At 74.5% G+C, this 57,671-nt stretch carries 47 protein-coding genes (1 of these 47 running past the window's edge); 26 read left to right on the top strand and 21 right to left on the bottom strand.

Annotated elements, in window-relative coordinates; genetic code table 11:
- The 3 genes in view from meaB to ABTW95_RS15085 are tightly spaced (each overlapping or abutting the next) and all read right to left on the bottom strand, a layout consistent with a single transcriptional unit that may run on beyond the window.
- A protein-coding gene (gene meaB / locus ABTW95_RS15095; protein ID WP_396449073.1) for a methylmalonyl Co-A mutase-associated GTPase MeaB crosses the window boundary here: on the bottom strand, positions 1-906 show its 5' portion. It extends 78 nt beyond the left edge of the window; 906 of the gene's 984 nt are visible here — the first part of the coding sequence; its start codon is at positions 904-906; its stop codon lies off the left edge, out of view.
- Entirely contained in the window at positions 903-3,116 is a 2,214-nt protein-coding gene (scpA, locus tag ABTW95_RS15090; protein WP_500226557.1) for a methylmalonyl-CoA mutase, read from the bottom strand. The genes meaB and scpA overlap by 4 nt, the downstream gene beginning before the upstream one ends.
- Positions 3,113-4,936, bottom strand: a complete 1,824-nt coding sequence (locus ABTW95_RS15085) for a methylmalonyl-CoA mutase family protein (RefSeq protein ID WP_396449109.1) — start codon at positions 4,934-4,936, stop codon at positions 3,113-3,115. The genes scpA and ABTW95_RS15085 overlap by 4 nt, the downstream gene beginning before the upstream one ends.
- Positions 4,937-5,069: 133 nt before the next feature.
- Here ABTW95_RS15085 and ABTW95_RS15080 point away from each other — a divergent pair, with 133 nt between their 5' ends.
- The 3 genes from ABTW95_RS15080 to ABTW95_RS15070 all read left to right on the top strand — a co-directional run bounded on the left by ABTW95_RS15080 (position 5,070) and on the right by ABTW95_RS15070 (position 6,786).
- Entirely contained in the window at positions 5,070-6,248 is a 1,179-nt protein-coding gene (locus ABTW95_RS15080; RefSeq protein ID WP_500226556.1) for an acyl-CoA dehydrogenase family protein, read from the top strand.
- A gap of 127 nt (positions 6,249-6,375) precedes the next feature.
- Entirely contained in the window at positions 6,376-6,585 is a 210-nt protein-coding gene (locus ABTW95_RS15075) for an HGxxPAAW family protein (protein ID WP_500226555.1), read from the top strand.
- A 12-nt stretch (positions 6,586-6,597) separates the two neighbouring features.
- The gene (locus ABTW95_RS15070; RefSeq protein ID WP_500226554.1) at positions 6,598-6,786 is read left to right on the top strand and encodes a hypothetical protein; all 189 of its coding nucleotides are present in this window, start codon (positions 6,598-6,600) and stop codon (positions 6,784-6,786) included.
- A 51-nt stretch (positions 6,787-6,837) separates the two neighbouring features.
- Here ABTW95_RS15070 and ABTW95_RS15065 read toward each other — a convergent pair whose 3' ends face one another.
- Complete coding sequence (locus ABTW95_RS15065) at positions 6,838-6,966, bottom strand: hypothetical protein (RefSeq protein ID WP_255205683.1); 129 nt, start codon at positions 6,964-6,966, stop codon at positions 6,838-6,840.
- Positions 6,967-7,083: 117 nt separating this feature from the next.
- Between ABTW95_RS15065 and ABTW95_RS15060 the strand changes: the two genes are divergently transcribed.
- From ABTW95_RS15060 to ABTW95_RS15030, 7 genes are all read left to right on the top strand, one after another.
- Positions 7,084-8,253, top strand: a complete 1,170-nt coding sequence (locus ABTW95_RS15060; protein WP_500226613.1) for a carboxylate-amine ligase — start codon at positions 7,084-7,086, stop codon at positions 8,251-8,253.
- Positions 8,254-8,490: 237 nt separating this feature from the next.
- Positions 8,491-9,411 (top strand): anti-sigma factor RsbA family regulatory protein, encoded by a 921-nt coding sequence (locus ABTW95_RS15055; protein WP_500226553.1) that lies wholly within the window; start codon positions 8,491-8,493, stop codon positions 9,409-9,411.
- Positions 9,412-9,511: 100 nt separating this feature from the next.
- A complete protein-coding gene (locus tag ABTW95_RS15050) occupies positions 9,512-9,955 on the top strand; it encodes a hypothetical protein (protein WP_500226552.1) in 444 nt (147 codons plus the stop codon).
- Between the two features lie 80 nt (positions 9,956-10,035).
- Complete coding sequence (locus ABTW95_RS15045) at positions 10,036-10,671, top strand: GNAT family N-acetyltransferase (RefSeq protein WP_500226551.1); 636 nt, start codon at positions 10,036-10,038, stop codon at positions 10,669-10,671.
- Between the two features lie 317 nt (positions 10,672-10,988).
- Positions 10,989-11,765, top strand: a complete 777-nt coding sequence (locus ABTW95_RS15040; protein WP_500226612.1) for an SAM-dependent methyltransferase — start codon at positions 10,989-10,991, stop codon at positions 11,763-11,765.
- Positions 11,766-11,964: 199 nt separating this feature from the next.
- Complete coding sequence (locus ABTW95_RS15035; RefSeq protein WP_396449102.1) at positions 11,965-13,260, top strand: acyltransferase family protein; 1,296 nt, start codon at positions 11,965-11,967, stop codon at positions 13,258-13,260.
- Positions 13,261-13,358: 98 nt separating this feature from the next.
- A complete protein-coding gene (locus ABTW95_RS15030) occupies positions 13,359-14,540 on the top strand; it encodes a PucR family transcriptional regulator (protein ID WP_500226550.1) in 1,182 nt (393 codons plus the stop codon).
- Positions 14,541-14,689: 149 nt separating this feature from the next.
- Here the strand turns inward: ABTW95_RS15030 and ABTW95_RS15025 are convergent, their stop codons facing one another.
- Together ABTW95_RS15025 and ABTW95_RS15020 are read right to left on the bottom strand one after the other, a co-directional pair.
- Positions 14,690-15,580 carry a DMT family transporter gene (locus ABTW95_RS15025; RefSeq protein ID WP_500226549.1) on the bottom strand — a complete coding sequence of 297 codons (891 nt, stop codon included), beginning with the start codon at positions 15,578-15,580 and terminating at the stop codon, positions 14,690-14,692.
- Positions 15,580-17,652 (bottom strand): bifunctional phosphatase PAP2/O-acyltransferase family protein, encoded by a 2,073-nt coding sequence (locus tag ABTW95_RS15020; protein WP_500226548.1) that lies wholly within the window; start codon positions 17,650-17,652, stop codon positions 15,580-15,582. The genes ABTW95_RS15025 and ABTW95_RS15020 overlap by 1 nt, the downstream gene beginning before the upstream one ends.
- 404 nt (positions 17,653-18,056) lie before the next feature.
- Between ABTW95_RS15020 and pfkB the strand changes: the two genes are divergently transcribed.
- The 8 genes from pfkB to ABTW95_RS14980 are packed head-to-tail and all read left to right on the top strand — an operon-like array spanning position 18,057 to position 24,856.
- A complete protein-coding gene (gene pfkB / locus ABTW95_RS15015; RefSeq protein ID WP_396449098.1) occupies positions 18,057-18,995 on the top strand; it encodes a 1-phosphofructokinase in 939 nt (312 codons plus the stop codon).
- 40 nt (positions 18,996-19,035) lie between these two features.
- A complete protein-coding gene (mtlA, locus tag ABTW95_RS15010) occupies positions 19,036-20,214 on the top strand; it encodes a mannitol-specific PTS transporter subunit IIC (RefSeq protein WP_500226547.1) in 1,179 nt (392 codons plus the stop codon).
- Between the two features lie 30 nt (positions 20,215-20,244).
- On the top strand, positions 20,245-20,562 hold the full coding sequence (locus ABTW95_RS15005) for a PTS sugar transporter subunit IIBC family protein (RefSeq protein ID WP_396449096.1): 318 nt from the start codon (positions 20,245-20,247) through the stop codon (positions 20,560-20,562).
- A complete protein-coding gene (locus tag ABTW95_RS15000; protein WP_396449095.1) occupies positions 20,546-21,049 on the top strand; it encodes a PTS mannitol transporter subunit IIA in 504 nt (167 codons plus the stop codon). The genes ABTW95_RS15005 and ABTW95_RS15000 overlap by 17 nt, the downstream gene beginning before the upstream one ends.
- Positions 21,046-22,086, top strand: a complete 1,041-nt coding sequence (locus ABTW95_RS14995) for a zinc-dependent dehydrogenase (RefSeq protein WP_396449094.1) — start codon at positions 21,046-21,048, stop codon at positions 22,084-22,086. The genes ABTW95_RS15000 and ABTW95_RS14995 overlap by 4 nt, the downstream gene beginning before the upstream one ends.
- Positions 22,087-22,110: 24 nt before the next feature.
- Positions 22,111-22,395 carry an HPr family phosphocarrier protein gene (locus ABTW95_RS14990; protein WP_396449093.1) on the top strand — a complete coding sequence of 95 codons (285 nt, stop codon included), beginning with the start codon at positions 22,111-22,113 and terminating at the stop codon, positions 22,393-22,395.
- Entirely contained in the window at positions 22,388-24,073 is a 1,686-nt protein-coding gene (gene ptsP / locus ABTW95_RS14985) for a phosphoenolpyruvate--protein phosphotransferase (RefSeq protein ID WP_500226546.1), read from the top strand. Before ABTW95_RS14990 ends, ptsP begins: the two co-directional genes overlap by 8 nt.
- 21 nt (positions 24,074-24,094) lie before the next feature.
- Positions 24,095-24,856, top strand: coding sequence for a DeoR/GlpR family DNA-binding transcription regulator (locus ABTW95_RS14980; RefSeq protein ID WP_396449091.1), 762 nt, complete (start codon positions 24,095-24,097; stop codon positions 24,854-24,856).
- Between the two features lie 66 nt (positions 24,857-24,922).
- Here ABTW95_RS14980 and ABTW95_RS14975 read toward each other — a convergent pair whose 3' ends face one another.
- Genes ABTW95_RS14975 through ABTW95_RS14955 form a run of 5 tightly spaced genes read right to left on the bottom strand, consistent with a single transcriptional unit; the run spans position 24,923 to position 29,703 of the window.
- Positions 24,923-26,236, bottom strand: coding sequence for an ABC transporter substrate-binding protein (locus ABTW95_RS14975; protein WP_500226545.1), 1,314 nt, complete (start codon positions 26,234-26,236; stop codon positions 24,923-24,925).
- Positions 26,157-27,341: a branched-chain amino acid ABC transporter permease gene (locus ABTW95_RS14970; RefSeq protein WP_500226544.1), complete on the bottom strand. Its 1,185-nt coding sequence runs from the start codon at positions 27,339-27,341 to the stop codon at positions 26,157-26,159. The genes ABTW95_RS14975 and ABTW95_RS14970 overlap by 80 nt, the downstream gene beginning before the upstream one ends.
- A 4-nt stretch (positions 27,342-27,345) precedes the next feature.
- Positions 27,346-28,224, bottom strand: a complete 879-nt coding sequence (locus ABTW95_RS14965) for a branched-chain amino acid ABC transporter permease (RefSeq protein ID WP_500226543.1) — start codon at positions 28,222-28,224, stop codon at positions 27,346-27,348.
- Positions 28,224-28,931, bottom strand: a complete 708-nt coding sequence (locus tag ABTW95_RS14960) for an ABC transporter ATP-binding protein (protein ID WP_500226542.1) — start codon at positions 28,929-28,931, stop codon at positions 28,224-28,226. Before ABTW95_RS14960 ends, ABTW95_RS14965 begins: the two co-directional genes overlap by 1 nt.
- The gene (locus ABTW95_RS14955; RefSeq protein ID WP_396449086.1) at positions 28,924-29,703 is read right to left on the bottom strand and encodes an ABC transporter ATP-binding protein; all 780 of its coding nucleotides are present in this window, start codon (positions 29,701-29,703) and stop codon (positions 28,924-28,926) included. The genes ABTW95_RS14960 and ABTW95_RS14955 overlap by 8 nt, the downstream gene beginning before the upstream one ends.
- Before the next feature lie 228 nt (positions 29,704-29,931).
- Between ABTW95_RS14955 and ABTW95_RS14950 the strand changes: the two genes are divergently transcribed.
- On the top strand, positions 29,932-30,534 hold the full coding sequence (locus ABTW95_RS14950; protein ID WP_396449085.1) for a TetR/AcrR family transcriptional regulator: 603 nt from the start codon (positions 29,932-29,934) through the stop codon (positions 30,532-30,534).
- Positions 30,535-30,634: 100 nt separating this feature from the next.
- On the opposite strand, the gene ABTW95_RS14945 is transcribed toward ABTW95_RS14950, so the two are convergent.
- From ABTW95_RS14945 to ABTW95_RS14930, 4 genes are all read right to left on the bottom strand, one after another.
- Positions 30,635-32,281, bottom strand: coding sequence for a long-chain fatty acid--CoA ligase (locus ABTW95_RS14945; protein WP_500226541.1), 1,647 nt, complete (start codon positions 32,279-32,281; stop codon positions 30,635-30,637).
- 105 nt (positions 32,282-32,386) lie between these two features.
- Entirely contained in the window at positions 32,387-32,839 is a 453-nt protein-coding gene (locus ABTW95_RS14940) for a MaoC family dehydratase (protein WP_500226540.1), read from the bottom strand.
- A gap of 324 nt (positions 32,840-33,163) precedes the next feature.
- Complete coding sequence (locus ABTW95_RS14935; RefSeq protein WP_500226539.1) at positions 33,164-34,186, bottom strand: phosphotransferase family protein; 1,023 nt, start codon at positions 34,184-34,186, stop codon at positions 33,164-33,166.
- Between the two features lie 511 nt (positions 34,187-34,697).
- A complete protein-coding gene (locus ABTW95_RS14930) occupies positions 34,698-34,892 on the bottom strand; it encodes a hypothetical protein (RefSeq protein ID WP_396449082.1) in 195 nt (64 codons plus the stop codon).
- 74 nt (positions 34,893-34,966) lie between these two features.
- Between ABTW95_RS14930 and ABTW95_RS14925 the strand changes: the two genes are divergently transcribed.
- The 4 genes from ABTW95_RS14925 (at position 34,967) to ABTW95_RS14910 (ending at position 38,352) form a co-directional block, all read left to right on the top strand.
- Positions 34,967-35,527, top strand: a complete 561-nt coding sequence (locus ABTW95_RS14925; RefSeq protein ID WP_396449081.1) for a hypothetical protein — start codon at positions 34,967-34,969, stop codon at positions 35,525-35,527.
- Positions 35,528-35,651: 124 nt separating this feature from the next.
- Positions 35,652-36,119: a MarR family winged helix-turn-helix transcriptional regulator gene (locus tag ABTW95_RS14920; protein WP_500226538.1), complete on the top strand. Its 468-nt coding sequence runs from the start codon at positions 35,652-35,654 to the stop codon at positions 36,117-36,119.
- Positions 36,116-37,390 (top strand): MFS transporter, encoded by a 1,275-nt coding sequence (locus ABTW95_RS14915; protein WP_500226537.1) that lies wholly within the window; start codon positions 36,116-36,118, stop codon positions 37,388-37,390. The genes ABTW95_RS14920 and ABTW95_RS14915 overlap by 4 nt, the downstream gene beginning before the upstream one ends.
- Before the next feature lie 98 nt (positions 37,391-37,488).
- Positions 37,489-38,352 carry a CE1 family esterase gene (locus ABTW95_RS14910; RefSeq protein WP_089328069.1) on the top strand — a complete coding sequence of 288 codons (864 nt, stop codon included), beginning with the start codon at positions 37,489-37,491 and terminating at the stop codon, positions 38,350-38,352.
- Between the two features lie 86 nt (positions 38,353-38,438).
- Here the strand turns inward: ABTW95_RS14910 and ABTW95_RS14905 are convergent, their stop codons facing one another.
- From ABTW95_RS14905 to ABTW95_RS14890, 4 genes are all read right to left on the bottom strand, one after another.
- Positions 38,439-38,636: an MbtH family protein gene (locus ABTW95_RS14905; RefSeq protein ID WP_089328070.1), complete on the bottom strand. Its 198-nt coding sequence runs from the start codon at positions 38,634-38,636 to the stop codon at positions 38,439-38,441.
- Between the two features lie 52 nt (positions 38,637-38,688).
- A complete protein-coding gene (locus ABTW95_RS14900) occupies positions 38,689-39,990 on the bottom strand; it encodes a lysine N(6)-hydroxylase/L-ornithine N(5)-oxygenase family protein (protein ID WP_089328071.1) in 1,302 nt (433 codons plus the stop codon).
- Positions 39,990-41,006, bottom strand: a complete 1,017-nt coding sequence (locus tag ABTW95_RS14895; RefSeq protein ID WP_218826780.1) for an iron-siderophore ABC transporter substrate-binding protein — start codon at positions 41,004-41,006, stop codon at positions 39,990-39,992. Before ABTW95_RS14895 ends, ABTW95_RS14900 begins: the two co-directional genes overlap by 1 nt.
- A gap of 133 nt (positions 41,007-41,139) precedes the next feature.
- A complete protein-coding gene (locus ABTW95_RS14890; RefSeq protein WP_500226536.1) occupies positions 41,140-53,166 on the bottom strand; it encodes an amino acid adenylation domain-containing protein in 12,027 nt (4,008 codons plus the stop codon).
- 118 nt (positions 53,167-53,284) lie between these two features.
- Here ABTW95_RS14890 and ABTW95_RS14885 point away from each other — a divergent pair, with 118 nt between their 5' ends.
- Together ABTW95_RS14885 and ABTW95_RS14880 are read left to right on the top strand one after the other, a co-directional pair.
- Complete coding sequence (locus tag ABTW95_RS14885; RefSeq protein WP_500226535.1) at positions 53,285-54,592, top strand: salicylate synthase; 1,308 nt, start codon at positions 53,285-53,287, stop codon at positions 54,590-54,592.
- Between the two features lie 28 nt (positions 54,593-54,620).
- Positions 54,621-55,385 carry an Fpg/Nei family DNA glycosylase gene (locus ABTW95_RS14880; protein WP_089328073.1) on the top strand — a complete coding sequence of 255 codons (765 nt, stop codon included), beginning with the start codon at positions 54,621-54,623 and terminating at the stop codon, positions 55,383-55,385.
- A 57-nt stretch (positions 55,386-55,442) separates the two neighbouring features.
- Here the strand turns inward: ABTW95_RS14880 and ABTW95_RS14875 are convergent, their stop codons facing one another.
- Positions 55,443-55,862, bottom strand: coding sequence for an SRPBCC family protein (locus tag ABTW95_RS14875; protein ID WP_089328074.1), 420 nt, complete (start codon positions 55,860-55,862; stop codon positions 55,443-55,445).
- 239 nt (positions 55,863-56,101) lie between these two features.
- On the opposite strand from ABTW95_RS14875, the gene ABTW95_RS14870 reads away from it, so the two are divergent.
- Entirely contained in the window at positions 56,102-56,701 is a 600-nt protein-coding gene (locus ABTW95_RS14870; RefSeq protein WP_500226534.1) for an exonuclease, read from the top strand.
- A 715-nt stretch (positions 56,702-57,416) separates the two neighbouring features.
- Here the strand turns inward: ABTW95_RS14870 and ABTW95_RS14865 are convergent.
- A partial coding sequence (locus ABTW95_RS14865) for a transposase (protein WP_500226533.1) occupies positions 57,417-57,671 on the bottom strand: 255 nt, incomplete at its 5' end.

Here is a 57,671-nt window from a genome sequence, read left to right as displayed (position 1 = left end):
CTCCAGCGACGGCGCCAGCGCGCGGACGTCCGGGTGGGCGTGCAGCTCGCCGAGCAGCCGGTCGTGCACCATCGCCCACGTCCAGCCGACCTGCCGGCGGCGGCGCCGCTTCTCCAGCTCACCGGACTCGCGCATCCGCTCCTGATGCTCGACGATCTTGTCCCAGACCTCGTCCAGCCCGGTGCCCTCGCGGGCGCTGCAGGTGAGGACGGGGGTGTCGCGGACGCGCTCGTCGCCGCGCAGCAGCCGCAGCGCCCCCGACAGCTCGCGGGCCGCCCGCCTGGCCTCCATCTTGTGCTCGCCGTCGGCCTTGTTGACCGCGATGACGTCGGCGAGTTCGAGGACGCCCTTCTTGATGCCCTGGAGCTGGTCGCCGGTGCGGGCGAGGGTGAGGAACAGGAAGGAGTCGACCATCTCGGCGACCGCGGTCTCCGACTGGCCGACGCCGACGGTCTCGACGAGGACGATGTCGTAGCCGGCCGCCTCCATGACCACCATGGCCTCGCGGGTGGCCTTGGCGACGCCGCCGAGCGTGCCCGCGGTGGGCGAGGGGCGGATGAACGCGTTCGGGTCGGCCGCGAGGCGCCGCATCCGGGTCTTGTCGCCGAGGATGCTGCCGCCCGTCCGGGTGGAGGACGGGTCGACGGCGAGCACCGCGACCTTGTGCCCCTCGCCGGTCAGGCGGGTGCCCAGCGCGTCGATGAAGGTCGACTTGCCGACGCCCGGCACACCGGTGATCCCGACGCGGCGGGCGTTCCCGGTGTGCGGGGTCAGCTCGACCAGCAGCTTCTGCGCCAGCTCCCGGTGGTCGGGGCGGGTCGACTCGACGAGCGTGATCGCCCGGGCGATCCACGCGCGCGACCCCTCCCGCACCCCGGTGGCGTAGTCGTCGAGCCCCGGCCTCACTTGGCGGCGTGCCCCAGCCGCGCGGTCAGCTCGTCCAGGAGGCCGATCGCGGCGTCCGCGAGGACGGTGCCGGGCGGGAAGATCGCCGAGGCGCCGGCCGCGCGCAGCTCGTCGAAGTCCTGCGGCGGGACGACCCCGCCCACGACGATCATGATGTCGTCGCGGCCGAGCGCGGCGAGCTCCTCGCGCAGCGCGGGCACCAGCGTCAGGTGGCCGGCGGCGAGGGAGTTGACGCCGACGATGTGCACGTCGGCCTCGACGGCCTGCCGGGCGACCTCCGCCGGGGTCTGGAACAGCGGGCCCACGTCGACGTCGAAGCCGAGGTCGGCGAACCCGGTCGCGATCACCTTCTGGCCGCGGTCGTGGCCGTCCTGGCCCATCTTGGCGACGAGGATGCGGGGGCGGCGCCCCTCGGCCTCCTCGAACGCGGCGGTCGCGGCGCGCGCCCTCTCGATGGCGGCCACCTGTCCCGCCTCCTCCCGGTACACACCGGAGATCGTACGGATCTGCGCGGCGTGCCGCCCGAACGCCCGCTCCAGCGCGTCGGAGATCTCCCCGACGGTGGCCTTGGCGCGGGCGGCGCCGATGGCGAGCGCGAGCAGGTTCTGCTCCAGGCCGGGCTCGCGGGTGCCGTTCTGGGCGGCCTCGGCGGCGCGGGTCAGCGCCTCCAGCGCGGACCGGGTCGCGGCCTCGTCGCGCTCCTCGCGCAGGCGGCGCAGCTTCTCGATCTGCCAAGCCCGGACGGCGGCGTTGTCGACCTTCAGTACCTCGATCTCCTCCTCGGAGTCCGGGCGGTACTTGTTCACCCCGATGACCGGCTGCCGCCCCGAGTCGATGCGGGCCTGCGTGCGGGCCGCCGCCTCCTCGATGCGCAGCTTGGGCAGCCCCTCGTCGATCGCCTTCGCCATGCCGCCGGCCCGCTCGACCTCCGTGATGTGGCCCCAGGCGCGGCGGGCGAGATCGTAGGTGAGCCGCTCGACGTAGGCGCTGCCGCCCCACGGGTCGATGGTCCGGGTCGTCCCCGACTCCTGCTGCAGGACGAGCTGCGTGTTGCGCGCGATGCGGGCGGAGAAGTCGGTCGGCAGGGCCAGGGCCTCGTCCAGCGCGTTGGTGTGCAGCGACTGGGTGTGGCCCTGCGTGGCGGCCATGGCCTCGATGCAGGTGCGGGCGACGTTGTTGAACGGGTCCTGCGCGGTCAGGGACCAGCCGGACGTCTGCGAGTGCGTCCGCAGCGACAGCGACTTGGGGTTCCGCGGCCCGAACGACTTCACGAGCCGCGCCCACAGCAGCCGCGCGGCGCGGAGCTTGGCGACCTCCATGAAGAAGTTCATGCCGATCGCCCAGAAGAACGACAGGCGCGGCGCGAACGCGTCGATGTCGAGGCCGGCCTCGCGGCCGGCGCGGATGTACTCGACGCCGTCGGCCAGGGTGTAGGCCAGCTCCAGGTCGGCGGTGGCCCCGGCCTCCTGGATGTGGTAGCCGGAGATCGAGATGGAGTTGTACTTCGGCATCCGCTGCGAGGTGTACGCGAAGATGTCGGAGATGATCCGCATCGACGGCTGCGGCGGGTAGATGTAGGTGTTGCGGACCATGAACTCCTTGAGGATGTCGTTCTGGATGGTCCCCGCCAGCGCCTCGGGCTTCACCCCCTGCTCCTCGGCCGCGGCGATGTAGAGGGCCAGGACGGGCAGGACGGCGCCGTTCATGGTCATCGACACGCTCATCCGGTCGAGCGGGATGCCGTCGAACAGCTGGCGCATGTCGTAGATGGAGTCGATCGCGACCCCCGCCATGCCGACGTCGCCGGCGACGCGCGGGTGGTCGGAGTCGTAGCCGCGGTGGGTCGCGAGGTCGAACGCGACCGACAGGCCCTTCTGCCCGGCCGCGAGGTTGCGCCGGTAGAAGGCGTTGGACTCCTCGGCGGTGGAGAAGCCGGCGTACTGCCGGATCGTCCACGGCCGGGTGGCGTACATCGCCGGGTAGGGGCCGCGCAGGTAGGGCGGGATGCCCGGGAGGGTGTCGAGGAAGTCGACCCCGGCCAGGTCGTCGGCGGTGTAGAGGGGCTTGACGCCGATGCCCTCCGGCGTGTCCCAGGTCTGGGCCTCCGGGTCCTTGCCGGTGGCGTCGGCGACGGCGGCGCGCCACCGCTTGGCGGCCTCGTCGGCGGGGGGCGCGGCGCCGAGCTCGATCTCGGTGAAGTCGGGGATCATTCGTTCACTCCCAGATCACGGAGGGTGGTCTCCAGGACCCCGATCGCGTCGCATCCGGCGTACACGTTGGCGTCGACCCCCTCGTAGGTTCCCTTACCCGCGAGCCACACCTTCACCGCGCCCGCCTCGCGCAGAATCCGCGCGGCGTCCGCGGCCCGCTCCTCGTACAGCCGGTCGCTGGAGCAGATGCAGGCGACGCTCGTGCCGGACGTCCCGAACTCCTCGGGCGGCCCGGCGACCGTCTCGACGCCGCCCGCCTGGAAGAGGTTGGCGGCGAACGACGCGCGCGCCGTGTGGACGGCGGCGGGGCCGAGCGTCGCCAGGAACACCCTGGGACGCGCACCGGTCGCGTCCAGGTGCGCGTCGGAGCGGTCCCGCAGCGCCTCGAAGTCCTGCGCGTACGTGACGACCGGGAGGCCGCCGCCGGGCGGGGCCGGCGCGGGGTCGCGCTCGGGGAGCTTCTCGGCGAGGTCGGGGAACTCGCTGACGCCGGTGAGCGGGGCCTTGCGCCGGGCGATGTCCGCACGCCGCCGCGCCCAGGTCGCGGCGATCCGGTCGGCGACGAGGCCGGAGCGCAGAGCGGCGCCGAGGCCGCCGGCCCGCTCGATCTCGGTGAACCAGTCCCACGCGGCCCGGGCGAGGCCCTCGGTGAGGCTCTCGGCGTACCAGGAGCCGCCGGCCGGGTCGACGACGCGGGCGAGGCTCGACTCCTCCAGCAGCAGGGTCTGGGTGTTGCGGGCGATGCGGCGGGCGAAGTCGTCCGGCAGCCCGAGGCGGGCGTCGAACGGCTGGACGGTGACCGCGTCGGCGCCGCCGACCCCGGCCGCGAACGCGGCGATGGTGGTGCGGAGCATGTTCACCCACGGGTCGCGGCGCGTCATCATCGCCGACGAGGTGACCGCGTGGATCCGGGCGGCCGTCCCGTCCGCGGCGCCGCTGACCTCGGCGATCCGCGTCCACAGCCGGCGCATCGCGCGGAGCTTGGCGATCGAGGAGAACTGGTCGGCGTTGACGGCGAGGCGGAACTCGATCTGCCCGAACGCCTCGTCCACGCTCAGCCCCGCGCCGGTCAGGGCGCGCAGGTAGGCGACCCCGGCGGCGGCGGCCGCGCCCAGCTCCTCGGCGTCGGCGCCGCCCGCGTCGTGGTACGGGGTGCCGTCGGCGGTGACCGCGCGCAGCCCCGGGAACTCGCGGGCGCACCGGACGGCCAGCGCGGCCGCGCCGTCGAGCGGCCCGGCGGCGCCGGTCCGGGCCTGGAGGCCGAGCGGGTCGGCGCCGAGGTTCCCCGACGCGTCCGCGGCGTTCCCGCGTTCGGTGACCAGGGCGAGGAACGCGTCCGCCGCCTCGGCCGTCGCCGCCCCGGCGTCCAGCACGACGGGCGCGAGGTCGAGCAGGACGCCGCGCAGCGCGTCGGCGAGGCCGGCGACCGGGAGGCCGCCCTCGCCGAGCCGCAGCCAGACGGAGGTGGCGCCGTTCTCCAGGTCGGCGAGGATCGCCTCGCGGGCGGCGGCGGGGTCGGGGTGGGCGTGCCGCTGCCGGACGTCCCATCCGGCGATGCCCTCCCCGTCCGGGCGGACCTCGCGGACGCAGGGGGCGAGGCCGGGACGGCCCGGCGGGGCGTCGTCGCGGGTGTAGAGCGCCGCGATCGGCACCCCGTCGTACGACGTGCGGGTCAGCAGACCCTCGATCTCCTCAAGGGGGGTGTCGTCGGTCGCCGCGCCGGACTTGCGCAGCACCCCCTTCACCATCTCCCGCCACCGGTCGCGCTCGGCCGGGGGGAAGGCGGCGGCCAGTTCGAGTTCCTCAGGCGGCACCGTCATGCCCTGGATCGTAGGTGAGCGACCGAAAGCCGCCCTGAAGCGGGTCCCACTGGACAGAACGCGCGCCGTCCGGAACGCGCGGCGGGCGGCCCGTCCGCCGGTTAGCGGCGCGGCGTCCGGGAAGAGCAGCCCCATGGCCTTGGATCCGCTCCCCGGCGACCTCTACCACATGCAGGAACTCCTCGACGAGCGCGAGAAGGAGATCGTCGAGCGGGTGCGCGGCTTCCTGGAGTCGAAGGTCGCGCCGATCGCGAACGACTGCTGGGGGCGCGCCGAGTTCCCGTTCCACCTGATCCCGCAGTACGGGGAGCTCGGCATCGCCGGGCTCGCCCACGACGAGTGCCCCGGGGAGAAGCCGAGCAGCCTGCTGACCGGCTTCCTGGCGATGGACATGGCGCGCGTCGACCCGTCCATGGCGACGTTCTTCGGCGTGCACACCGGCCTCGCGATGGGCAGCATCGGCCGGTGCGGCTCGCCGGAGCAGCGCGAGCGGTGGCTGCCCGCGATGGGGCGGATGGAGAAGATCGGCGCGTTCGCGCTCACCGAGCCGGAGGGCGGGTCGGACGTCGCGCTCGGCCTGCGCACCACCGCGCGCCGCGACGGAGACCACTGGGTGCTGAACGGCGCCAAGCGCTGGATCGGCAACGCCACGTTCGCCGACTGCACCGTCGTGTGGGCGCGGGACGAGGCGGACGACCAGGTCAAGGGGTTCGTCGTCGCCAAGGGCACGCCCGGTTTCACCGCCACCCCGATCGAGCACAAGATCGCGCTGCGGACCGTCCAGAACGCCGACATCGAGCTGCGGGACTGCCGCGTCCCCGAAGCGGACCGCCTCGCCGGGGCGAACGGCTTCAAGGACACCGCCGCGATCCTGCGCCGGACCCGCAGCGGCGTCGCCTGGCAGGCCGTCGGCGTGATGCTGGCCGCGTACGAGATCGCCCGCGACTACGCGGTGGAGCGGCGGCAGTTCGGGCGGCCGATCGCGAAGTTCCAGCTCGTGCAGGACCTGCTGGTCAAGATGCTGGGCAACGCGACCGCCTGCCTCGGCATGGTGGTGCGGCTGGCCCAGCTCCAGGACGACGGCCTGTACCGCGACGAGCACTCGGCGCTCGCCAAGGCGTACTGCACCACCCGGATGCGGGAGGTCGTCGGCTGGGCGCGCGAGCTGATGGCGGGCAACGGGATCGTCCTCGACTACGGCATCGGCCGCTTCGTCGCCGACTCCGAGGCGCTGTACTCCTACGAGGGCACGCGGGAGATCAACACGCTGATCGTCGGCCGCGCGGCGACCGGAATGGGAGCGTTCGTCTGACGCCTCCCCCGTCCGGAAGATCCCCGGGACGGTCCGCAGGGCACCCCGGAGAGCCCTCTGTCTAGGGGCGTTGCTAGAGTTCGGCCTCGTACAGCCCCATCGGAACCGCGCAGAGGTAGACCACCACATGTCGACTGGCAGCCACGCCGGGCGCCCGAAGTCCTGGATCGCCGTGACCATCATCTTCGCCGGCTTCGTCGTCGGCGGCGTCGGCCTCACCCTCGGCCCGAACTGGACCGTCTTCGGGGTGGGCGCCGCGCTGATCGCGATCGGCGGAATCGTCGCGCTGGCCGTCGACATCATGACGGACGTCATCGTCGACGACCCGCGGGCCTAGAGGGCGGCGGCGGTGTTCGGCCGTCCTCCCATCGAGGAGCGGATCGCCGAGCGGCTCCGCGAGCGGGGCGAGCTGACGCCGGGGAGGGTCTTCCCGCACGCCCCGGCGAAGATGCTGTTCTTCGTCAGCATGGGCGTGGTCGTGGTCACCCACGTCATCGCCCTGTGCATGTACTTCGTGGACGCCGGCCCCGGCCGCTAGCACCGCCGGGACGCGTGCGCCGCGTCCACCCGGATCCGCCGAGGGTCCGCCTCAACGGCCCCTGTCCGAGCCGTTGGGCGGGCCCTTCCGCTTGTCCCCGAGATAGAACAGCCCCACCAGGAAGAAGACGGCGACGGCGAGCAGCAGGACGAGCACGCCGACGACGGTCGATCCGGTCATGGGGCCACCTCCTTCCCACGTCCGCCTCTCCTCCCGGGACTCTGCCCGCCGGGCGGCGGGTCAAAAGAACGTCAAGAAGATCCCTTACCGCCGTTTACGGGCGGACCGGCAGGTGCGATCGCGGCGGCGGCCACGTACCGTCGAGGGGAACGGCGAGGCGGACTCCGCCCGCCGCGTCGCCCGAACCCGAGGTGGTGGACGACCCTGCGATTCGGAGTCGAGGAAGAGTACTTCGTCGTCGATCCCGTCTCCCGGGAGGTCGTCCCCCGCGCCCCCGCCGTCGTGCGGCGGGCGGGCGCGGCGCTGGGCGAGCGGGCCTCCACGGAACTGGTCGCGTTCCTCGCCGAGGCGAAGACCTCGCCGTGCGACGACCTCGACAAGCTCCGCGAGCAGATCCGGGCGATGCGGGCGGCGATGGCGGCCGCCGCCGCGGCGGAGGGCGTCCGGCTCGCGGCCACGGGCACGCCCGTGCTGGGCGAGGTGGTGCCCGCCCCGATCGGCACCGGTCCCCGCTACGCCGAGAGCCTCGCGGTCTACCGGGCCCTTGACGACGAGCAGAGCATCTGCTCGTGCCACGTCCACGTCGAGATGCCCGACCGGGAGCACGCCGTCCAGGTCGGCAACCACCTGCGGCCGTGGCTGCCGGTGCTGCTCGCGCTGACGGCGAACTCCCCGTACTGGGCGGGGCGCGACACCGGGCACGCCTGCTGGCGCGCGATGGCGTGGGCGCGGTGGCCGGTGGCGGGCCCGCCGCCGTTCTTCGCGTCGGCCGCCCACTACGACGACCTCGTCGGGACGCTGCTCGGCTGCGGCGCGCTCATGGACACCGGCACGATCTTCTGGGACGTCCGGCCGTCGGCGCGGCTGCCCACGGTGGAGGTCCGGCTCGCCGACGTCGCGCCCACCGCCGGCGACGCGGCCGTCCTCGCCGCGCTGGTGCGGGCGCTGGTGCGGGTGTCGTCCCGCGCGGTGGACGCCGGGGAGCCGGCGCCCGACCCGCCGCAGGAGATGCTGCGCGCCGCGTACTGGCTGGCGGCCCGGGACGGGCTCGCGGGCCGGGGCGTGGACCTGCGCACCGGCCGCCCGGCGGGCTTCCGGGAACTGGCCGGCGACCTGCTGGCGCACGCGCTGCCCGCGCTCGGCGACGCCGGCGACGCCGGCTTCGTCACCCGCGGCGTCCGGCGGCTGCTCACCGGCGGGACGGGGGCCGAGCGGCAGCGCGCCGCCTACCGCAGGCGCGGCCGGCTGGCCGACGTCGTCGACGCCGCGCTGCTGCCGGACCGCTGAGCCGCCCGGCCTCCCGCCGGTTCGGAAAGCAAACTTTGCACATTTCGCCCGTTTTCCCCGGTCAGCCGCGGGTACCTCTGGGTCTGGACCGGTCACCGGCGGCATCCGGGGGACCGCGGGGCCATGGCCGGCGCGCACGGCCGCCCCGCGGGCGCGTACCCCTCGACCGATGCGGGTGCGCACAGCGAGTTCGGACGGAGCGACCTCACGATGAGTCCCGGGCCCGGCGCACCGGGCGTGACGACACGGGGGCCGTTCCACCACCCCGCCCTCTTCTACCGGGACGACGCGGAGTACCTCGCCGGCACCGTCCCGTTCGTCCGCGGCGGGCGCGCGGCGGGCGAACCGGTCGCCGTCGCGGTCCCCGCCCCGCGCCTGGGGCTGCTGCGCGACGCGCTGGGCGAGACGTCCCGCGAGGTCGCCTGGCTCGACATGGCCGAGGCGGGACGCAACCCCGGCCGGATCATCCCCGGCGTCCTGCGCGACTTCGCCGACCGGCACGCCGGCGCGCGGGTGCGGATCATCGGCGAGCCGATCTGGCCCGGCCGCACCGCCGCCGAGTACCCCGCGTGCGCCCAGCACGAGGCGCTGATCAACCTGGCGTTCGCGGGCCGCGGCGCGTCGATCCTGTGCCCCTACGACGAGACCGGGCTGGACGCCGTCGCGCTCGCCGACGCGCGCGCCACCCACCCGGTCGTGATCGACCGGGACGGCGAGCGGGCCAGCGCCGACTACGCGCCCCACCGGGTGATCCGCGCCTACAACCGGCCGCTGCCCGAACCGGCGGGCGCGGTCTCGATGAGCTTCGACCTGGACGCGCTCCCCCTCGTCCGCGAGTTCGCGTGCCGCTGGGCGGCGCACTTCGGCCTGGACGGCGACGCCGCGGGGGACATGGAGCTCGCCGTGAGCGAGCTGGCCGCCAACTCCTGCCTGCACGGCGGCGGGGCCGGCACCCTCCGGTTCTGGTCCGAGGACGGCCAGGTCGTCGGGGAGATCCGCGACGCCGGGACGATCACCGACCCGCTCGCCGGCCGGCTCCCCGCGAGGATGAGCCCGTACGGCGGGCGCGGCATCCTGCTGGTCCACCACCTCGCCGACCTCGTCCGCGTCCACACCGGCCCGGACGGCACCACGACCCGCGTCTACCTGCGCAAGTAGGCGGCCCCGGCAGCCCGAGACTTGACCCGGGCCCAGGTGTAGGCGGCGGACGGCGGGAATGATGCCTGCGCCCGAACATCCCGATCTTCAATGGGGAACCATGCGCATTCTTGCTCGTCCTCACCAGATCCCGATCCGGCTGGCGGTGGGGGCCTTCGTCCTGAACTCGGGCCTGTCGAAGCTCCAGGCCCTGGACGAGTCGGCCGAGGCGACCCACGGCATGGCGAAGACCGCCTACCCGTTCCTGGAGTCGCAGGACGCGCGGACCTTCACCCGCAACCTCGGCAGGGCCGAGGCCGCGATCGGCGGCGCGCTGCTGGCGCCGTTCGTGCCCTCGCTGCTCGCCGGCGCGGCGCTGACCGCGTTCTCCGCCGGGCTGACCGGTCTCTACCTGCGGCTGCCGGGCATGCGGCAGGAGGGCAGCCTCCGCCCGACCCAGGAGGGCATCGCGCTCGCCAAGGACACCTGGCTGGTGGGGGCGGGCGTCTCCCTCGTCCTGGAGGAGCTGACCCGGTGGCGCGAGCGGCGCCGCCGCTGCACGTGATCCCGCCCGTGTGATCCGGCTCCTTGACGCGGGGCCGCCCGCGCGGTGAGGATCGGCGCGTCCCACCAGGAGGCCGCGCCATGACATCCCCCTCGCAGCCGTCCCCGCTGGTCCGCACCGCGGCGGACGCCGACGCCGACGCGATCGCGGCGCTCCTCGGCCGCGCCTTCGACGACGACCCGGTCTGGCGCTGGCTGCTGCCGGACGACGCGTCCCGGGTGCGCCGGCTGACCGGGCTGTTCGGCGTCCTGCTGCGGCGGGTGCACCTGCGGCACGGCGCGACGGAGGCGACCGGGCGGGACGGCGGCACCGAGGCGGCGGCGCTGTGGGACCCGCCCGGCCACTGGCGGGTGCCGGTCCGGCTGCAGGCGGCGCAGGCGCTGCCGCTGCTGCGGATCCTCGGCACCCGGGTGCCGATCACGCTGCGCACGCTGGGCGAGATCGAGCGGCACCATCCGCGGGAGCCGCACTGGTACCTGGCGGTGCTCGGCACCGACCCGCCGGCGCAGGGCGGCGGCCTCGGCGGCGCGCTGCTGCGCTCCCGGCTGGACCGCTGCGACGCCGAGGGGCTGCCCGCCTACCTCGAAAGCTCGAAGGAGCGGAACGTCCCCTACTACGAGCGGTTCGGGTTCCGGGTGACCCGGGAGCTGGCGCTGCCGGGCCGGGGCTGCCCGCCGGTCTGGCTCATGTGGCGGGAACCCGGGCAGGATTCCTGAACCGGGCCTCTCCACAACGGATCGACCGCTTCGGTCAGGCCCGTGTCATGGCCGGAAGCGGCCATTGAGCGCCGGTGTCCGCACGGCGCGGTGAGCGGGCGGCGACCCTCCGTTCGCCTGCCGCGTTCCTGATACGCGTCACCGGAGGTCCGCGCCGCGGCGAGCAGGCGCCAAACCCGGTTGGCCCGATGCGGCCACCGGGGGTCCGGCCCCCGCCGCCGATCGACGGCCCCCGGTGCGCCTCCCCCGGCCGCGCCGCCTACCGTCGGGAGGGAGCCATTGCACTCCTGCCCCAGGGAAGGCGATAGGTGAACGACATGACCATGGCCGGGACACGGGCGCCGGAGACCCCGCTCGCCCTGCACAGGCCGGGGTCGGCGCGGGTCCAGGACTACCTCCTCGGCGGGAAGGACAACTACTCCTGCGACCGCCGGCTCGCGCACCGGATCCTGGAGGTCCTCCCGCAGTCGGCGGAGGCCGCGCACGCCGCCCGCGCGTTCCTCTCCGGCGCGGTGCGGCTGCTGGCCGAGCGCGGCGTCCGGCAGTTCGTCGACCTCGGCTGCGGGCTGCCCCGGTCCGACAACCTGCACCAGATGGCCGCCCGCCGCATCGGCGGCACCCGCGTCGTCTACGTCGACCACGACCCGCTCGTCATCGCCCACGCCCGCGCGCTGCTGATCGACGGCGGCAACGTCGCGGCGCTGCGCGCCGACATCCGCGACCCGGCCTCGGTCCTGGGCAGCCCCGAGGTGCGCCGGCTGATCGACCCGGCGGAGCCGGTGGCTCTGGTGCTCTCCTCCGTGCTGCACTTCCTGCCCGGCGCCGCCGACGTCGTCGCCTCCCTGGCGGCCGCGGCCCCGCCGGGCAGCGCCCTGGTCGTCTCGCATCTCACCGCCGACTTCGCGCCGGCCGCGGTCGCCGAGGGCGCGCGGCGCTACCGGGAGGCGACCGGCGTCCCGCTGTACCCGCGGAGCGGGGCGGAGGTGGCGCGCCTGCTGGGACCGTTCCGCCCGCTCCCGCCCGGTGTGGTGCCGCTGGCCGGCGGGACGTTCGCCGAGTGTCCGGTCCTGTACGGGGTGGTCGGCGTCCGCTGAACCGTCCGCCCCTGGTGTGTCATTGGTCACACGGGCACCGCCGGAGCGGCCTTCCGCTCCGGTCCCCGCGCCCCTGCTCCGGCAGGTCGTGCGGCTGTCCCCGTCTCGTCACGGTGCGTCAGCCGCCGGGCCGCTAGCTCACAGAAATCTCATTCGCCCGTTAGAGACGGTAACGGTTCGGCCCCTATGGTGGCCTGCGATGCCGACGAACACCCTGCCCTCAGTCCAGACGAAGATCGGTTCTCCCGCGGAGCGGGCCTCCCGGATGGGGTGGCTGGACGCGTTGCGGGGCCTGGCTGCCCTGGTGGTGGTGTTCGAGCACTCCCTGGACGTGCTGCTCCCCGAGGTGCGCCGGACGGCCAGCCCCTGGTTCGACTTCGGCCGGTACGGGGTGTTCGTGTTCTTCCTCGTCAGCGGCTACGTCGTGCCGTTCTCACTGCAGCGGCGCGGCAACGTCCGGCACTTCTGGGCCGGGCGCTTCTTCCGGCTGTACCCGGCCTGGGCCGTGTCGCTGGGGCTGGCGCTGCCGCTCGGCGCGGCCGGGGTGACCTACGGGCTGCCCGCCGCGCTCGGCGACCGGCCCTGGGCGTCCGCCCTCGCCCACCTCACGATGCTGCAGGACCTGCTGGGCGTGCCGAACGCCGTCAATGTCCTCTGGACGCTGTCCTACGAGATGGTGTTCTACCTCCTCATCACCGCGATGTTCGTCGCCGGCGTGCACCGCTCCAGCGCGCGCGTCGCGCTCGGCTTCGGGGTGGGCGCGGCGATCCTCGGCGTGGCGCTGCCGTCCGGGCTGCTGGCCTCCCGGTGGCCGGGCGGGACGATCCTCGCCGCCGCGCTGCTGCTGGCCGGCGGGCTGGCCGCGATGCTCAGCGGCCGGCGCGCGGCGCGCCGGGCCGGGGTCGGGCTCGTCGCGGCGCTCGCCCTCACGCTGGTCCTGTTCAACAGCCGGATCGGCGCGATCGAGAGCCTGTGCATCATCGCCACCATGTTCGCCGGGACGGCGGTCCGCGCGATCCAGGAGGGGCGGCTCCCCCGCCGCCCGGCCATGGCGATGGTCGCCGTCGTGCCGGTCCTGTCGATCGTGGCGGGCATGCGCACCCCGACGTCCTGGGCCCTGTACGCCAACCCGAACCCGCTCGGGCGGGACTGGTCCATCGCCGTGGCCGCCGCGTGGCTGACCTTCCTCGCCGGCCTCGCGCTCCGGCACCGCCGCATGCCCCGGTTCCTGGTGTGGTCGGGGCTGGTCAGCTACTCCGTCTACCTGCTGCACCCGCTGGTCGTCCAGGTGGTCTGGTACGCGGCGGGGCAGGACACCTGGGGGCTGCCCGTCCCCGTCCGGGCGGCGTGGGGCGCGGTCCTGGTCGCGGGCGTCCTGGTGTCCGCGGCCCTCACGCACCGGTACGTCGAACGACCGGCGCAGCGCCTCGGGCGCCGCCTGACGGCGCGGCGCCCCGGCGCTCCGGCCGCCGCGCCGCAGCCCGCGCGGCCCTGACCGCGGCCCCGCGGCGGGCGGGGGGCGAGTGGTGACAGCGCTCCCTTCTTTGCCTATGGTGAGGCGGATTCGTCCCCGAACGCGCGAACGGACACCGGATGACACAGGGGCCGATGCCGGCCGAGCTGCCGGAGATGCTGCGGCAGCACCTCCAGGCCGCCGTCGAGGAGATGGAGCGGGAGATCCGCGACCAGGTCCCCGAGTACGCGGGCGACGACGGCGGCGAGTACGCCCGGCGGGTGGAGCGCGCGGTCGGCGACACCGTCGCGTTCTTCGTCGACTCCGTCGACCACCCGAACGCCGACGCGCGCAAGCTGACCGAGCTGTACATGCGGCTCGGCGAGGAGGAGGCCCGGCAGGGCCGCAGCCTCGCCGCGCTGCAGAACGCGATGCGGGTGAGCAGCCAGGTCGCCTGCCGGCGGTTCATCAAGGACGCCTACCGGCTCGGCTGGTCGCGGGAGACGCTCAGCCGGCTGACCGACTCGCTGTTCATGCTGCTGGCGCGGGTCGCCGACGCCGCCGCGCAGGGCTACGCCCGCCAGCAGGGGCAGCTGGCGACCGAGCGGGAGCGGCGCCGCGATCGGCTGCGGGACCTGCTGGTCGCCGAGCCGCCGCCCGCGGCCGGGGCGATCGCCGAGCTGGCGGTCGCGGCCCGCTGGGAGCTGCCGAAGAGCATCGCCCTGGTCGCGCTGCCGGCCGGCGCGCCGCCCGGCGCGCGGATCCTGCCGCCCGCCGTGCTCGCCGACTGGGACGCGCCGGTCCCGTTCCTCGTGGTGCCCGACCCGGAGGGCCCAGGCCAGGACCGGCTGTGGCCGGTGCTGCGCAGGCTCGGCACCGCCGCGCTCGGCCCGACCGTGCCGGTAGGGCGGGGGGCCGTGTCGCTGCGCTGGGCCCGGCACGCGCTGACGCTGGCCGAGCGGGGCCTGCTGCCGTGCGACGGCCCCGTCCGGTGCGTCGACCACATCGCGGCGCTCGCCGTCCACGCCGCGGACGAGCTGGTCGGCGCGACCGCCAGGACCGTCCTCGGGCCGCTGCTGGAGCTGGCGCCGGCGCGCCGGCAGCCGCTCGCCGAGACGCTGCTGACCTACCTGGAGTGCGGCGACAACGCGGTGATCGCGGCGGAGCGGCTGCACATCCACGAGCAGACCGTCCGGTACCGGCTGCGCCGCATCGCCGAGCTGACCGGCGGGCGGTTCTCCGACCTGGACGGCCGGCTCGACGTCATGCTGATGCTCAGCTGGCTGGTCCGCACCGGCCGCGCCGAAGCCCGCACCGCCTGACCCCCGCCGCCTGATCCCCGCCGCCTGACCCCCGCCGCCTGATCCCCGCCGCCTGCCCCCCGGGCGCCGTCAGAGGTGGACGGCGACGCGGGCGGCGAGCGCGGATCGCGTCCACGGTGCCGAAGCGGCGGGCGGGCGCATCGAGCGCCTCACAACGACGGGACGGCGTGGGGATCGTCATGTCCGCGCGCGGCGTGCGCGGACCGGGAGAGCAGCGCGACCCCGCCGGTGAGCAGCACGGCGCTGAACGAGACGGCGGTGAACGCCGCGGCGGTCCGGGGCGGCAGCGTCTCGAAGGCGAAGGCGGCCACCAGGTACGAGGCGATCGGGTTGGTCATCGTCATCGCGGTCATCGCGGCGGGCAGCGACCCGGCGGCGAACGCCCGCTGCTCCAGGATGAGCCCGAGCAGCGTGCTGCCCGCGAGCGCGTAGCCCGGCCAGTCGACCGCGGTGGCCGCGACGCCGCGGTCGACGAGGTCGGCCGTGGTGAGCTTGATCAGCACGGCGGTGGCCGCGAAGAACAGGCCCGCGCAGACGCCGAGCAGCGCGGCCCGCACCGGCCCGGCGCGCAGCCACGCGGCGCGGGACAGCACGACGACGAGCGGCGCCGCGATCAGGCCGGCGAGGATGATCCGGGGGCGGGACGGCTCGCCCTCCGGCGGGATCGCGCCCGGCACCGTGAACAGCACGGCAAGGCCCGCCGATACGGCCGCCCCGCCGAGCAGGTCCATCCGCGCGGGGCGGCGCCCCGTGCCGACCGTGCCGAGCGCGATGGTGAAGACAAGCTGGCTGACCAGGAGCGGCTGGACGATCGCGGTCGAGCCGAAGTGCAGCGCGATCGCCTGCGTGCAGAACCCGGCCAGGTTCACGCCCCACCCGGTCAGCCACACCGGGTCGCGGACCAGCCGCCGGATGAGCCCCTGCGCGGCGCCGGCGTCCGAACCGCCGTGCACCGCCCGCCGGGCGGCCCGGTACTGCAGCGCGGCCGCGGCGGCGAACAGGAACGCCGCGAGCAGGGCGAAGCCCACGGACCACGCCATCAGACCGTCCCGCTCTGCGCCCCGCTGCCGGCGCCGCTGCCCGCACCGCTGTCCGCGCGGACGGCGGCGGCCAGCCGCTCGAACGCCCGCAGCAGCCCGTCCGGGAACGCGGCGCCCTCCGGGAGCACCGCCGGCTCGGCGGTCACCGAGATGTGCAGGTCGCCGTCCCAGCTGAGCGCGCCCACGGCGAACGGCACGCCGTCCGCGAGCGGCAGGACCGGGTGGACGTCCGCGAGCCGCGCGCCCACGAGCGACATCGGCAGCGGCGGTCCCGGCATGTTGGAAACGATCCCACCGAAGAACCTCGCGCGGTAGGTGGCGCGGGCGACGCGGGCGTGCAGCGGCGGCGGCAGCGCGCCCATGAGCCGCATCGCGGCGGTGCTGGCGACCGCCCGGCCGGACCGGCGGCGCCGCTCGGCCGCCGCGTGCACGGCCGCGAGCCGGTCGCGGACGGGCATCGGGCCGACCGGCACGTCCAGCCGCAGCGCGGCGGTCAGGTTGCCGGGCACGGCGGTGCGGCCCCGGCCGGGCGGCTCGGGGGCGCGCAGCGTCATCGGGACGGCGGCGCGCAGCGGCCGGCCGTCCGCCGGCTCGCCGCGCTCCTCCAGCACGTCCGCGACGACCTCGCCGACCAGGGCGAGCAGCACGTCGGTGACCCGGGTCCCGCCGGCGCGGGCGACCGCGCGGACCCGGTCGAGCGGCAGCGTGGCGGTGCCGAAGACGCGCTCGGGGCCGAGCGCCCCGGTGACGGACACGGTCCGGGCCGCGCCGTCGAGGCCGAGCTGGACCAGGCCGGGCAGGACGGCGGCGGCGCGCCGCAGCCCGCCCGGGCCGCGCACCGGGCCGGCCTCCGGCAGCGCGGGGTCCAGGATCCCGCGCAGGATGTCGACGACGCCGATCCCGTCGGCGATGGCGTGGTGGAACAGGACCACGACGGCGTCCGGGCCGGCGGGGCCGCGGCGGACGAGGAAGAACCGCCACAGCGGGCGGCCGGGGTCCAGCGGCTCGGCGATGAGGCGGGCGACGAGGGCGTCCAGCGCGCGCCGCCCGCCGGCCGCCGGCAGGTCCACCTCCAGGACGTGCCGGCGCAGGTCCACGGCGCCGGCCTCCACCCAGCGCGGCCGCCGGAACGCGCCGCCGGGCCGGACCCGCTGGGTGAGCCGCGGCAGCCGGGGCAGCCGCTCGGCGAACAGGGCGCGCACCCGCTCGGCCGACGGCCCGGGCCCGGCGAACTCGGCGACCCCGCCCACCACCTGCGGGACGTCGCGGCTCTCGACGTACAGGAAGAAGGCGTCGGCGGCGGCGATCCGCTGCTCCCGGCCGGGGCGCGCGGGCTCCGCCGGCCGGCGCCCGCGCACCAGCCCGGCCCGCGCCCGCTCGGCGACCGCCGCCGCCGGGATGAGCAGCAGCCCGCCGGGGATGTCCACGACGTAGTGGGCGGCGGTCGCGACGATCACCAGCCCGGTCACCACCAGGTGCAGGGCGCACAGCCAGGCGAACCACGGGCGGCAGCGGGCCCGGACGGCGGCCGCCCCGATCCAGGCGACCCACCCGATGTGCAGGCTCGGCATGGCCGCGTAGGGGTTGGCGCCCGCGGACACGACCTCGCTGCCCCAGGTCGCCGGCGGGTGGTGCATCGCGATGACGTCGGTGAAGCCCTCCCCCGGCAGCAGCCGCGGCGGCGTCGTGGGCCAGACCGCGAAGCAGCAGATCGCGATCAGCGTCACCAGGATCAGCGTGTTCCGCGCCCACTCGTAGGCCGGGTTCCGCCGCCACCACAGCCAGATCAGGAACCCGAAGGTGCCGATCACGTACGTCGTCGCGTACTCCCACGCGGCCGCCGCGCCCAGCCATCCGTGCCGGACGAGCAGCTCGTTCGCCGGGCGCTCGACGTCGAGGCCGGCCCACCGCTCGAAGTCCAGCAGGGCCCGCCCGTGCGCGTCGCTGGCCGCCCGGTCCCCGCTGAACGCGTGGGTGAACACCAGGTACACGACCAGGACGGCCAGCGCGGTGACGATCTCCCGCGCGGCCGACCCCGCCCGCCCCCCGTCCTCGTCCCCCGTCTCGGACACGGCCGACCCGCCCCGTATCACGGCGCCTCTCCCGCCTCGTGCATCGCTCCACCCCCTCCCGATCATCCTCCCCACCTTCGGACGAGACGACCATGAACGTGCACTCGACTTCCCCCATCCCTGCCGCCCGCCCGGGCCTTCCGGCACCGCGCCGCCTCCCGCGCCGCCGCGAGGACGCGGAGCGGAGGCCGGGCCGGCGTCCACCGACGGGTGAACCCTCATAAGAGCGACACGCGGCGGCGAGGGATTCCCACATGGCCGCATCGGCTTCGGAAGGAGCCGATGCGGTTCTCTCCTGCGAAAACTCGGCGCCAGGTCTTGACGGCGGCGACAAACGGGCATAAATAAAAGGGAAACAAAATCAAACGGAAGGGAAGCCACATGCACCGGGGAACGGCGCGCGCATGATCGTGACGGTGACGCTCAACCCGAGCCTCGACCGCACGATCGAGGTGGACGTGCTGACCCGCGGCGCGGTGATCCGCGCCCGGTCGGCGCGGCTGGACCCGGGCGGCAAGGGGGTCAACGTGTCCCGGGCACTGCTCGCCAACGGGGTCGAGTCCACCGCCGTGGTCGCGGTGGGCGGCGCCGACGGCGACCAGCTGCACCGGCTGCTGACCGCCGAGGCCATGCGGGTGCGCGCCGTCCGCGTCGCGGGACGCACCCGGTCCAACGTGACGATCGTCGAGCCGGGCGGCGTCGACACCAAGCTCAACGAGCCGGGCGGGCCGCTGTCCGCCGCGGAGCTGGACGAGATCGGCGCGGTCGTGGCGGCCGAGGCCGCCGGGGCGAGCTGGGTGGTCGGCTGCGGGAGCCTGCCGCCCGGCGTCCCGGACGACACCTACGCCGCGCTGTGCCGCCGGTTCGCGCCGGACGGCATCCGCGTCGCGGTCGACTCCAGCGGCCCGGCGCTGCGCGCCGCCGTCGCCGCCGGCCCCGACCTGATCAAGCCGAACCGCGAGGAGCTCGCCGAGGCCGTCGGCGGGCCGGTGGACACCGTCGCCGACGTCGTGGAGGCCGCCGGGGAGCTGCGGGCGCGGGGGGCCCGCGCCGTCCTGGTCAGCCTCGGCGCCGAGGGCGCGGTGCTCGTCGACGACGACGGCGTCCTCACCGGCGAGGCCCCGGTCGCCGTCCCGCGCAGCACGGTCGGCGCGGGCGACGCCCTGCTCGCCGGGTTCCTCGCCGCCGGCGCCCGCGGGGCCCGCGCGCTCACCGAGGCGCTCGCCTGGGGCGCCGCGGCCGTGCGGATGCCCGCGAGCCGGATGCCGGGCGCGGCCGACGTCCGGCGCGACATCGTACGGATCCACCCCCGGCCGGACCTCACCCGGCCCCTCCTCACCTGACGAACCCCAGTACCCACCCCGGATCGACAGGAGGCCCGAGATGGCCACCACGTACACCCCGGAGCCCACAGGGAGCGGGCTCCGGGCGACCGTCCAGCGCATCGGCGGCAAGATGGCCGGGATGGTGATGCCCAACATCGGCGCGTTCATCGCCTGGGGCCTCATCACCGCGCTGTTCATCCCGACCGGCTGGCTGCCCAACAAGGACCTGGCCGAGCTGGTCGACCCGATGATCAAGTTCCTGCTGCCGCTGCTGATCGGCTACACCGGCGGCCGGATGGTGCACGGTCAGCGCGGCGCGGTGGTCGGCGCCGTCGCCACCGTCGGCATCGTCGTCGGCGCGGACGTGCCGATGTTCCTCGGCGCGATGATCATGGGTCCGCTCGCCGCGTACCTGATCAAGCTGTTCGACGGCCTCGTCCAGGAGCGCGTCCGGACCGGGTTCGAGATGCTGGTGGACAACTTCTCCGCCGGCATCATCGGCGGCGCCATGGCGGTCGCCGGCCATGCGGTGATCGGCCCGGTCATGAACACCTTCTCCGACTGGGCCGGGGACGGGGTGAGCTGGCTCGTCGACCACGACGTGCTGCCGCTCACCTCGCTGCTGATCGAGCCCGCGAAGGTGCTCTTCCTGAACAACGCCGTCAACCACGGCGTACTCGGCCCGCTCGGCGTGCAGCAGGCCGCCGAGCACGGCAAGTCGGTGCTGTTCATGCTGGAGTCCAACCCCGGGCCCGGCCTCGGCGTCCTGCTCGCCTACTGGTTCTTCGGCCCGCGGCGGCTGCGCCCGAGCGTCCCGGCGGCCACCATCATCCACTTCTTCGGCGGCATCCACGAGATCTACTTCCCGTACATCCTGATGAAGCCGCGGATGATCCTGGCCGCGATCGCCGGCGGCATGACCGGCGTGGCGATCTTCGTCGCGACCGGCGTCGGGCTGGTGGCCACCCCGTCCCCCGGCAGCATCTTCGCCTACCTCGCCCAGACGCCGCGCGGCGTCGGAAACTGGATCGGCGTCTACACCGGCCTGTTCGCCTCCGCGGCCGTGTCCTTCGGCGTCGGCGCGGCGCTGCTCGGGTTCGGCAGGCTCGCCGAGCCCAAGGACGAGGAGTCCGCCGAGGACGAGCTGGAGGAGGCCAAGAGCAGGACGGCCGAGAACAAGGCGGCCGCGAAGAAGGCGGCCGGCGGCACCGCGAAGGAGGAGGCGGCCGCCTCCTGAGCCGCGGCTCGTCAACCACCAACCCGTCCGATGGAAGGCACATCCACGATGAACGGCAAGGACATCCGCAAGGTCGTCATCGCCTGCGACGCGGGCATGGGCAGCAGCGTCATGCTCGCCGGCCAGCTGCGCAAGAAGCTGAAGAAGAACGACGTGGCGGTCGAGCACACGCCCGTCGACTCGATCCCCGGCGACGCCGACGTGGTCGTCACCCACACCGGGCTCGCCGAGCGGGCCCGGCGCGGCGCCGGCGACATCCCGGTGATCGCCTTCGAGGTCTACATCGGCGACCCCGCCGTCGACCGCCTGGTCAAGGCGATCAAGGACGGCGGTGAGGTCGGTGTCTGACCGGGCCGCCGGCCTGCTCAGCCGGGAGGCGATCCGGCTGGACGCGCGCGCCACCGGCCGCGACCACGCCGTCCGGCTGTGCGGGCAGGTCCTGGTGGACATCGGCGCCGTCGAGCCCGGCTACATCGACGCGATGCTGGAGCGGGAGCGCTCCATCTCCACCTACCTCGGCGAGGGCGTGGCGATCCCGCACGGCACCAACGAGGGCCGCGACCTCATCCACCGGGACGCCCTCGCCGTCGTCCGGTTCCCCGACGGGGCGGACTGGAACGGCAACGAGGTCACGGTGTGCATCGCGATCGCCGCGCGCGGCGGCGGGCACATGGAGATCCTCGCCGAGCTCGCCGAGATCCTCATGGACCCGGACCGGGCCCGCGCGCTGCGCGAGGCCGCCGAGCCCGAGCAGGTCCTCGCACTGCTCGCCCCGCGGGCGCAGGAAGCACCGACAGATACCAAGCAGCCGACAGAACAAGGACACACCGTATGAAGGTCGCCCGTTTCTATGCACCCGGCGACATCCGGCTGGAGGACGCGCCGGAGCCCGAGCCCGGCCCCGGAGAGCTGAAGATCCGCGTCCGGAACTGCTCCACCTGCGGGACGGACGTCAAGATCTCCCGCTTCGGGCACCACCACATCGTCCCGCCGCGGGTGATGGGGCACGAGATCGCCGGCGAGGTCGTCGCGGCCGGCGACGGCGTCGAGGGCTGGGCGGGCGGCGACCGCGTCCAGGTCATCGCCGCGATCCCGGACGGGACGTGCTCGGAGTGCGCCCGCGGCCGGATGACGGTCTGCACCGCGCAGGAGTCGATGGGGTACCACTACGACGGCGCGTTCGCCGAGTACATGATCGTCCCGGCGAAGGTCCTCGCGGTGGACGGGGTGAACCGCATCCCCGACGGCGTGTCGTTCGCCGAGGCGTCGGTGGCCGAGCCGCTCGCCTGCGTCCTCAACGGCCAGGAGCTGGCGCGGGTCGGCGAGGGCGACGACGTCGTGGTGTTCGGCTCCGGCCCGGTCGGCTGCCTGCACGTGCGGGTCGCGCGGGCGCGCGGCGCCGCCCGGGTGTTCCTCGTGGAGGTCAACGCCGAGCGGCTGCACCAGGCCGCCGCGCTCGTCAAGCCGGACGCCGCGATCGACGGCGGCGTCACCGACGCCGTCGAGGAGGTCCTCGCCCGCACCGGCGGGCGCGGCGCCGACGTCGCGATCACCGCCGCCGCGTCGGGCGCCGCGCAGGAGCAGGCGCAGCGGCTGATGGCGCCGGGCGGCCGGGTCAGCCTGTTCGGCGGCCTGCCGAAGGACGACCCGGTGATCTCCGTCGACGCCAACCGGGTCCACTACCGGGAGCTGTCGCTGGTCGGCGCGAACGGGTCGAGCCCCGCGCACAACGCGCGCGCCCTGGAGCTCATCGGCTCCGGGCAGGTCCCGGTCGAGGACCTCATCACCCACCGGCTCCCGCTCGACGCCCTGCACGACGCCCTGGACCTCGTCACCCGCGGCGCGGCCATCAAGGTCACGATCGAACCCTGACCCCGTCCCCCGAAGGAGGCAGCCGTGCCCGAACGCAGCGTCGTCATCGGCTCCGCACAGGGCCTGCACGCCCGCCCCGCGAAGATCTTCGTGCACATCGCCGCGCAGCAGCCCGTCCCGGTGTCCATCCGGGTCGGGGACCGCGCCCCCGTCCCGGCGAGCAGCATCCTCGGCGTCCTGTCGCTCGGCGCCGCGCAGGGGACGGAGGTGACGCTGTCCGCCGACGGGGACGGCGCCGCCGAGGTCCTGGACGAGCTGGCCGACCTGCTCTCCCGCGACCTGGACGCCGAGGAGCCCGACCATGCGTGAACCGGCCGCCGCCGAGCTCCGGGGCCTCGGCGTCAGCCCCGGGGCGGCGGCGGGCCCGGTGGAGGTGATGGCGCCGCCGCCCGAGCTTCCGCCGCCGCGCGCCGTCGCCGACGCCGCGGAGGAGGCGCGCCTGGCGCTGCGGGCGCTGGAGGCGGTCGAGGCCGAACTGGAGAAGCGCGCGCTGGCCGCGCCGACGCCCGAGGCCCGCGAGATCCTGCAGGCCCAGGCGGCGATCGCCGGCGACCCGATGCTGGCCGCCGGCGTCCGCGGCCGCGTCGAGCAGGGCGCGGACGCGGCGCACGCGCTGCACGGCGCGTTCGACGAGCAGGCGCGGCTGCTGCTGGCGGCGGGCGGCCGGTTCGCCGAGCGGGTCGCCGACCTGGCCGACCTGTCCGGCCGCGCCGTCGCCGCCGCGCTCGGCCGGCCGATGCCGGGCGTGCCCTCCCCCGGCCACCCGTTCGTCCTCGTCGCGGACGACCTGTCGCCCGCCGACACCGCCGCGCTCGACACGGCCGCCGTCCTCGCGCTGGTCACCGAGCGCGGCGGGCCGACCGGGCACACCGCGATCCTCGCCCGGTCGCTCGGGCTGCCCGCCGTCGTGGGCTGCAGGGGGATCCTGGACGCGGCGGCCTCCGGCGTCCTGGCCGCGGTGGACGGCACCGGCGGCGCCGTCCGGACGCCCGTCACCGAGGCCGAGGCCGCGGAGGTCAACGCGGCCGCGGCGCGGCGGGCGGCCGAGGAGTCCGCGCCCGCGGCCCCGGGCCGCACCGCCGACGGGCGCGGCGTCGACCTGATGGTCAACATCGGCTCCGCCGCCGACCTGGACGGCGTCGACCTGACCGGCGTCGCGGGCGTCGGGCTGTTCCGCACCGAGTTCCTCTTCCTCGGCCGGCACGAGGAACCCGGCCTGGACGAGCAGGCCGCGGCCTACGCGAAGGCGTTCGCGGCGGCCGGCGACCGGACGGTCGTCGTCCGGACGCTGGACGCGGGCGCCGACAAGCCGCTGCCGTTCCTGCGCCTGCCGGACGAGCCGAACCCGGCGCTCGGCGTGCGCGGCCTGCGCGTCGCGCGGGAGCGCCCGGACGTCCTGGAGACGCAGCTCGCGGCCATCGCCCGCGCCGCCGCGGGCACGCCCGCGCGGGTCGCGGTGATGGCCCCGATGGTGGCGACCCCCGAGGAGGCGGACGGGTTCGTGGCGCGCGCCCGCGCGCACGGGCTGCCCGCCGCCGGGGTGATGATCGAGGTCCCGTCCGCGGCGCTGCGGGCCGCGCGGATCCTGCGCGAGGCGCAGTTCCTCAGCATCGGCACGAACGACCTCAGCCAGTACGCGCTCGCCGCGGACCGGCAGCACAGCGGGTTCCCGGAGCTGCTCGACCCGTGGCAGCCCGCGGTGCTCGACCTGATCGCCCGCTGCGCGGAGGCGGGCGGCGCGGCCGGCAAGTCGGTCGGGGTGTGCGGGGAGGCCGCCGCCGACCCGCTGCTGGCGCCGGTGCTGGCGGGGCTCGGGGTGACCCGGCTGTCGATGTCGCCGCGCGCGCTGCCGGCCGTCCGCGCCGCCCTGCTGCGGTTCACCTTCGCCGAGTGCGCCGACCTGGCCGAGCGCGTCCTCGCCGCCGACGGCCCGGCCGAGGCGCGGGAGATCGCCCGGACCCGCCACAATGAACGCGGACGGAGCTGACGCGGGACGGGTGGGACGCTCATGTACGCCGAGGAACGACAGCAGGCGATCCTTGCGCTGGCGCGCTCGAAGGGCCGGGTGGACGTGGTCGCGCTGGCCGAGGAGTTCTCGGTCACGACCGAGACGATCCGCCGGGACCTGACCGTCCTGGAGCGGGCCGGGACGGTGCGGCGGGTGCACGGCGGCGCGATGCCGGTCGAGCGGCTCGGGTTCGAGCCGGAGCTGGCGGCGCGGGACGCGGTGATGACCGAGGAGAAGCAGCGCATCGCCAAGGCCGCGCTGGAGGAGCTGCCCGCCGACGGGTCGATCATCGTGGACGCGGGCACGACCACGGCCCGGTTCGTCCAGCTGCTGCCCACCGACCGCGAGCTGACCGTGATCGTGAACTCGCCGCCGCACGCGTCGGTGCTCGCCACCCGCCCCAACCTGACCGTGATCATCCTGGGCGGCCGGGTGCGCGGCCGGACGCTCGCCACGGTCGACGACTGGGTGCTGCGGCCGCTGGCCGACCTGTGGGTGGACGTGGCGTTCATGGCGACCAACGGATGCTCGGTCGAGCGCGGGCTGACCACGTCCGACCAGGCGGAGGCGGCGGTGAAGCGAGCGATGATCGCCTCGTCGCGGCGGCGGGTGCTGCTCGCCGACCGCACCAAGATCGGACACGACCACCTGGTGCGGTTCGGCGACCTGTCCGACATCGACGTGCTGATCACCGACACCGGGCTGGACACCGACCTCGCCGCGGACCTCGCCGCCGCCGGCCCGGAGATCGTCCGCGCCTGACCGGCGGCGGGAGGCGCCGCCGCCCCGCGCCGGTGGGGCGGGCGCGCGGGACGGCGGCGGTGCCCGTCAGCCGGCCGAGGGGATGCCGTTGGCGGGCGCCTGCGGTTGCGGTGTCGTGTAGGGCTGGATCGGCCCGTCACCGTCGTCGGTGGTCATCGGCTGCCCCTCGGGCACGACGTTCTCGCCGTCGATCTTGCCGATCACCGCGCCGGTGTACCCGGCATGGGACTCCTTGCTGTAGGCGAACGGGACGACGCCCGGACCGGTGAAGTGCGACTTCTCCAGCGCCTCGACGAGGCTCTTGCGGGTCGGGTTCTTCCCCGCCGCCTCCAGCGCCTGGACGAAGGTGTAGGCGACCGACATGCCGTAGACGATGTTGCCGTTGAACGGCAGCTTCGGGATGTACTGGTCGTGGACCTTCTTGAACAGCTGCGTCCAGCTGTTGGACTCGTCGCCGGGCGGCGCGAGGTAGCCGTCGGTGATCATGCCCTGGATGAGCGGGCTGCCCTTGAGCTCGCTACCGCCCTTCTTGGCGAAGCTCTCCAGCAGCCCGGTGAGGGTGATCGGGTCGGACCCGACGTTGCTGACGACGAACGTCGGCTTGTAGTTCAGCTTCAGCGCGGCGAGCCGGAACAGCGCGGTGTAGGTCGGGATGCTGAACAGCACCACGACGTCCGCCTTGGACTGGGCGATCGCCTGCGCCTGCGCGCCGATGTCGGTGCTGCCCGGCTGGTACGACTGCCGCGACACCACGTCGTCCTTCGGGACGTACTTGTCGAGGCCCTTCACCCCGTCCTGCCCGAAGTCGTCGTTCTGGTAGAAGTAGGCGACCTTCTTGCCGGCGAAGTTCTTCTTGATGTAGTCGCCGAGGATCTTGCCCTCGCGGATGTAGTCGACCTGCCAGCCGAACGTCTGCGGGTGCTTCTGCGGCTCGTCCCAGCAGCCGCAGCCGGACGCGACGAACAAGTCTGGGACCCGCTGCGCGTTGAGGTAGTCGACGACCTTGGAGTGCGTCGGGGTGCCCAGCCCGTTGAAGATCGCGAAGACCTTGTCCTGGAGGACGAGCTTCTGCACGACGCTGACGGTCTGGGTCGGGTTGTAGGCGTCGTCCACGTACTTGTAGACGATCTTCCGCCCGTGGATGCCGCCGTTGGCGTTCACGTAGTCGAAGAACGCCTTGGACGCCGCGGAGTTGGCGCTGTAGCCGGGCGCGGCCGGACCGGTCAGCGGCTGGTGGCTGCCGATGGTGACGGTGGTGGCGGTCACGCCGGGCGTGCTCGACGAGCCGCCGTCCCCGCCGTCACCTCCGCAGCCGCTCGCCGCGACCGCCAGCGTCGCCGCGGTCATCAGGGCGATCGCCCTGGTCCGCAATCGCTTCATCTGCTCCTCCTGGGTGCGTGGTGGTGGGCCCCGAAATGGCTGTCGATGCGGGGTCGCGCGGCCCGGGAGCCCGGTCGCGCCTCGTGCGCACGCGGCGCCGCACGGCGCCGCCGAGGTCGCGCAGTCCGCCCTGGAGACCGCGCGGGAAGGCCAGCGTCACGACGATGAGGACGAGGCCGTAGATGGCGAGGGGCAGGTTCGACGCGATGTTGTGCGACAGGCCGGACGAGGACGACAGGTCGGACGCCCACGTCGGCGCGTACACCAGGATCAGCGCCCCCCACACGGCGCCGGTGAGGCTGCCGAGGCCGCCGATGATGATCGCGGCGATCAGCTGCAGGGACAGCGTGAGCGGGAACGCGCCCGGCGCGGCGAGCGTCGCGACCACGGCGAGCAGCCCGCCGCCGAGGCCGGCGCAGGCCGCCGACACGACGGTCGCGGTGATCCGCAGCCGGGCGACGCGGACCCCGCTGAGCGCGGCGGCGATCTCGTCGTCGCGGCTGGCCCGCAGCGTCCGGCCGAACCGGCCGCGGGTCAGGTTGGCGAGCAGGAACAGCGTGATGACCGCGCCGAGGCAGGAGATCCACGCCTGCCAGCGCTCCAGCGGGAACGTCTCGCCGAGCGCCTCGGGCGGGATCGGCGGGACGAGCGTCAGCCCGTTCTGCCCGCCGAGCAGGTCGGTGAGCGGCTCGTAGTTGGCGAGGCCGGGCAGCCCGACCGCGAACGCGAGGGTGGCGCCGGCCAGGTAGGGGCCGTGCAGCCGGGCGGCGACCGCGCCGACCAGCACGCCCGCGACGGCGGTGACGCCGGCCGCGGCCGCGAGGACGGCGGCGAGCGGCCAGCCCCAGTGCCCGATGACGAGCGCGGCGGTGTAGGCGCCGACCGCCATGAAGGCGCCGTGCCCGAGGGAGATCTGCCCGCCGAGCCCGGTCAGCACGGTGAGGCCCGCGACGGCGCAGGTGAGGTAGGCGACCTGCGCGATCTGCAGGTCGCGGTAGGGGCCGACCGCCGTCGTCAGGAAGTACAGCGCGGCGATCGCCGCCAGGGCCCCGGCGGAGTGCCGCGCCAGCGTGGACCGGCGCAGGACGTTCAGGACGGTGTCCACTGCGTCACACCCTCCGTCCCGTGGTCGCCGCGAACAGGCCGTTGGGTCTGATCATCAGGACGGTGATGAGCGCGGCGAGCGCCCCGAACGTGACCAGGTCCGTGCTGACGTAGCCGGACACGTAGCTGAGCGCGCAGCCGAGCAGCAGCCCGCCGGTGACGGCGCCGGCCGGGCTGTCCAGCCCGCCGATCACCGCCGCGGTGAACCCGAACACGAGCATCGCGTCGAACTGGGCGGGCCCCACGAACACCGACGGCGCGATCAGCACCCCGGCGAGCGACCCGACGAGGGCGGCGAGCGCCCACCCGAGCGTCAGCATCCGGCCGACGCGGACGCCCTGCAGCCGGGCGATCTCCGGGGCGAACGCCGACGCGCGCAGCCGCAGCCCGAGGTCGGTGCGGACGAACAGCAGCGTCAGCAGCACCATGACCGCGGCGACCGCGCCGATGACGAACAGGTCGAACGGCGACAGCAGCAGCCGCGTCCCGGCGACCGTCAGCCCCCTGATCGTGAACGCGGGCGGGTAGGAGTGCGGCGTGTCGCCCCAGATCATGCCCGCCGCCGCCTGCAGCAGCACGTACAGCCCCAGCGTGACGATCACGGCGTTCAGCGGCGGCTTGTTCTCGACCGGCCGGACCACGACCCGTTCGAGGACGGCGCCGAGCACGAGGCCGGACGCCAGCGCGACGCCCAGCGCGAGCCAGTAGGAGCCGCCGCCGTCGATGACGCTCCAGGCCAGGAACGTCGTGAACATCAGCATGCCGCCCTGCGCGAAGTTCACGATCCGGGTGGCCCGCCAGATCAGCACCAGCGCGAGCGCCACCGCCGCGAAGACCATGCCGGACGTGATGCCGGCGAGCGTCAGATTGATGAAGCGCACCATCAGAACCCCAGGTATGCGTGGCGGAGGCGGTCGTCGGCGGCGAGGGTCGCGGCGTTCTCCGCCGCCACGACCGCGCCGAGGTCGAGCACGACCGCGCGGTCGGCGACGGACAGCGCGCTGCGGGCGTTCTGCTCGACGAGCAGGACGGTGCGGCCGTCCTCGTCGCACAGCCGCCGCAGCACGGCCATCAGCTGGGCGACCACGCGCGGCGCGAGGCCGAGGGACGGCTCGTCCACCAGCAGCAGCCGCGGCCCGCCGGTGAGCGCGCGGGCCAGCGCGAGCATCTGCCGCTCCCCGCCGGACAGCGTCGCGGCGGTCTTCGCCCGGCGTTCCGCGAGCGCCGGGAACAGCTCGTACATCTCGGCGACCCGCCGCGCGAGCGCGGCCCGGTCGCGCCGCCACAGCCCGCCGAGCCGCAGGTTGTCCTCCACGGTCAGCTCGGTGATGACGCCGCCGCTCTGCGGGACGTGCGCGACGCCCAGCCGGACGATGTCCTCGACCGGCAGCCGGGTGATGTCCCTCCCGTCCAGCTCGACGCGCCCCGACCGGGGCCGCAGCAGCCCGGAGACCGCGCGCATCAGCGTGGTCTTCCCGGCCCCGTTGGCTCCGAGCACCGCGGTCAGGGACCCCTCGTCCACCGAGAGCTCGACGCCGGCGAGCGCCCGGACGGCCCCGTAGTGGACCGTGAGGTCCTTCACCTCAAGCACCGGCGACCTCCTCGCCCAGGTAGGCGTCGAGGACGGCCGGGTCGTCGCGGACGTCCGCCGGCGCGCCCTCGGCGATGACCCTGCCGAAGTCCAGCACGACGACCCGGTCGCAGACGTTCATCACGAGGTCCATGTGGTGCTCGACCAGCACGACCGCCGGGCCGCCGCGCAGCCCGCGGATCAGCTCGGCGAGCTCGTCCATCTCCCCCGCCGACAGCCCCGCGGCCGGCTCGTCCAGCAGCAGCAGCTCGGGCTCGGCGACCAGCGCCCGCGCGAGCGCCACCCGCTTCTGCACCCCGTAGGGCAGCTGGCCGGGCAGCCGCTGCGCCTCACCCGCGACGCCCAGCTCCGCCAGCCGCGCCATCGCCCGCTCCCGCAGCGCGGCCTCGTCCCGGTCGGCGCGCGGCAGCGCGAGCAGCCCGGACCAGAACCCGGCCCTGGCCCGCCGGTCGGCCCCGACCATGACGTTCTCCAGCACGGTGAGGCCGGGGAAGAGCCCGAGCCCCTGCAGGGTGCGGGCGATGCCGAGCCGGGTCAGATCGTGCGGCCGATGTCGGCCAAGTACTCTCCCCCGCCACCGGACCTCGCCGGACTCCGGCCGGACGAATCCGCACACGACGTTGAACAGCGTGGTCTTGCCGGCGCCGTTCGGGCCGATCACGCCGGTGACCCGGCCTTGCGGGGCGGCGAGCGACACGCCGTCCAGTGCGACCAGCCCGGCGAAGCGGACGGTCACGTCTCGTAGTTCCAGATTCTTGGAGGAGCCGGACATAACGCCTCACCTCGCCGATGAAACAGCGTGAATCCCCCGAGGCCGAAATGCACATACCGACTGGTCGGATTCCACGAAGATAGAATCATCGGGCGCTCCCGGTCAACAGCCGATGCGCAGGTCCCCGCGCAGCACCCGGCGTCGCCGGTAGGCTGTCGGCGATCTGCGGGCGGCCGTGGCCGGGACGGCGCGAGACCCCGGGGGCAATCCCGGAACGGAGGTGGAGTCATGACGCAGGCGCCCGTGGGCCGGCTGCCCGCAAACCTGCCGCTGCCCGACCGGCTGCTGGCCGTGGCGACCCGCATGTTCGCCGAGAAGGGCTTCGAGAACACCTCGGTCCAGGAGATCGTGAACGCCGCCGGCGTCACCAAAGGAGCCATGTACCACTACTTCGGCTCCAAGGACGACCTCCTGTACGAGATCTACCACCGGCTCCTCGGCCTGCAGATGTCGCGCCTGGAGCAGATCGCCGACGGCCCCGGCACCGCCGAAGAGCGCCTCCGCGCCGCCGCCGTCGACGTCCTCAACACCTCGTTCCTCTACCTCGACGACTTCACCGTCTTCTTCCGCTCCACCCACCTCCTGCCCCGCGACCGCCGCGAAGCCGTCCGCGCCGAACGCCGCCGCTACCACGAGCGCTTCCGCGCCCTCGTCGAAGAAGGCCAGCGCGAAGGCACCTTCCGCACCTCCACCCCCGCCGACATCGCCGTCCACTTCTTCTTCGGCACCGTCCACCAGATCGGCGTCTGGTACCGCCCCGGCGGCACCCTGAAAACCGAAGCGATCAGCGAACACTACGTAGACCTGTTCCTGAACGGCTTGAAGAGCTGAGTGGCCCGGGTCTGGTCCTACGGGCGGGAGCGGGTCACCTCTAAGAGGGCCGGGATCGGTGTGGTCGGCCGGCGGCCGGCGCCGGCCGACCACACCGATGTCAGCGGGCTATGTGCTCGATCTTCAAGGCCGCGTTCTTGTGGTGGGCGCGCAGGGGCTTCTTGTCGAACTTGCCCACGGTCGTCTTGGGGATCTCGTCCATGAAGGTCCAGTACTCGGGCACCTGCCAGCGGGCGACCTTGCCGTCCAGGAAGGCGGCCAGTTCCTCGGCGGTCGCGATGGCGCCGGGGCGCAGGACGACGCAGGCCAGGGGGCGCTCGTCCCAGCGCGGGTCCGGGATGCCGATGACGGCGGCCTCGGCCACGGCGGGATGGGCCATCAGGTGGTTCTCCAGTTCGACGGAGGAGATCCACTCGCCGCCGGACTTGATGACGTCCTTCGCGCGGTCGGTGATCTGGAAGAAGCCGCGCCCGTCGATGGTGCCGATGTCGCCGGTGCGGAGCCACCCGCCGTCGAACTTCTCCGGCGCCGGGTCGCGGTGGTAGGAGCCGGTGATCCAGGGGCCGCGGACCTCGATCTCGCCGACGGACTCGCCGTCCCACGGGAGCTCGGCGCCGGAGTCGTCCACGATGCGCATCTCCACGCCCGCGGCGACGCGGCCGGACTTCAGCCGCCACTCCATGTCCTCCTCGGTGCCCGGCTCCACTCCGGGCGGCGGGAAGGCCATGCCGCCGAGAGGGCTGGTCTCGGTCATGCCCCAGCCCTGGATGATGCGCAGGCCGTAGCGCTGCTCGAACCGCTCCAGGAGGGAGCGGGGCGCGGCGGCGCCGCCGGACGTGCCGGAGCGCAGGGACGACAGGTCGATCTCGTGCTGCTCGCCGTAGGCCAGGATGCCGTTCCAGATGGTGGGGACGGCGGAGGCCAGCGTGCTCCTCTCCTCGGCGATGAACGCGGTCAGGTGCTCCGGCTGCATGAACGGGCCCGGCATGTGCAGCGTCGCCCCGGACAGGAACGCGCCGTAGGGCAGGCCCCAGGCGTTGACGTGGAACATCGGGACGATGGTCAGGACGCGGTCGGCCTCGGTGATGCCCACCATCGACGCCGACTGCACGGCCATCGCGTGCAGGAAAGTGGAGCGGTGCGAGTACACCACGCCCTTGGGGTCGCCCGTGGTGCCGCTGGTGTAGCACATGGAGGCGGCGGATCGCTCGTCCACGTCGGGCCACTCGTAGCCGGGCTCCTCCGCGTTGAGGAGATCGTGGTAGCGGAGGACCGGGGCGCCGTTGTCGTTGGCCTCCAGGGCCGACGCGTCGCCGTCGCCCACCACGACGTACGCCTCCACGGCGGGGAGTTCCTTCACGACCCGCGCCAGCAGCGGGACGAGGCTGTCGTCGACGATGACGATCTGATCGTCGGCGTGGTTGACGATGTGCGAGAGCTGCTCGGGGAACAGCCGGATGTTCAAGGTGTGCAGCACCGCGCCCATGGCCGGCACCGCGAAGTACGCCTCCAGGTGCTCCTGGTTGTTCCAGCAGAAGGTCGCCACCCGGTCGCCGCGGCGGACGCCCAGCCTGGCCAGCGCGGACGCCAGCCGCTCGGCGTTGCGGGCGATCTCGGCGAACGTCGCCCGCCGCGGGGCGCCGCCGCCCGTCCAGGTGACGCACTCGCTGCCGCCGTAGACGCGCGCGCCGTGCCGCAGGATCGCGGCGACCGACAGCGGGAAGTCCTGCATCGTGCTGGGGATCATGGCATTTCTCCGAGAACACGCGAGGGAAAAGGCCGGCGCGGCACGGGGACACCGCACATACCGACCGGTCGGTTCACCATAATTTCCTGGTCCGGCCGCCGTCAATCAGCCGACGAGGACGGAGAGGATTTCGGCGACGCAGACGGGTTTGTCGCCGCCCTCGCGCTCGATCGTCACGCGGACGGCGGCGCGGGCGCCGGAGGGCCCGCGGTCCAGCGACAGCAGCTCGGCGCCCGCGCGGACCCGCGAGCCGACCGGGACCGGCGCGGGGAACCGCACCTTGTTCGCGCCGTAGTTGACGCCCATCCGCAGGCCCTCGACCCGGTAGATCCGGGAGACGAGCATCGGGATGAGCGAGAGCGTGAGGTAGCCGTGCGCGATCGTCCCGCCGAACGGGCCGGCGGCGGCGCGCTCCCGGTCGACGTGGATCCACTGGCGGTCGCCGGTCGCGTCCGCGAACAGGTCCACCTGCTCCTGCGTGATCGTGTGCCAGTCGCTGTGGCCGAGGTGGGTTCCGACGGCCTTCTCGTAGTCGTCGACGCCGCTGAACGTCCGCATCGGGATGACCTCCGTCCGGGCGCCCGCCCGCCGGGCGCGCGCCTCGATGACAACATACCGACTGGTTGGTATGCAATGCCCGGAGGAAGGCCGGCGGACGGGACGGTTCCGCGGCGTCCGCCCCGGCGCCGCGGAACCGTCCAGCCCGCCGGCTGGTCGCCGGCGCGGGTGTGACGCGCGGGCTCCCCTCCGCGCCCGCCGGCACCGCCGCGAGATCCGGCTTCACCCTGTACAGCGCGCACAGCCCGTGATGCGTCACACACGTTGGCGGTACCGTGGTCTACCAGCGGCGATGCGTTGCGGGCGTTTCCGTGGACCAGCGCGTCAGCCGGACAGGGCGGCGAGGCCCGCGCGCAGCAGCGGCTCGACGGCCGCGCCGACCGAGTCGAACCCCTCCCCCACCGTCTGGCCGTGGATGTAGCGGTAGTGGATGCCCTCGGAGATCACGGCGAGCTTGAAGCAGGCCAGCGCGACGTAGAAGCCGATGGCGGACAGGTCCCGGCCGCTGCGCTCGGCGTAGCGGGCCACCACCTCGTCCGGCGCGGGGAAGCCGGGCGCGGCGGAGGCGTCGCGCGCGCCGGGAACCGGGGTCCCGCGCCCCATGTAGACCAGCAGCAGCGCCAGGTCCGTCAGCGGGTCGCCGAGCGTCGCCATCTCCCAGTCGAGCACGGCGGCGATGCGGTCCCGCGAGTCGACGAGGAGGTTGTCGAGCCGGTAGTCGCCGTGCACGATCGCGGCCGCCGACCCGGCCGGCAGGTTCGCCGCCAGCAGCGCGTGCAGCTCGTCGGCGGCCGGGAGGTCGCGGCTGCGCGACGCGTCCAGCTGCTTCTTCCAGCGCCGCACCTGGCGGGCGAGGAATCCCTCGGGGCGGCCGAAGCCGTCGAGGCCGACGGCGACGGGGTCGATGGCGTGCAGCTCGACCAGCGTGTCGATCATCCGGTCGGCGATCCGCGCGACGCGGTCCGGGCCGAGCGGCGCCAGCTCGGCGGCGCTCCGGTACGGGGTGCCCTCGACCATCTCCATGACGTAGAAGGGCGCGCCGATCACGTCCGGGTCCTCGCACAGGGCGTAGGTCTCCGGCACGGGGACGGCGGTGCCGGCCAGCGCGGTCATCACCCGGTGCTCGCGCGCCATGTCGTGGGCGGTCGCGAGCACGTGGCCGAGCGGCGGCCGCCGGACGATCCAGGAGCAGCGCCCGTCGGTCACCTCGTAGGTGAGGTTGGACCGCCCGCCGTCGACCAGCCGCGCGCGCAGGGGGCGGCCCGCGTCCGGGCGGACGCGGGCGAAGAACTCCCCGAACCGGTCCAGCGGGAGCCCGGGGACGCCGCTCTCCTCGAATGCCCGCACTGTCTCTCCTCAGGCCGCCCAAAGCCTTGTACCGTCCGGTCGGTATGGCGCGGTATGCCGGGATGGACGCGCGGCGGACGCGCATGGCGAAGTCCCGGCCCGCACCGCTCCCGGGCAGGTCTCGGCACGTAGATAAGACCATACCGACTGGTCGGTTTCAATGGTCTGGAGTTATTGCCATTGATGCTTCGCGGGTCTAACGTGTCCGGACGGCCGGCGGTGAAGACGCACTTCGCCGCTCCGCTCAGGACCGGTTCTCGGGGGAGAGCACCGCCCGGAGGAGTCCCCGCATGTCCGTTTCCTCGACCACCGGCACCGCCGCCGAGGGCGCCGCCGCACCGGGCGCCGCCGCCCGGCTGTGGCGCCGCGACCTTCCGCGCTACCCGGAGACGGGGCGCCGCTACGGCTATCTGGCGATCGTGGTCGCCACCACGATCGTCCTGTACTACCTGCTCTACATCCAGTACGCGGTCGCGACGTCGATCATGACGCACTACTCGATGTCGTTCGCCTACTTCATCCTGCTGTCGGTGGTCGGCAACGCGGTCGGCGCGTTCGCCTCGCTGCTCGCCGGGCTCGCCGACCGCTGGGGCCGCGCGAACCTCGTCGTGTACGGCCTGCTGGTCGCCGGCCTGCTGGTGCTGGTGCTGCCGCACTCGCCGGACAGGCACGTCTTCCTCGCGCTGTTCACGCTGCTCAGCTTCATCGAGGGCATCGTCCTCGTCGCGACCCCGGCGCTGATCCGGGACTTCTCGCCGCAGCTCGGCCGCGCCGCCGTGGATGGCGGGCTTCACCGAGACCGTCGAGAAGCACAACCCGGCGGCCACCGCGACGGGGCTCGCCGTCTGGGGGTGGATCCTGCGGCTCGTCGTGGCGGGGTCGGCGGCCTTCGTCCCGGTGGTGGTGACGTCGGTGACGCCACTCGTGGAGCACGGGCACGAGGTGCAGGTCGCCTCCGAGGAGGCGGCGCCGGCGCTGGCCATCGTGAACCAGCACCCGCAGCTGTTCGCCGAGCTGGGCAAGTACCCGGAGGGCCAGGCACCGCCCGAGCTGCAGGCCCGCGCCGCGCAAGAGGTCGGCCTCCCCGGCCTCGCGACCGTGCAGAAGGCGCAGCCGCACCTGCAGGTGCTGAAGGAGCACGGCGCCGAGGTCGAGAAGGCGTCGGAGGAGGGCCCGGGCCAGTGGCGGACGTGGTGGTACGTCTGCCTGGGCGGCCAGATCGTCTTCCTGCCGTTCATCTTCGTCATGACGGGGCGCTGGAGCCCCAGGCGGGCCCGCGAGGACGCCGAGGCGCACCAGCGCGCGATCGAGAAGGAGCTGGCGGCGCTCGGCAGGGACTGACCGCCACGGACCATCGCGGAACACGAGCCCCCGGCCGGGCCCTCCCCCCGGCCGGGGGCTCGGCGCGTCCCGCCCGAAAGTACTTAGCTTGGCAAACATATAAGTCTGTGATACACCGGAACGCGTGGATTCGCCGTCCCCTCCCGACGAGCTGGAGCTCGCCGCGGGCCTCGGGCGCCTGTACTCGCTGATGCGCGCGCTGTCCCAGCCCCGCGACCTTTCGATGACGACCGTGTCGACGCTGGCCACGCTGGAGCGCTTCGGCCCCCGCCGGGTGACCGAGCTCGCCGTGTTCGAGGGCGTCACCCAGCCCGCGATGACCCAGCTGGTGTCGCGGCTGGAGCGGGAGGGGATGGCCGAACGCCGCGCGCTGCCCGGTGACCGCCGGGTCGTCGCGGTGCACATCACCGAAGCGGGACGCGCCGAGCTGGCGCGGCGGCGCGCGGCGCAGGCGAAGCGGCTGGCCGGGCTGCTCGCCGGGCTGCCCGCCGCCGACCGGGAGGCGATCGCGGCCGCGCTGCCGGCGCTCGACCGGCTGGCCGGCGCCGCCCTCGGCGTCCCCGGAGACCCGAAACGCAGAGAGCACGGATGAGACCAGTCACCGACGACAGGGCGGCGCAGAGCCTGTTCCGCCAGCCGAAGGCCGTGTGGGCCGTAGCCTTCGCCTGCGTCATCTCTTTCATGGGCATCGGCCTCGTCGACCCGATCCTGCCCGCGATATCGGAGGATCTGAACGCCTCCCCCAGCCAGGTCACGCTGCTGTTCACCAGCTACCTGGTGGTGACGGCGGTCGCGATGCTGGTGACGGGCTTCGTGTCCAGCCGCATCGGCGCGAAGCGCACGCTGATCGCCGGCCTGACGCTGATCGTGGTGTTCAGCGCCCTCGCCGGGACGTCCGGCAGCATCTCCGGGATCATCGGCTTCCGGGCCGGCTGGGGCCTCGGCAACGCGCTGTTCATCGCCACCTCCCTCGCCGTCATCGTGGCGTCGGCGAGCGGCGGGCTCGGCGGCGCGATCATCGCCTACGAGTCCGCGCTCGGCCTCGGCATCGCCGTCGGGCCGCTGCTCGGCGGCGTCCTCGGCGACATCAGCTGGCGCGGGCCGTTCTACGGCGTCTCCGCGCTGATGGCCGCCGCGCTCGTCGCCACCGTCGTCCTGGTCGAACCGCAGCCGAGACCCGCGCGCAGGACCTCGATCGCCGACCCGGTGAAGGCGCTCCGGCACCGCGGCCTGCTGATCATGAGCCTGACCGCCCTCTGCTACAACTGGGGCTTCTTCACCGTCCTCGGGTACGCGCCGTTCCCGATGGAGCTGAGCGCGATGCGGCTCGGCCTGGTGTTCACCGCCTGGGGGCTGCTCGTCGCGCTGTTCTCGGTGTTCGGCGCGCCGCTGCTGCAGCGCAGGTTCGGCCTGGCGCGCACGCTCTACGGCAACCTGGCGCTGTTCGCGGTGAACGTCGCGGTGATCGCGGTCTTCGTGGACTCGCAGGCGGTGCTGATCGCCGCCGTGATCGTCGCGGGGATCTTCATCGGCGTGAACAACACGGTCACCACGCAGGCCGTCATGGTGATCGCGCCGGTGGAGCGGCCCGTCGCGTCGGCCGCCTACGGGTTCGTCCGGTTCATCGGCGGCGGTCTCGCCCCCTACGCGGCGGGGCGGCTCGTCGAGCACACCAACATCCACGTCCCGTTCGCCATCGGCGCCGGCGTGATCGCGCTCGGCATCGGCGTCCTGGCCCTCGGGCACCGCGACCTCGCCGAGGCGGAGCGGAACCAGGCCGAGGTCGACGCGCACGCCGGCCGGGGCGAGCCCGACGCGGAGATCACCGAGGCCGCGGAGACCGGCTCCGGCGCGGGGTCGTAGCGCGGCGGCCCGCTACGCACTTGCGCGCGAAAAAGCACCGATCTTTTCTGCGCGCGGGTGCGTAGCCGCACGCGCGTACCAAGCGTTAGATCGGGGCCATGAAGATCGCCGCGCGGGCGGCGGCGATCGTGGCGGTGCTCGCCGCGCTCGTCGCCCACCCCCTGCCCGCCGGGGCCTCCGAGGATGCCCCTGGCACAACGAAGCACACCATCGCCATGGGCGGCTGGGACCGCCCCTACCTGCTGCATCTCCCGCCGGGCCGCCCCGCCGGGAAGCCGCTGCCGCTGATCGTGGCCATGCACGGCGGCCTGAACGACCCCGAGTACGTCCGCAGGCAGAGCGGGCTCGACGCGGTCGCCGACGCCCAGGGCTACGCCGTCGCCTACCCCGAGGGCTTCCTCGGCACGTGGAACGCCGGAGCGTGCTGCTCGTTCGCCCGCTGGGCGGGCATCGACGACATGGCCTTCCTCGACGAGCTGATCGACACGCTGGTGGAGCAGGGCGTCGCCGACCGGCGCCGGGTGTTCATGACCGGCTTCTCCAACGGCGGCGGGATGGCCTACCGGTACGCCTGCCAGCGCGCCGAGCGGCTCGCCGGCATCGCCGTCGTGTCGGGCGCCCTCGCGATCGGCTGCACCCCGGCGAAGCCGGTGTCGGTGCTCGCCTTCCACGGGACGCTCGACCCGTCCGTCCCGTACACGGGCGGCGGGAACATGGACGCCGACGTCCACTTCCCGTTCATCGCCGTGCAGATCGTCATGGAGTTCTGGCGCTGGGTGAACGGGCTGCCCGCGCTGTCGTGGCCCGTCCCGGGCGGGCCGGACGGCTGCGTCGGCACCGGGCCCGGCCCGCAGCTGGTCGCGCTGTGCACCGAGCAGGGCGGCGGCCACGAGTGGCCGTCCTACGCCAGCCGGATGATCGGCGAGTTCTTCGCGGCCCGGCCGTCCCTGCCGGCGGGCTGACGGACGGGGGCCGACGGACGGAGGCTGACGGACGGAGGCCGGCGCACGGAGGGGCGGGCGGCGCGGGGCACGCCGTCCGCCCGAGGTCAGCCGGCCAGGCTCCGCGGCCGGATGTCCTTCCAATTGGCCGTGACGTAGCCGATGCACTCCGAGCGCGACTCGGGCCCGAAGACCGTCGTCCAGCCGGCCGGGACGTCGGCGAACGCCGGCCACAGCGAGTGCTGGCCCTCGGCGTTGGCGAGGACCCGGAACGTCCCGTCGGGGTCGTCGAACGGATTGGTCATCGCGCCTTCCTTCTCTCTTGACGGCTCTCTTGGCGGCTCTCTTGGCGGCTCTCTAGACGGCCGGGGTCACGCCCGCCGAGCGCCGGGCGATGGACCGGACGATCTCCCCGGTGCGGACCGCGGTCATGGACAGCAGCGACGAGGCGATCCCGTGCGTGTGCTCGGTCGCGCCCTGCAGGTAGACGCCCCAGGACCGGCCGGGGGCGGTGGCGACGCGGTAGTCGCGCTCGACGACGGGCCGCCCGTCCGGTCCGGCGAGGCAGTCGCCGCCCGCCTCGCCGAGCAGGTCGAACGGGTCCCGCTCGCGGTAGCCGGTGGCGTAGACCAGAGCGTCGGCGTCGAGGTCGGCGGCCTCGCCGGTGGGCAGGAACCCCACCCGGACGCGCACCGCGCCGCCGTCGTCGCGGACGTCCAGCACGCGGGAGGCGTTGAGGACGCGCAGCCGCTCGGTGCCCGCGACCTTCTCGGCGTACAAGCGCCGGTACAGCTCGTCGATGAGGTCGAGGTCGACCACCGAGTAGTTGGTGTTGCGCGAGTACTCGAACAGCATCCGCTTCACGTCGGCGGGCGCGGCGTAGTAGTGGTCGACGGCGGCCGGGTCGAAGATGCGGTTGGCGAAAGCGCTGTCGTCGGCGGGCGAGTACCCGTAGCGGGCGAAGACCGCGCAGACCTCCGTCTCCGGGTAGGTGCGGTGCAGGTACTCGACGGCCTCGGCGGCGCTCTGCCCCGCGCCGACCACGACGACCCGGCGCGGGTTCCAGCCGTCGCGCTCGCCGAGCCGGGTCAGCAGGTCCTCGGTGTGCCAGATCCGCTCGCCCGCCCGGACGCCCTCGGGCAGCACGGGTTCGAGCCCGACCCCGATGACGACGTTGCGGGCGAGGTGGGTCTCCAGCCGGTCGTCGCGGCGCACCACGACCTCCAGCACCTCGTCGTCGCGCGGGCGCAGCGCGACGACCTCCGAGCCGTAGCGGACGCGGTCGGCGAACGCGGCGGCCGCCCATTCGAGGTAGTCGTGGAACTCCACCCGGGTCGGGAACATCGTCTTGTGGTTGACGAAGTCGACCAGCCGGCCGCGGGCGTGCAGGTAGGCGAGGAAGGAGTACCGGCTCGCCGGGTTGCGCAGCGACACCAGGTCCTTGAGGAAGTGGACCTGCATGGTGGCGCCGTCGATCAGCATGCCCCGGTGCCAGCCGAACCCCGGCTGCTTCTCGAAGAACACCGCGTCCACGCCGGTGCCGTCCTCCCCCCGCCGCTCGTCCTCTTCGGCGAGGGCGACGGCGAGGGCGAGGTTGGACGGGCCGAAGCCGATCCCGACCACGTCGTGGACGCGGGGCTGCATGCGCTCCTCCTGCATCAGGCGGACTTCACCTTGCCGGCGGCCTCGGCGATCTTCGGGACGATGGTGTCGACGACGTAGGGGACGGCGAGCGGCGTCGGGGTGCGCAGCGGCCAGAACGCCTTGAGGTCGAGCGGCACGTAGGAGCCGCGCTTGACGACGGCGAGGTCGCCGAACAGCTTGCTGCCCTCGATCTTCTTCTGCGTCGCGGCGTCGTTGTTGAAGTTGCTGAGCAGGACGTCCACGTCGAGCACGGACACCTTCTCCATGCTCAGCTCGGCGGCGAAGCCGTCGCCGGGGAGGTTCGCGATCTGCTCGGGCAGCTTCATGCCGAACTGCTGGAGCAGCTTGACGCTGGTGTCCTCCTTGGACTTCATCACGCCGATGTTGCCGTTGGGGAAGACGCTGGTGAACGCGAAGCCCTTGCCCTCCAGCTCGGGGTGCGCGGTCTTCACCGAGGCGACCTTGGCCTCGACGTCGGCGACGAGCTTCCTGCCGTCGTCCTCGCGCCCGATGGCCTTGGCGGCCTGGAGGGTGATCTGCTGCCAGGTGTCCTCGGCCGGGCCCGTCTGGTAGGCGACGGTCGGGGCGAGCTTGGAGAGCTTCTCGTACTCCTTGTCGATGTAGTAGTCGCCGGCCGCCAGGATGAGGTCGGGCCGCAGCGCGGCGACCTCCTCCAGGTTGTATCCGGCCTCGCCCGCCTTCAGCAGCTTCGGCTTGGCGCCGGTCAGCTTCGGCGCGCTCCAGGGCGCGAGGCCGTCGGACTGGACGCCGGTCAGCTCCGCCATGGCGGTCGGGACGACGCCGAGCGCGAGGAGCACGTCCTGGTCGATCTCGCCGAGCGCGACGATCCGCTTCGGCGCGGACTCGACCTTCGTGGTGCCGAGCTTGTGGGTGACGGTGACCGGGAACGCCCCGGCGGACCCGCCGCCGGTGGAGTCGCCGGCGGGATCGTCGTCGCCGCAGGCCGCGACCGTGCCGAGGCTCAGCACGAGCGCGGCGGTGGCGGCCAGGCGCCGCATCATGGTGCGCATAGAGGACCGGTGTCCTTCCAGGTTCTTCGTGGGGGGTTGCTGATCAGGGATCTTAGGTTAGCCTCACCTAACCACGCAATGGGCGGGCTGGTATGACCCGGCTCACCCCGGCTCACCGGCGGCTCATCCCCGCTCACCGCGGCTCGCCCCGGCCCGCTCCGGCCGGGCCGAGCCGGGCCAGCAGCCCCGCGACGGTCGGCGCCGCCATCAGCGTCGCGATCTTGAGGTCCGCGCATCCGGGCTCCCTCCTGATCCGCCGGACGAGCCGCATGGCGAGCAGCGAGTGCCCGCCGAGGTCGAAGAAGTCGTCGTCCGGGCCGACCTCCGGGACGCCGAGCTCGGCGGCGAAGATCCGGCACAGCACCGCCTCCCGGTCGTCGGCTCCCCGCACCGTGACGGGGGCGGCCGCCTCCGTCACGGTGCGGGCGGTGAGCGCGGCGGGCAGCGCGCCGACCCGCACGGCGGGGTCGGCGGCGACGGCCTCCAGCACGCCGATCAGCCCGTCCGCCAGCGCGGCGGCCGTGCCGCGGTCGAACAGGTCGGCGGAGTAGTCGACGATGAGGCGCAGCCCGCCGCCGTCCTCGCGGAAGATGAAGTCCAGGTCGAACTTGGCCGCGCCCGGCCCGAACAGCGCCTCACGCTGCTCCAGGCCGGGGAACCGCACGTCGCCGACGCCCTGGTTCTCGTAGCCGACCATCACCTGGAACAGCGGGTTGCGGCCGGGCACGCGGCGGGGGCGCAGCGCCTCCACGACCGCCTCGAACGGCAGGTCCTGGTGGGCGAGCCCGGCGAGAACGGCCTCCCGGACGCGGGCGAGCAGCTCGGCGAACGACGGGTCGCCGGACACGTCCGCGCGCAGCACGAGCGTGTTGACGAAGAAGCCGACCAGGTCCCGCGCGGCCTCCTCGGTGCGCCCGGCGACGGGGCTGCCGAGCGGGATGTCGTCGCCGGCGCCGGTGCGGTGCAGCAGCGCGGCGACGGCGGCCTGGCAGACCATGAACATGCTGGCGTTCGCGTCCCGCGCGACCCCGCGCAGCCGCCCGGCCAGGCCGGGCGGCAGCTCGGCGGTCAGGGTGCCGCCGCGCTGCCCGACGGTGCCGGGGCGGGGCCGGTCCACCGGCAGCGGGATCTCCTCGGGCAGATCGGCGAGGGCGCGGGCCCAGTGGTCGAGCTGCCGGGCGTGGACGCTGCCGGGGTCGAGGGGGTCGCCGAGCAGCTCCCGCTGCCACAGCGCGTGGTCGGCGTACTGGACGGGCGGCGGCTCCCACGCCGGGGCCCGGCCGTCCAGCCGGGCGGCGTACGCCTCGGCGACGTCGCGGGCGAACGGCCCGAACGACCACTCATCGAAGGCGATGTGGTGGAAGACGGCGAGCAGCAGGTGCTCGCGCTCCCCCTCCGGGAACACCGCGACCCGCAGCGGGATGTCCCGCGACAGGTCGAACGGCCGGGCGATGACGTCCTCGGGCGCGCAGCCGGCGACCTCCAGTACGGGCCGCGCCTCCTCCGGGGGCAGGATCCGCTGGTAGGGGGTGCCGTCGTGCTCGGCGAAGACGGTCCGCAGGCTCTCGTGCCGGGCGGTGACGTCGCCGATCGCCGCCTCCAGCGCCGCGCGGTCGAGGTCGCCGCGCAGCCGCACCGCGAGCGGCAGGTGGTAGGCGCCGCGCGGGCCGTCGTCCTCGCGGAGCAGCTGGTCGAGCAGCCACAGGCGGCGCTGCGCGGACGACAGCGGGATCCGCTCGGGCCGCTCGCGCGGTGCCAGTTCGGGCCGGGGCTCCGCGCGGGCGGCGCGGTGCAGCCGCTCCGCGAGCCCGGCGACGGTCGGCGCCTCGAACAGGTCGCGGATCGCGAGCTCGGCGCCGAGCACCGCGCGGGCGCGGCCGACGAGCCGGGTGGCGAGCAGCGAGTGGCCGCCGAGGTCGAAGAAGTCGTCGTCGATCCCGGCGCCGGGGGCGTCCAGGACCTCGGCGAACAGCGTGCACAGCAGCCGCTCGACGGGGGTGCGCGGCGGCCTGCCCGCCTTGCGCGGCCCCTCCCGCCCGGGGTCGGGCAGGGAGCGCCGGTCGAGCTTGCCGTTGACAGTGAGCGGCAGCGCGTCCAGCGTCATGACCGCGCTCGGCACCATGTAGCCGGGCAGCCGCGCCTTGAGGCCCTCCCGGACGCGGGCGGCGAGCACGCCGTGGTCGCGCGCCGCCACCGGGTTGTTGGCGTACGCCCCGGGGGGTCGCCCCGGTTCCGCCGGGAGGCCGGCCGCTCCCCCGCCGAACACCGCGTCGTAGCGGCCGGGCTGGTCGGACGGGGTGAGTACCACGTCCGGGAACAGCGCGTGGAGGGTCTCCGGCTCGACCCCTTCGCGGGTTTCCAGTGCCCTCCTGGCCTCGTCCGCCGTTCCTCCGTCGCGCAGCGTCCGCAGCGCGGCGGTCTCGCCCGACAGCCGCGGGTCGGGGATCCCCCGGACCCGCAGCGGGCCCGGGGGATGTGCCCTGAGCACTCGTGCCCTGAGGTCGTCGAGGGTCGTCCAGTCGACGACCGGGGTCGGCGGGGCGGGCGGGGCGTCCTTGCGGAGGACGACGTCGTAGCGGTGGCGCGTCAGCTCATTGTGGTGGGTGCCGCGCTTGATGAGGACGTCGACGCGGGCCGGGCCGTCCAGCGCGGTGAAGAACGCCGGATCGAGGAGGAGTTCCTTCTCCATGCGGACGGCGCGCTCGACGGCGCCGAGGTCGCCGCCGCCGCGGCCGAGCTGGATCGCGGCGTGCAGGCAGTGGGCGGTCCGCAGGTCGCGGACGTCGCCGACGAACAGCGCCCCGCCGGGGGCCAGGAGCCGCATCGCCTTGGCGATGACGTCCTGAAGGTAGCCGGGGCCCGGGAAGTACTGCACCACCGAGTTGATCACGATGGTGTCGAAGTGGCCCTCGGGGAGGCCGGCGGTGTCGTGGGCGGGCCGGCAGCTCAGCTTGACGCCGGAGTCCTCGCCGAGGTCGCGGCGGAGCTTGGCGATGACGGGCTCGGAGAAGTCGGTCCCCCAGTACTCCTCGCTTCCGGGGGCGAGGCGGGTGAGCAGCAGGCCGGCGCCGACGCCGATCTCCAGGACGCGGCGGGGCCGCAGCGCGCGGATCCGCTCGACGGTCGTCTCCCGCCACTCGCGCATGTCGGCGAGCGGGATGGGGGCGCCGTCGTAGGAGCTGTCCCAGCCGGCGAACTCCTCGCCGTGGACGACCGTGCCGACCTCGGTGTACTCGGCGTCGTAGATCTGCCGCCACTCGGCGAGCTGCTCGTCGGCGGCGCCCTCGCGGGCGCCGTCGGGCACGATGTAGCCGATGAGCCGCTTCACCCCGGGCACGCCGGTGTCGGCGGCGACGACCGCCGCCTGCCCGACGCCGGGCTCGGCGGCGAGCGCGGTCTCGATCTCCTCCAGCTCGACCCGGTAGCCGCGGATCTTCACCTGGTCGTCGGTGCGGCCGAGGAAGTCGATGTTGCCGTCGGGGCGGACCCGGACGAGGTCGCCCGTCCGGTACATGCGGGAGCCGGGCGGGCCGGACGGGTCGGCGACGAAGCGCTCGGCGGTCAGGTCGGCGCGGCCGAGGTAGCCGCGCGCGAGGCCGTCGCCCGCGATGTACAGCTCGCCGGGCGCGCCGGGCGGGACGGGCCGCAGCCACGCGTCCAGGACGTGGCCGCGGGTGTTCCAGATCGGCTTCCCGACGGTCGGGGTGGCGCTGTCCTCGGTGCCGCCGCCGAGCGTGTTGATGGTGTACTCGGTGGGCCCGTACAGGTTGTAGCCGAGCACGCCGTCGGCGCGGGCGAGCCGGTCCCACACCGAGGCGGGGACGGCCTCTCCGCCGAGCAGGACGAGCGGCGGCCGGTGCCCGCCGTCCAGGAGCCCCTCGTCGAGGAGCTGCTGGGCGTAGGTCGGGGTCACGTTGATGACGTCGACGCGGTGCCGGCGCAGGTAGGCGGTGAGGGCCTCGGCGTCGCGGCGCAGGTCCTCGTCGCAGACGTGCACCTCGTGGCCCTCGATGAGCCAGAGCAGCTCCTCCCACGACATGTCGAAGGAGAACGAGACGGTGTGCGCGATGCGCAGCCGCCGCCCGGCGGTGGCGACGACGGGGTCGAAGATGTTGGCGCGGTGGTTGAACTGCATGTTGGTGAGGCCGCGGTACGGCGTCACCACGCCCTTGGGGCGTCCGGTCGAGCCGGAGGTGTAGATGACGTAGGCGGGGTGGTCGAGCCGCCCGGGGGTGCCGGGGGCGAAGCCCGGCAGCTCCTCGGGGGACGGGTCGGTGCCGGGCAGGTCGGCGAGGGCGCGGGCGGTCTCGGGGTCGTCCAGCGCGAGCGTCGTGCCGGAGAAGGCGAGACCGGCGGCGATCTCGCGGTGCGACACCAGGCAGGCCGGGGCGGCGTCGCGCAGCATGAAGTCGAGCCGGTCGGCCGGGTAGTCGAGTTCCAGCGGCAGGTAGGCGGCGCCCGTGCGCAGGACGGCGAACAGCGCGACGACCATCTGCGCGGAGCGCGGCAGGGCCAGCGCGACAACCCGCTCCGGCCCCGCGCCGCCGGCGAGCAGGAGGCGGGCGAGCCGGTTGACCTCGGCGTTCAGCTCCCCGTACGTGAGGCGGACGTCCGGGTGGGACACGAGCGCGAGGTCGTCCGGCTGCTCGGCGGCGCGCGCGGCGAGCAGTTCCGCGACCGTCAGCTCGGGGACGGGGTGCCGTGCGGCGTCCCAGTCGCGGCGGAGCCGGTCGTGCTCGTCGGGCAGGAGCAGGTCGAGCCGGTGGCAGGGGGTCTCCGGCGCGTCGGCGAGCCGCTGGAGCACCGCCACGTACCGGTCGGTGACGCGTTCGGCCTCCGCTGCGGTGAACGCGTCGCCCCGGTACATGACGCGGAGCCCGGCGCCGGGCTCGACGACCATCGTGATCGGGTAGTGGGTGGCGTCGCGGACCTCGCGGCCGAGGACGCGCAGGTCGCCGCCGGGGCCGAAGCCCCGGTCGGTGGGCATGCCGGGGAAGTTCTGGAACACGAACAGCGTGTCGAACAGCGTGCCGAGGCCGGTGGCGCGCTGCACGTCGGCGAGCGCGACGTGGGAGTGGTCGAACAGCTCGGACTGCGCGGCCTGGACGCGGTCGAGGACGGCGGCGAGCGGGTCCGCCGGGCCCGCCTGCACCCTGACCGGGATGGTGTTGAACAGCAGCCCGACCATGGATTCGACGCCGTCGACGTCCGGGTGGCGGCCGGAGACGGACGCGCCGAAGACGACGTCGTCGCGTCCGGTGAGGCCCATCAGGACCAGGCCCCACGCCGTCTCGAAGAGGGTGCCGGGGGTGACGCCCCGGTCGCGGGCGACCGCGTCGAGGCGCGCGGCGAGGCCGGGCGGCAGCGGCCGGTGCACCTCCCCCGCGGCCGACAGGTCGGCGGGTTTGCCGACCAGCCCGGGGCGGACGAGCGCGGGCTCGTCGAAGCCGTCGAGCGCGCGGCGCCACGCGTCCACGGCGGCGGCCTTGTCGCGGGTGCCGACCCAGTCGAGGAACGCGCGGAACGGCGCGACCGGGCGGGCCCGCTCGGCGGCGGCGTCGGTGTAGGCGTCGAGCAGCGAGGTGACGAGCAGGCCGCCGGACCAGCCGTCCAGCAGGATCAGCTCGGAGGTCAGGACGAGCCGGTGGTCGTCGCCGGCGAGGCTTGCGAGCGCGAACCGGATCAGCGGCGGGCGGCCCGGGTCGAACGGCTCGGCGCGCTGCGCGTCGACGAACGCCTCCAGGCCGTCGCGCGGGACCTCGGCGTGCGTCCACGGCACCTCGAAGTCGTCGGGGACGAACTGCACGGCGCGGTCGCCGTCGGTCCGGAACCCGGCGCGGAGGTTGGGGAACTTCTCCAGCACGGTCCGCGCCGCGTCGGCCATCCGGGCGGGGTCGACGGGCCCCGACAGCGTCACCACGGCCTGCTGGACGTAGATGTCGCGGCCCTCGCCCGCGAGCATCAGGTGGAAGAGCAGGCCCTCCTGGAGCGGGGACAGCGGCAGCTCCCCGGCCGGTTCGGCGCGGAGGGCGGGCGCGGTGCCCGCGGTGGCCCCGCGCGCCGAACCGGCCGCCCGCGCGAGGGCCTCGACCGTCCGGAGCCGGAACACGTCGCGGACGGTGAACGACAGCCCGGCGCGGCGGGCGCGGGCGACGAGCAGCGCGGCGCTGATGCTGTCGCCGCCGGTGCGGAAGAAGTCGTCGTCGGCGCCGGCGGAGTCGCGGCCGAGGACGCTCGCGGCGAGCCGGGCGAGGACGCGCTCCGGCTCGGTCGCGGGCGCCCGCCCGGCGGCCGGGCGGCCCGGTTCGGGGAGGGCGCGGCGGTCGACCTTGCCGTTCGGGGTGCGGGGCAGCTCGTCCAGGACGACGATCTCGGACGGGACGAGGTGGCCGGGCAGCGTCCCGCGCAGCGACGCGTGCACCTCCTCGGGGTCGGCGTCGCCGGTGATGTACCCGACGAGGCGGGACCCGTGCGCGGCGACGGCGGCGCGCCGGACGCCCGGCCGCGCGGCGAGCGCGGCCTCGACCTCGCCCGGCTCGATCCGGAACCCGCGGATCTTCAGCTGGTCGTCGGCGCGGCCGAGGAAGTCGAGCCCGCCGTCCGGGCGGCGGCGGACGCGGTCGCCGGTCCGGTAGAGGCGGGAGCCGGGCGGGCCGAACGGGTTCGCGACGAACCGCTCGGCGGTGCGGGCGGGGTCGCCGAGGTAGCCGCGCGCCAGCCCGTCGCCGGCCAGGTACAGCTCCCCGGCGGGGACCTCGCGGAGCGCGGCGTCCAGCACGTAGGCGCGGGTGTTGGCGATCGGGGTCAGGCCGCCCTCGCCGGGCACGGCGACGAGGCTGTCGCCGGACGCCTCCGAGCACCCGTACAGGTCGACCAGCCGGCCCGGGACCTTCGCGGCGAGCGCGGCGGGCAGCGCCTCGCCGCTGCTGATCCACGTGGTCACCGACGGGGGGAGGCCCTGCTCGGCGAACGCGGCGAGCAGGCTCGGGACGAGCGTGACGAGCCGGACGCCGTGCCGCTCGATGAACCCGGCGAGCGCGACGGCGTCGGACGCGGTGGCGTCGTCGGCGACGGCGACCGTGTCCCCGGCGGCGAGGCCGCCGAGCAGCTCGGTCGTCCCGTCGATGAACGCGGGCGAGGACTTGGCGGCGCGCACGCCGGGTGCGGCGAGGTCCCGGCCCCAGGCGAGCCGGTTGGCGAGGCCGCGCTGGGTGCCGACGACGGCCTTCGGCGTCCCGGTCGACCCCGACGTGAAGACCACGTACGCGGGGTGGGCGGGGCGCACGTCCGGCCGGGCGCGGCGGGGCGCGTCGCGCGGCGGTTCGTCGCGGCCGAGGACGAGCAGCGGCCGGACCGCGTCCAGCATCGCCTCGATCCGGGCGGGCGGGTAGGACAGGTCGAGCGGCAGGTAGGCGGCGCCCGTCTTGAGCACGGCGAGCAGCGCGACGGCGAAGTCGTCCGAGCGGGGCAGGGCGAGCGCGACGACCCGCTCGGGGCCCGCGCCGGCGGCCGCCAGCCGGTCGGCGAGCGCCTCGGCGCGGCGGTCCAGTTCTTCGTAGGTGAGGGAGGTGCCGCCGAAGACGACGGCGGTGCGATCGGGGGTGCGCGCCACCTGCTCCTCGATGAGCGCGGCGACCGTCGCGGCCGGCCACTCCCGCGCGGTGCCGGGGTGCTCGACGGGCGCGCCGAGGGTGGACAGCCGACGTCCCGGGTCGGCGGTGACCTGGGCGAGCAGGTCCGCGAGGCCGTCCAGGAGGCCCTCGATCGTGGCGGCGTCGAACAGGTCGGCGGCGAACGCCGCGAACCCCTGCACCTCCTCGTCGCCCTCGGCGAAGTACAGGTCGAGGTCGAACTTGACGCCGCCGGTCTCGGGCAGGAACGGCTCGGCGCGGACGCCGGGCAGCGCGAGCCGCACGTCGTCCAGCCGCTGGTGGACGATCATCACCTGGAACAGCGGGCTGCGGGCCAGCGAGCGCTCGGGCGCGAGCCGGTCCACGACCCGCTCGAACGGGACGGCGGCGTGGGAGAACGCGGCGAGGTCGGCGGCGCGGACCCGCTCCAGCAGTTCGGCGAACGCGGGGTCGCCGGACAGGTCGGTGCGCAGCACGAGCGGGTTGACGAACACCCCGACGAGGCCGGCGAGGTCCTCGTCGGCGCGGCCGGCGATGGGCGAGCCGAGCGCGATGTCGTCGCCGGCGCCGGACCGCTGGAGCAGCGCGGCGACGGCGGCGTGCAGGACCATGAACACGCTGGTCCCGGTGTCGCGGGCCAGCCGCCGCAGCCCCGCCGCGGGCAGCCGGAACGGGACGAGCCCGCCCCGGTGGCTCGCCTCCGCCGGGCGCGGCCGGTCGAACGGCAGGACGGTCTCCCCGGGCAGGCCCGCGAGGGTCTCCGCCCAGAAGTCGAGCTGCGGCGCCGGGTCGGGCGCGGCCTCGCGCTCCCAGGCCGCGTAGTCGGCGTACTGGACGGGCAGCGGCTCCCAGGCGGGTTCCCGCCCGTCCCGCCGGGCCTCGTAGGCGTGCGCCAGGTCGGCGAGCAGCGGCGTGAACGACCACTCGTCGGCGGCGGCGTGGTGCAGGAGCAGGATCAGGGACCACTCGTCGTCGCCGGTCCGGATGAGGGTGCCCCGGACGGGCAGGTCGCGGCCGATGTCGAAGGCGTGCGCGGTGGCGTCCCGCTCGATGGCGGCCAGGCGTTCCGGGGCCTCGCCGCGCGCGTCGACCCGGACGAGGCGGACGCCGGTGTCCGGGCCGAGGACGCGCTGGACGGGCAGGCCGTCCGGCCCCTCGACGAGCAGCGTGCGCAGCGCCTCGTGGCGGGCGACGACATCGGCCAGCGCCGCGCCCAGCGCACCGGCGTCCACGTCGCCGCGCAGGCGCAGGCCGAGCGGCAGCGCGTACGACGCGGACGGGCCGCGCAGCTTCTCCTCCAGCCACAGGCCGCGCTGCGCCGCCGACGCGGGCACGACCGCGGGCCGCTCGACGTCGCGGACGCGGACCGCGTCGGTCGCGGCGAGCCGGGGCGCGAGCGCGGCGACGGTCGGGGCCTCGAACACGTCAGCGATGGACAGCTCGGCGCCGAGCACCGCGCGCGCCTTGGCGGCGACGCGGGTGGCGAGCAGCGAGTGCCCGCCGAGCGCGAAGAAGTCGTCGTCGATGCCGACGCCCTCGGCGCCGAGCAGCTCGGCGAAGATCGCGCAGAGGGCGGCCTCGCGGGCGTCGCGCGGGGCGCGCCCGGAGACCTCGGCCTCGGGGGCGGGCAGCGCGGCGCGGTCGAGCTTGCCGTTGACCGTGCGGGGCAGCGCGTCGAGGGCGACGAGGGCGGACGGGACCATGTACTCGGGCAGCACCCGGGCGAGCGCCTCCCGGAGCGCGGCGGCACCCGCCCCGCCCTCTCCCCCGGCCCCGCCCTCTCCCCCGGCCTCGCCCGCGGGGACGTAGTAGCCGGTCAGCCGGGGCTCGCCGGGCCGGTCCTCGCGGACCACGACGGCGGCCTGCGCGACGCCCGGCTGCGCGGCCAGCACCGCCTGCGCCTCCGCCGGCTCGATCCGGAACCCGCGGATCTTCACCTGGTCGTCGGTGCGGCCGAGGTACTCGATCGACCCGTCCCGGGCGCGGCGCGCGAGGTCGCCGGTCCGGTACATGCGGGAGCCGGGCGGGCCGAACGGGTCGGCGGTGAACCGCTCCGCCGTGAGGTCGGGGCGGCCGGTGTAGCCGCGGGCGAGCTGCGCGCCCGCGAGGTACAGCTCGCCGGGCACGCCGGGCGGCACCGGGCGCAGCCGCGCGTCCAGGACGTACGCGCGGGTGTTCCAGAACGGGGTGCCGATGCCGGACGCGGGCAGGTCGGCGGACGTGGCCCAGATCGTCGCCTCGGTCGGCCCGTACAGGTTGGTGGCGAGCGCCGCCGTCCCGGCCAGCGACCCGGCGAGCGCGGCGGGCAGCGCCTCGCCGCCCACCAGCACCCGCAGGCCCTCCAGCGCGGCCGGGTCGAGCGTGCCGAGCAGCGACGGGGTGCCCTGGACGATCGTGGTGCCCTTGAGCAGCCCGGCGAGCGCGGCGGGGTCGCGCACGTCCGCCCGGCCGGCGAGGACGACGGTCGCGCCGCTGATCAGCGGGGCGAACAGCTCCAGCGCGGCGATGTCGAACGCGATCGTCGTCACCGCGACGAGCCGGTCCCCTTCGCCGAGGTCCAGGCGGTCCCGGGTGCACAGGAGGAAGTTGGCGAGCGCGCCGTGCGGGATCTCCACGCCCTTGGGCCGGCCGGTCGAGCCGGAGGTGTAGATGACGTAGGCGAGCTGCTCGGGACGCACCGGCGCCGCCGCGACCGGCGCCGGCCGCGGCTCGACGGGACCGTCCAGGACGAGAACCTCGGCGGTCTTGGGGAGGAGCCCCGCGGTCTCCGGTGTAGCGATCGCGCACAGCGGGCGCGCGTCGTCCAGCATGTAGGCGAGCCGGTCGGCGGGGTGGTCGAGGTCGAGCGGCAGGTAGGCGGCGCCGGCCTTCAGGACGCCGAGCAGCGCCACGACGAGGTCCGGGGTGCGGGGCAGCGCGAGCGCGACGACGCTCTCGGCCCCGGCGCCCCGGCCGCGCAGCTCCGCCGCGAGCGCCGACGACCGCGCGTCCAGCTCGGCGTAGGTGAGGGACTCCGCCCCGGCCTCGACGGCCGCCGCGCCGGGGGTGCGGGCGGCCTGCTCGGCGAACAGCGCCACCACGTCGGTGCGGGGCACGGGGCGGGCGGTGGCGTTGGCCCGCTCGATGAGGGCACGGTCGTCCTCGCCCATGATCTCCAGGGCGCCGACCGGGCGGTCGGGGTCGGCGACGGCGTCCGCGAGGAGCGTCTCCAGGTGCGCGAGCAGCGCGTCGATGCGGTCGTCGTCGAACAGCTCGCGGCGGAACGTGGCCTCGACGACCATGCCCTGCGGCCGGACGAACGCCTCCAGCGACAGATCGAAGTGGGTCGTGCCGTTGTGGATGTGCGTCCAGCTCGACGTGATCCCCGGCAGGTCGAGCTCGCCGATCTCCTGGGCGAGGAACAGCAGCATGGTGTCGAAGAACGCCGACCGGCCCCGTCCCCGCGCGGGGCGCAGATCCTGGACGATCCGGTCGTACGGGAGGGCCTGGTGCGCGAACCCCTCGGTGACCGTCCGGCCGGTGCGGCGCAGCGCCTCCCTGAACGTCGGCGCGCCGGACAGGTCGGTGCGCATCACCAGCGTGTTGCCGAAGTTGCCGACGAGCCGCTCGACCTCGGCGTGCTCCCGGTTCATCACCGCCGACCCGACCGCCACGTCCTCGGCCCCGGTGTAGCGGTGCAGCAGGACGCCGTACGCGGCGAGCATCACCATGTACGGGGTGAGGTTCTCCTCGGCGGCGAGCCGCCGCATCCCCTCCGTGACCGCGTCGCCGAAGCGGCGCGCCCGGCGCCCGCCGCGCTCGGACGCGGCGGCGCCGCGCGGGTGGTCGGCGGGCAGGTCGAGCGGCGGGGGCGGCGGGTCGAGGCGCTCGCGCCAGTAGGCCAGGTCGGCCTCGTCGACGGGCCGCCTCTGCTCCCACTCGGCGTAGTCGGCGTACTGGACGCCGAGGGCCGGGAGCCCGTCCGGCTCGCCGGTCACGGCCGCGCGGTAGAGGGCCGACAGGTCGCGCGACAGCGAACTCCACGTCATCCCGTCCCACGCGATGTGGTGGACGACGAGCACCAGCGCGTGCGCGTCCTCGCCGAGTTCCAGCAGCTCGAGCCGGATCGGCCGCTCGCGGCGCAGGTCGAACGGCAGGGCGGCCAGCTCCGCCGCCCGCGCCTCGGCGTCCTCGCAGGCGACGGGCGGGAGGTCGAGGGAGTCGTCCTCGGTGACGACCTGGACGGCGCTCTCCCCGTCGCCGTCCGCGTACGTCGTGCGCAGGACGGCGTGCCGCCGGACCAGCGCGCGCAGCGCCTCCCGGAGCGCGCCGGTGTCGAGGGGCCCGTCCATGCGGACGAGCAGGCAGACGTTGTAGGCGGGGCTGTCCGGGAACGTCCGGTGGTGCAGCCACATGCTCTGCTGCGCGTAGGAGAGGGGCGCCGGCCCGTCCGACCCGCGCGGGGCGATCCCGGACGTCCCCGGCCCCAGCCCGGCCTCGGCCATCATCCGCCGCATCAGTTCGCGCCGCCGCGCCGTCGTCGTCTGCACGCCCGCTCTTTCGTCCGGCTCCATGATCGCGGGTTAGGTTAGCCTTGCCTATGGTGAGCGCACAAGGTTAGCCTTACCTAACTTGATCTTCTGCCCCCGCGAGAGGGAGTTGGCTGCCTTGTCCATCGGTCTGCGCGCTGACGCGAACCCCGCCGAGCTCGTGCTGGAATGCACCGCCGAGCCGCTTGCCGTCATGGCCCGGCTGGCCGGATCCGGACTGTTCGGCGACTACGTGGTCTACGAGCGGCCCGGCTCGTGGACGTTCGCGGGCGGCGTGCTCGGCGAGGTCGTCCTCGACGCCGCCACCGTCCACGTGCGGTGGCCGGGGCGCCCGCCGTCCACCGGGCCCTGGTCCGGCCGCCCCGCCGACGCCCTGCGCGACGGCTTCGCCGACGCCCCGCTGCCCGCCTGGAACGCCTACGGCTGGATCGCGTTCGAGTTCGCCGCACCCCGCCCGACCGGCCGGCTCGCGCACCTGATCGTCCCGCGCACCGAGGTCCGGATCGAGGACGGCCGCGCCCACGTCACCGGCGCCGACGCGCCGCGGGTAGCCGAACTGCTCACCGAGCTGCTCACCGGGGTCGCCCCGGTCGCCGGAACCCCCTCCCCCGTCGACGTCCGCACCGGCGGCGACGCCTACCGCGCCAAGGTCGCCGCGGCCGTCGCCGAGATCCGCGCGGGCCGCTACCAGAAGGTCATCGTGTCCCGGCGGCTGGACGTCCCGCACCCCGTCGACGTCGTCGCGACGTACGCGCGCGGCCGCGAGGCGAACACCCCGGCCCGCTCGTTCCTGCTCGACCTCGGCGGCTTCCAGGCCACCGGGTTCAGCCCCGAGGTCCTCGCGACCGTGGACGCCGGCGGCCGCGTCATGACCCAGCCCCTCGCGGGCACCCGCGCGTTCGGCGCCGGCGCCGAGGCCGACGCCCGCACCCGCCGCGAGCTGGAGAACGACCCGAAGGAGATCTTCGAGCACGCCGTCTCGGTCCGGACGTCGCTGGAGGAGCTGCGCCGCGTCTGCGACCCCGCGACCGTCCGGGTGACCGACTTCATGTCCGTGAAGGAGCGCGGCAGCGTGCAGCACCTCGGCTCCCGCGCGGCCGGCGTCCTCGCGCCCGGCCGCACCCCGTGGGACGCCCTGGAGGCCCTTTTCCCCGGCGTCACCGCGTCCGGCATCCCGAAGCCCGAGGCGATCGAGGCGATCACCCGCCTGGAGGACCGCCGGGGCATGTACTCCGGCGCCGTGGTGGCCGTCTCCCACGACGGCTCCCTCGACTCGGCCCTCGTCCTGCGCGCGCTGTACTGCGAGGACGGCCGCGCCTGGCTGCGCGCCGGCGCCGGGATCGTCAGCGCGTCCACCCCCGAGCGCGAGTACGAGGAGACCTGCGAGAAGCTCTCCAGCATCGCCCCCTACGTCGTCCGCCGCTGATCCGCCGCATGGCGGGTAGGGACCCGCCATGCCGGAACTCCCCGACGTCGAGGGCTTCCGCCGGGTGCTCGCCGCGCACACCGGCGAGCCCATCACCGCGGTCGACGTCCTCGACGCGGGCGTCCTGCGCGGCGTCACCGCCCGGGCCCTCGGCGACGCCCTGCGCGGCCGCCGGTTCGCCGAGCCGCGGCGGCACGGCAAGTGGCTGATCGCCCCGGCGGGCGGCCCGGTCCTGCTGCTGCACTTCGGCATGACCGGCTCGCTCACCTGGCACGATCCGGCCGAGCCGCGGCACCGCCACGACCGCGTCGTCTGGCGCCTCCCGGACGGCGAGCTGCGCTACCGGGACATGCGCAAGTTGCAGGGCGTCCATCTGGACGACGCCGAGCAGATGCTCGCCGACCTCGGCCCGGACGCCCTGGAGGTCTCCCGGCGCGACCTCGCCGAACTCCTCTCGCACCGCCGCGGACGCCTGAAGTCGGCCTTGACCGACCAGACGGTCATCGCGGGCCTGGGCAACTTCCTGGCCGACGAGATCTGCTGGCACGCCCGCGTCAACCCGCTGCGCACCGCGTCCGACCTGGACGCGGCCGAACTGACCGCCCTGCACCGCGCCCTCCGCCGCGTCCTCCGCGACTCGGTCGAGGCCAGACGTGTCCCACCGCGCCGCGACTGGCTCACCGGCGTCCGCGACGACCCCGGCGCCGCCTGCCCGCGCTGCGGCACTCCCCTGTGCAGCCGACGGGTCTCGGGCCGCCGGACCGTCTGGTGCCCCGTCTGCCAGCCCTCATGACGCGACCGCGGGCGCTGAGGACGCTCAACGCCCGCGGTCACGTGCCGCCGCCGTGGTTCACGCCTCGGCCAGGTACGCGGCGAGGCCGTCCAGCAGCATGTCGCTGCCCTGCTCGGCCTGGTCGCGCTCCTCCGCGCCGTCGAACGTCTGGGACAGAGTGATCTTGGTCTTGTCGCCCTCGGCGGCCAGTTCGAGCGTCATCAGGACCTGCTCGCCGCCGCCACCGGGGACGTCCATCCCCATGACCAGGCGCTCGTGCGGCACGACCTCGGCGTAGGAGCCCGTCAGCGGGACGCGGGCGCCGCCGGGGATGACCATGACCGAGCTCCAGGCGCCGCCCGGCCGGACGTCCAGCGAGACGTCCTCGGCGCTGGCCCACTTGCCGTAGACGTCGGAGTCGGTCCAGGCGTCCCAGACCTTCTGGACCGGGGCGTCCAGCGTGCGGGTGATGGCGTAGTCGAAACCGGCGGTACCCATGGCGTTCCTCCTTCTCCGCCCCGGGTTCGCCGGGGGCCTGCTGACATCGAAACTATAGTAACGATCGATGACAGTCAAGAATGATGACTAACTCCCCGACCCGACGGGACGCCCCACGAGAACAGCAGCCCGATACGACAGTGCGGGCTTGCGACGGTGCGGGCTTACGACGGTGCGGGATGATGTACGGGTGACCAGCACGCCCCCCACGAGCGACCCCGGTGACGCGGAGGCCGGCGATGCCCAAGCGTGAGCTGTACATCTCGGCGGACGTCGAGGCGGACGGGCCGATCCCGGGCCCGTACTCCATGCTGAGCTTCGGCCTGGCGGCATGCGGAACCTACGACGGACGCGACTTCACGCCGCTCGATCCGGCCGGGGCCACGTTCTACGCGGAACTGAGACCGATCAGCGACGACTACGTCCCCGAGGCGCTCGCGGTCAGCGGCCTGGACCGCGACCGGCTGGCCGTCGAGGGCCGGCAGCCGGCCGAGGCGATGAATGCGGCCACCGCCTTCGTGACCCGCGCGACCGCGGCGGCGGACGCGTCCTCAGCGGTCCTGGTCGCCTACCCGCTCGGCTTCGACTGGGTGTTCCTGTACTGGTACTGGATGCGCTTCGCCTCAGCGGGCTCCCCGTTCGGGCACTCACGGCACCTGGACCTGAAGACCCTCTACGCCGCCAAGGCGGACGCCATGGTCGTCCGCTCGACCAAGAGGCAGATGCCGCCCGAGTTGCTCTCCGACCGGCCGCACACCCACAACGCCCTGGACGATGCGATGGAGCAGGCCGAGCTCTTCCAGAACCTCGCCCAGTGGCCCGGCCGCGACCGGACGTGATGTCGTCGGGTCGTGCCGACAGCCCAGCGATTAGCCCGCATCACCGAGGTCGACGTCCTTCGCGGATTCGCGCTGATGGGCATCACCTTGGCGAACGCCGTGCCCCTGACGGGAATACCAGCCCGGCGGGCGGCCAGGGCCACTGGGCCTATGAGACCCTCCTGCACCAGCGGTTCTTCCCTATCTTCTCGTTCTTGTTCGGCCTCAGCTTCGGACTGTTCCTGGACGCCGTACAGCAACGGACGCGCAGCCCCCGCCTGCTCATGCTGGCGCGCCTGGGCTTCCTGATCCCCTTCGGCGCACTGCACCGCGTATTGCAGCCTCGCGAGGTGCTGCTGACCTATGCCATCGTCGGCATCGCCGTGCTCCTGCCGGCGTCGTTTCTTCCCGGCTGGCGCACCATCCTGGTACTCGGAGGCGCCGCCACCACGGCCGCCGCGCTGACCACCGGCGGCAGCACCCTCATTCCCGGCCTGTTCCTGCTGGGCTTCGCGGCGAAGTACGGCGAGCAAGAACTGCTCACCCTGCCGACAAGCAGCATCGGCGCCGCCTTAGCCTCGATCCACCGATGGTGTATCGAGGTCGATCTCTCGGTCTTTTCGGGAGGACGGTTGAGTTGTCGGCCGCCCGCGGGCAGGGGTGATCGGCTGGTCTGCCCAGCTTTTCCACGTGTTCGGTTCCGGTCGGGCCCTGGCGGGCGGTGGATAACGGCAGGTCAGCGGCTGTCGGGTGGGGCGTGGAGGGTGGTGAACAACTGCCGCCAGGCGTCGGCCCAGGGCCAGTTGCGGGGCAGGTGCAGTTGCAGGCGGCGGGCCGAGCGCGCCAGCCGGGCGGGGACGTTGACCAGGTGAGCGCGGATGGTGGCGGTGGTCGCACGGGCGTGGAAGGCCGAGGCCAGCGCACCGGCGGCGCGCAGCAGGTTGAACGACATCGCCCACAAGATCAGCCAGGCGGCGTTGGCGTTGAAGTG

The organism is Spirillospora sp. NPDC127506, from assembly GCF_040302145.1.
Taxonomy (GTDB): Bacteria; Actinomycetota; Actinomycetes; order Streptosporangiales; family Streptosporangiaceae; genus Spirillospora.
Note: the sequence above shows the minus strand (reverse complement) of the source record. Positions and strands in the feature narration are given on the sequence as shown.

Coding starts and splice junctions, on each gene's coding strand:
- scpA (WP_500226557.1), bottom strand. CDS start 3,116: ATGATCCCCGACTTCACCGAGATCGAGCTCGGCGCCGCGCCCCCCGCC.
- ABTW95_RS15085 (WP_396449109.1), bottom strand. CDS start 4,936: ATGACGGTGCCGCCTGAGGAACTCGAACTGGCCGCCGCCTTCCCCCCG.
- ABTW95_RS15080 (WP_500226556.1), top strand. CDS start 5,070: ATGGCCTTGGATCCGCTCCCCGGCGACCTCTACCACATGCAGGAACTC.
- ABTW95_RS15075 (WP_500226555.1), top strand. CDS start 6,376: ATGTCGACTGGCAGCCACGCCGGGCGCCCGAAGTCCTGGATCGCCGTG.
- ABTW95_RS15065 (WP_255205683.1), bottom strand. CDS start 6,966: ATGACCGGATCGACCGTCGTCGGCGTGCTCGTCCTGCTGCTCGCCGTC.
- ABTW95_RS15050 (WP_500226552.1), top strand. CDS start 9,512: ATGCGCATTCTTGCTCGTCCTCACCAGATCCCGATCCGGCTGGCGGTG.
- ABTW95_RS15045 (WP_500226551.1), top strand. CDS start 10,036: ATGACATCCCCCTCGCAGCCGTCCCCGCTGGTCCGCACCGCGGCGGAC.
- ABTW95_RS15040 (WP_500226612.1), top strand. CDS start 10,989: ATGACCATGGCCGGGACACGGGCGCCGGAGACCCCGCTCGCCCTGCAC.
- ABTW95_RS15035 (WP_396449102.1), top strand. CDS start 11,965: ATGCCGACGAACACCCTGCCCTCAGTCCAGACGAAGATCGGTTCTCCC.
- ABTW95_RS15030 (WP_500226550.1), top strand. CDS start 13,359: ATGACACAGGGGCCGATGCCGGCCGAGCTGCCGGAGATGCTGCGGCAG.
- ABTW95_RS15025 (WP_500226549.1), bottom strand. CDS start 15,580: ATGGCGTGGTCCGTGGGCTTCGCCCTGCTCGCGGCGTTCCTGTTCGCC.
- pfkB (WP_396449098.1), top strand. CDS start 18,057: ATGATCGTGACGGTGACGCTCAACCCGAGCCTCGACCGCACGATCGAG.
- mtlA (WP_500226547.1), top strand. CDS start 19,036: ATGGCCACCACGTACACCCCGGAGCCCACAGGGAGCGGGCTCCGGGCG.
- ABTW95_RS15005 (WP_396449096.1), top strand. CDS start 20,245: ATGGAAGGCACATCCACGATGAACGGCAAGGACATCCGCAAGGTCGTC.
- ABTW95_RS14995 (WP_396449094.1), top strand. CDS start 21,046: ATGAAGGTCGCCCGTTTCTATGCACCCGGCGACATCCGGCTGGAGGAC.
- ptsP (WP_500226546.1), top strand. CDS start 22,388: ATGCGTGAACCGGCCGCCGCCGAGCTCCGGGGCCTCGGCGTCAGCCCC.
- ABTW95_RS14980 (WP_396449091.1), top strand. CDS start 24,095: ATGTACGCCGAGGAACGACAGCAGGCGATCCTTGCGCTGGCGCGCTCG.
- ABTW95_RS14975 (WP_500226545.1), bottom strand. CDS start 26,236: ATGAAGCGATTGCGGACCAGGGCGATCGCCCTGATGACCGCGGCGACG.
- ABTW95_RS14965 (WP_500226543.1), bottom strand. CDS start 28,224: ATGGTGCGCTTCATCAATCTGACGCTCGCCGGCATCACGTCCGGCATG.
- ABTW95_RS14955 (WP_396449086.1), bottom strand. CDS start 29,703: ATGTCCGGCTCCTCCAAGAATCTGGAACTACGAGACGTGACCGTCCGC.
- ABTW95_RS14950 (WP_396449085.1), top strand. CDS start 29,932: ATGACGCAGGCGCCCGTGGGCCGGCTGCCCGCAAACCTGCCGCTGCCC.
- ABTW95_RS14945 (WP_500226541.1), bottom strand. CDS start 32,281: ATGATCCCCAGCACGATGCAGGACTTCCCGCTGTCGGTCGCCGCGATC.
- ABTW95_RS14940 (WP_500226540.1), bottom strand. CDS start 32,839: ATGCGGACGTTCAGCGGCGTCGACGACTACGAGAAGGCCGTCGGAACC.
- ABTW95_RS14930 (WP_396449082.1), bottom strand. CDS start 34,892: ATGAAGCTGAGCAGCGTGAACAGCGCGAGGAAGACGTGCCTGTCCGGC.
- ABTW95_RS14925 (WP_396449081.1), top strand. CDS start 34,967: ATGGCGGGCTTCACCGAGACCGTCGAGAAGCACAACCCGGCGGCCACC.
- ABTW95_RS14915 (WP_500226537.1), top strand. CDS start 36,116: ATGAGACCAGTCACCGACGACAGGGCGGCGCAGAGCCTGTTCCGCCAG.
- ABTW95_RS14910 (WP_089328069.1), top strand. CDS start 37,489: ATGAAGATCGCCGCGCGGGCGGCGGCGATCGTGGCGGTGCTCGCCGCG.
- ABTW95_RS14905 (WP_089328070.1), bottom strand. CDS start 38,636: ATGACCAATCCGTTCGACGACCCCGACGGGACGTTCCGGGTCCTCGCC.
- ABTW95_RS14900 (WP_089328071.1), bottom strand. CDS start 39,990: ATGCAGGAGGAGCGCATGCAGCCCCGCGTCCACGACGTGGTCGGGATC.
- ABTW95_RS14895 (WP_218826780.1), bottom strand. CDS start 41,006: ATGCGCACCATGATGCGGCGCCTGGCCGCCACCGCCGCGCTCGTGCTG.
- ABTW95_RS14880 (WP_089328073.1), top strand. CDS start 54,621: ATGCCGGAACTCCCCGACGTCGAGGGCTTCCGCCGGGTGCTCGCCGCG.
- ABTW95_RS14875 (WP_089328074.1), bottom strand. CDS start 55,862: ATGGGTACCGCCGGTTTCGACTACGCCATCACCCGCACGCTGGACGCC.
- ABTW95_RS14870 (WP_500226534.1), top strand. CDS start 56,102: ATGCCCAAGCGTGAGCTGTACATCTCGGCGGACGTCGAGGCGGACGGG.